Genomic DNA, 57,671 nt, shown 5'->3' with positions numbered 1-57,671 from the left:
TCTTGATAGGACTCAGTGGCGATGGAGTCAGCATGACCGCTACTGTATTGATTTATCCAGGCGATCGCTCCATCCAAACTATCTACCAGTTTAAATGCCACTGTCTTAGTTAAATAAGCGTTGCCCCATTCGTTATCTTTTGCTAGCTGCAACTGGGGAAAGGCTTCTACTAGTTCCCCGTCGCCTTTAATTTCAAACCCTTTCTCTTTGAGGCTATTCCACAAAACAGCTAAAGATGAAGGCATGGCTTGACGATGAATTAAGACTTTCTCAATAGCGTTGACGGGATCTGGTTCGCTTTCATGGCTATCGAGAATCATCCAACGTACCATGTCTAAGCTGCTATTTAACGACCAGTAGAGGTAACAGTTACCCATTGCTGACTTTAACACCGGGCAAGTCGCTTGGCGCATTACCTGCTGTACTAAACTGGAACGTCCGTAGGGAATTACCAAGTTGATATATTGGTCTTGGGTGATTAAATCCCGCAGGGAACCGCCATGTTCTGTAGTGACAAGTTCTATACAGCCTGATGGTAGTCCAACTTCGACGATCGCGTGTTGTAATGCTTCTACGATCGCCGCATTAGAATGACTAGCTTCTGTACTACCCTTCAGGATAATACTATTACCGGTTTTAATACACAAACCTGCGGCGATCGCTCCTAAATCGGGAAACGCTTCATAAATAAATCCAATTACTCCCAAAGGCATTAACTGAGAATAACTCTGAGAATCTTCTGGCTGATAGTCGGCGTTTCTTACCCGGCGTAATGGGTCTGATATTTCTCCCAACCTTTGCAGAATTTCTACTGTAATCTCTAACCTGGTGGGAGTTAATTTCAGCCAGTCCAAAATCAGTTCTGGCACTGCCATTTCTCGACTAGCTTCTAGATCCAAGGTATTGGCTTCTAAAATGTCGTCAAATGCGTTTTCTAGCGCCTGTGCCATTGCCAAAACAGCGCGACTACGATCTATTCCCTTGGTAGTACCTAACTTCAGGGAAGCTTGAAAAGCGCGTTTGGCGCTTTTCATGGGTTCGGGACAATCATCTAAAGCTGCAACGGTCATTGAGTTATCGTCTGTAAGTAAGCCAGACCATGAGTGCTGGCAAAATAGCCAACAATACTGCCACCATTGCCCAAGCGATGATACTAGAACCATTGGCCAGTCGCAGTGCTAATGGTAGCCATATAATCACTAGCACGAAAATAATGCCCAATGCTATAGGTAAATAGCTTTCTCGCAATTTTGGGTGGACAACTTGCCAACTATTCCCTGTCCAACGCCAAGCACGTTTGTAGGGATAGGTGGTTGAAAGCTGTTCTAATACATGGCCATTATCTTCTACAACAAAGATTTGCTGACAGCGATCGCAACCAAATGCCTCTGTCAGTGTAATCGGTACTAACCGCCCTCGGCGACGGCAAGGACACGGGTATTCCGTATTGAAATCGATTTTTTCGGGTTTTTTAGATTGCACAAGCGTTTTCAGCAATTTAAAATTCAAAATTTAAAATTAAGAACCCCATACATGACAAGTAATCAGGATTGTATGAGTGTGGGTATTAAAACCACGTTAACTTCTTGTTTAAAATTTCTGCATTTTCCTATCTAAAATTAGAACTTATGCACCCAGATTATCTGTTGAGACTGGGTGTGAGGGTGTAAAGGAAACAGTTTCCCTGACTCTCCCTCGAAGTTTTTGGGCTAATTATGCACCTGATAATAAGGCTATCTACCCAGCTAGTAACTAGTGTAGTATAACCCCTACAAAAAAGTGATTAGCTTACACACTAATGATTGTAGCGAAACCTGCACTACAGCTTTTCACTTTTAAGGCTACTTTTATTTATTCCTCTAAAAGCGGGTAACGCGATTCGAACGCGCGACATTCACCTTGGCAAGGTGACGCTCTACCACTGAGCTATACCCGCAAACTTCACTATATCTAAATATGCCAGATTAATTTTTATTTGTCAACTGTTTAAACTTGTAAATTTTGCTAACTGAGGGCTGGAGACTAATCAATAGGACTTACGCACCGAGGTTGTCTGTTGAGACAGGGTGTAAGGGTGTAAGGGTGTAGGGGTTTTAAACATATATACCCTATATCCTTGTCCAAACCCTTGATTTTTCGTTTTCATGCGTAAGTCCTGACTTTTTTACACTTCTTCAGACTCTGCGGTCAATTTACCAATGCTGGCATTGGGAAAGGCGGCTGGTAAGGATTGGGTTTGGGAGTAAGAATCTGTAACGTTAGAACGCAATTGGCGCATAAGGCTAGCCATTTCTAGAGCATTCATGGCATAGTCCCAACCATGATTAGCTTTGATACCTGCTCTTTCTAAAGCTTGCTGCATGGTATCTACTGTCAAAATCCCAAAAATTACAGGTACGCCTGTCTGGAAACTAGCAGCAGCAATGCCTTTGGATACTTCGGCGGAGACATAATCAAAATGGGGTGTTTGTCCACGAATCACAGCACCAAGACAGATGATTGCATCATAACGATGGGTAAGAGCTAGTTGACGAGCAACAAGAGGTACTTCAAAACTTCCAGGAACCCAAACATAGTCTACTTGATTCCCGTGGGGATCGGGATCTACACCGTGGCGTTTTAAGCAATCTTGACATCCTGCTAGTAGCTTTGTGGTTACAAGGTCATTGAACCGACCAATCACTACCGCTAAACGCAAAGGTTCTGTTTGAGTAAAAGTTCCCTCGAAAACTGCCATGACTCTACCTGGAATCTAATATACTTCTTGTCAATATACATTTCTTCTCTAAATATTGAAGAGCAGGAGAACACAATTAGGTAGGGAAAACAAGAAAAAATGGTAAATTTTTCTTGGATTTTGTACCTGTGTTGGCGGCTCTCCTGCCCCTGTAGTGTCGATATTATTTATCTTGGCTAAGACAAAGCGCCTGTCTAGACCACAAAAAAGTTTAACAATCCGACTAAAAGCACCAAAGCAATCCAAACACCGGAACCAAGCCAAAGGAGCTTTTTAGATTCCACCCAGTTTTGTGGAGTGGCATAAGCAACAGGCACGCCCACAACTAGGACAAAAGACACCAACACAAGCGCTACCAAAGCAAATTGGAATATTATGGTCATTTTGACTTCTCCCAAGACAGCGAAATACTAAAGAAAGTACTAAAAATAGAATATCGTAACTGGCGACACCGACAGTTTTTCCTTAATTGTAAGCTACCAGAAATTCGGTCACTATGGTCATTAGTCCACAGTCAATACTTTCGGGGTGTGATTACACCAAATCTGTATGTAGCCTAATGCCCAATCATCGCTGTCAAGCATTATCAATCAACTTCGTTCAACAGAAAGGAAAGAATAATGAGCGTAGATCAAATGGCGCACTATCAACGTAAACTTGCGTATGAGATGGACTCATGGGATCTTTACATTGCGCTAAACGAAGGGCAGGCAATAACCATCGTTGATGGTCGTTCAGAGGCTGCCTTCGCGGATGAACATATTCCGGGAGCGCTGAACCTTCCACACAAAGAAATCTGTTTCAATTCGACCCAGATGCTGGATAAATCAAAGCTTTACGTTTGCTATTGCGACGGCATTGGCTGCAACGCCTCGACTAAAACAGCACTCAATTTACTGACCTTGGGCTTTGACGTACGCGAACTGATTGGTGGCCTTGATTGGTGGAAACGTGATGGTTACGCCACTGATGGCAAGAAAGCGCAGCTCGGTACCAAAATAAATTGTGGCTGCTAAGTAAGTCGTGAAGTGATGGCCTTCTATCCACCCCCTGGTGCATAACAACCCTAGTGATTCAAGATTGTTTTACCGTGAAAGCTAGGATTTCACGGGTAAATGCTTCTGGCGGTAAAACTGGTATTTTTTCCGCACCTTGAGCTAATAATTTTATGTCGGCTGACCATTATTGTGAGTCAACAGTCCGCTATATCAAGACTTACGCAACTGGCATATTAGTAGGGTGCGTCAGATATCAAGAATCTTTTTATTGAAAGCATTTGAGCCGTCTGACACACCCTTGTATATTGAGAGTGATCTTACTTCTACTTATATTCAAAAAATCTGGAGGTGATAGGACACGATGCCTCTTGAGGAACCCCAAATTTATTGTTCTTCTTGTATTTGTAAGAAAAATTCTTTTACTTCTTTAATATTGATGTCTGCCCACAAACCTGAAAGAACTTTTTTACCATTAACATAAACGCTATTATTTGCAATTACAATTTGGTCGGGAGTGTAAGAATATGTTTTAACTGTAATTCCTAATAGATTCATCATCTGAATCTCATTTGGAGTAATCACAGCTACAGTGCGTGTCAACATTAAAAAACTGAGCAGTAAAAGTATTAAACCTGTAATTGTATTTAGCGAAAATCCGGCTACTAATGATACATAAAGTATAAAAATGCTACAAATTAGCATAAAAATAGGAAAGATTTTTTTATATTTGACCTGCAAATTTGATGGCTGATTCATATCTCTTAGTCAATGTATGCTAGCTAGACCCTATGAAAATGATATCAAGTCTTATAAATTGTCTTATGGTTTTATCTCTTTGGGGTGAACAGGAGTAATTTCTAAATAACGGGCAACATCACTAATATTAAACGTTAGGATATGGTTTAACCCATGCACTAACATTGCTGCAACCAGTCGTGTATCATGCACCTTGCCACGATCGCTAGTCCTGAACTAACAGCAGCGTTTAGTGGCGAAACTCATGAAGTACCATTAACTAAAGCATCTGCTCATAGTGCTGTGTGAGAGTATGTCAGATATTCTTCCAGAAAACCCCATAGCAGAGAATGTGGAGCCGCCAAAAGTTAAACATGGATTTAATTCTTTGCCACACAACAGCCGATTTTGATACATTGGGCGCAGCCGTAGGACTAACTTGCCTATTACCCGGAAGCAAGATTGTGTTGACTGGGGGCGCGCATCCACCTGTGCGAGATTTTTTGGCGCTACATCGGGATGAGTATCCTTTAATTGAAAGACGCTCGGTAAATGCGGACAAAATTCGATCGCTCACTATAGTAGATGCCCAACAACGCGATCGCCTGGGTAAGCCGGCTGAGTGGTTAGATTTACCTCAAGTTAAGAAAATTACGGTTTACGACCATCACACAGGACAAACATCAGATATCCCTGCAACTCAGTTTCATGTCGCCTCGGTGGGTGCAACTACAACCCTGATTGCGGAGGAATTACAACGGCAGCAAATCGCTCTCAATCCTGCCCAAGCAACGGTGATGGCTTTGGGTATTCATGTAGATACGGGTTCCCTTACCTACGACCAATCAACTCCCAGGGATGCCTTAGCTTTAGCTTGGTTGATGGCGCAGGGTGCTAGTTTATCTGTAATTACTAATTACCGTGACCCTGGTTTATCTCCCCAATTGCAGCGACTATTAACGGAAGCGTTGGAAAAATTAGAATATCTTTGCTTACGTGGTTATACTATCGCTTGGGTGACTTTAACAACAGATGGTTATGTCCCTGGGTTATCAAGTCTAGCGTCGCAGCTCATAGAGTTAACAGAAATTGATGCTTTGCTGTTGGCAAATGAACACCCATCAAATAAAGATGATTCCCGTTTCACAGTAATTGGGCGATCGCAAATTCCCGGTCTGCATCTAGACCAATTATTTCAACCCTTGGGCGGTGGTGGTCATTCCCAAGCAGCATCACTCAATTTACGTGGCGTTGATAGCCAAGATATCCTTCAACAACTCCTCCAAGGTATCAAGGCGGCTATTCCTCATCCCCCCACAGCTAGGGATTTGATGTCTTCCCCAGTCCGCACAATTCGCCCAGAAACTACAATTGCCGAAGCACAGCGCATTTTATTACGCTACGGACATTCTGGTTTATCTGTGGTTAATCCCCAAGGGCAATTGGTGGGGATTATTTCTCGCCGTGATTTGGATATCGCCCTACATCACGGATTTAGTCATGCGCCAGTCAAAGGTTACATGACCACTGATTTAAAAACCATCACCCCAGAGACGACGTTGCCACAAATTGAGTCGCTGATGGTGACCTATGATATCGGTCGCTTGCCAGTATTGGCAAATGAGCAGTTAGTGGGTATCGTCACTCGTACCGATGTTTTACGGGAACTGCATCAAAATATTGCTGTCGGTGGTAGCGGGGCTTTAAGCCAGTTCCGAGATATGGGTGCTGAGTTGAAAACTTCCCTCAGTCATGAATTGCGATCGCGTCTTACTCCCCAACTCTGGCAATTACTCACCACTGCTTCCCAAGCCGCCGAGGAAAGGGGTTGGCATTTGTATTTAGTTGGTGGTGCGGTGCGAGATTTGCTGTTGGCAGAAGCAGCCGCCGGCACGCTCATGATTACAGATATAGATTTGGTAGTTGATGGCTTCCACAAATCAGCCGATGTGGGTGCAGGTGTGGAACTAGCAAAGGCACTGCAAGAAATTTATCCAGCTGCCCGTTTAGAAATCCACGGTGCTTTTCAAACGGCTGCTTTGTTGTGGCACAAAGACCCAGACTTAGATTCTTTGTGGGTAGATATTGCCACCGCCAGGACGGAATTTTATCCTTACCCCGCCGCGAATCCTGAAGTTGAAGCCAGTTCCATTCGCCAAGACTTATATCGCCGTGACTTCACCATCAACGCCCTCGCCCTGCGCCTTACCTCTCCCCGTGCTGGCGATTTACTCGATTTCTTTGGCGGTTTATTAGATTTAAAAGCCAAGCAAATCCGCGTCCTGCACGCCAATAGCTTTATCGAAGATCCCACCCGGATTTATCGCGGTGTGCGCTTTGCTGTGCGTTTTGGATTTGCCATTGAACCACGCACCGAAGAATATATCCGCTATGCCATCAACAGTGGTGTTTACGATCGCACTGCCCAAAACAATACCAAAACCCCAGCCCTGCAAACTCGACTCAAAACTGAACTCAAGCACATATTAGAAGCACCTTACTGGCGATCTGCTTTGCAATTACTCGATGACTTAGGGGCATTACAGTGCATCCATCCTACCCTGAGTTTAGATAGTGAACTCACAAAACAACTACTTTTACTAGAACGTTGTTTGCGGCGATTTGACCCCCAACAAAACCTAATTCCTTGGCAAATGCGCTTAGAAGCCATTATTGCCCACCTCGCACCAAAGTATCGAGGTAAAGTTGCCAAAAATCTGCAATTACAAGAAGATAGCATTCAGCACTTGCAAAACCTCGCTGTTGCTCAGACTGAGATTATACAATCTTTATCTGAATATCAACGCCCCAGCCAAGTAGTTCAACTACTACGCAAGTACAATTTAGAAATACTAATTTTGATTGCTTTACAAAGCCAGCGCCCCATCAGGCGGCAAATCTGGCAATACTTAACAGTCTGGGCTAACGTTCAACCAATTTTAAATGGTAATGACCTCAAGAAGTTAGGATATAAACCAGGGCCGCAGTATCGACAAATGCTAGATGATTTACTAGCTAAAACTTTAGATGGAAACATTACAAATCAAGTCGAAGCCCAAGAGTTTTTAGCCCAGCAGTATTATAAATAACAATTAAGTTAACAACCGAATCCTTGACCCCTGTTGCGTTTTATCTACCTCAATTCTGGCTTGAAAGGCTTCCTTAAGGTGGGGCATATGGGTAACAGTGAGGATGCAGGCGAAATCGTTGGCGATCGCATTAATGGCGGCAATTAGGCGATCGCATCCTTCAGCATCTTGTGTACCGAAACCTTCGTCTACAATCAATAGTTGCAATGCGGCTCCGGCTCTTTGGGCTAATAGTTTCGCTAAGGCTAAACGAATCGCAAAGTTAATTCTAAAGGCTTCCCCACCGGAGTAGGTTTCATAAGCTCTTGTACCTCTGGCATCGGCAATGAGAATATCTAAGGTATCTATGAGCTTGGCATTTTTCTTGGTAGATTTACTGCCCTTACCTGCTCTTTGGGTAATAAATTGTACGTGCAGTTGATTTGCACTCAGCCTTGATAACAGTTGATTTGTCTCAGCTTCCAGTTGGGGTAACACGTTCTCAATCATCAAAGCTTGGATGCCATTTTTACCAAACGCTTGGGCTAATTCCTGATATACCCGATATTGCTGTTTGCAAGTTTGGTATTGTTGCTGCTGCTCCTCATATTGAGTTTGCAGTGTTTCTAATTGATGGGCTAACTGTTCTAAACGTCCTAACTGGGTGATGCTTTCGTCTAGTTGTCGCCGTCTCGTGGCTAACTGTTGTTCTAAAGCCTGGATTTGCTGCATTGGGTTAGCAGCTTGGGCTAACTGCTCCACAAGACTATCGATTTGGGTGGCGAGTTGTTGTCTTTCCTGCAATCTGGCAAGTTTAGAGGCTTCCAAATCTTGCAATCTGCCCTGGAGTTGGGGATACTGTTGCTGGGCTGATAAAAGCTGCTGGTAACGCAACTGCCAAGCTTGGGACTGACGCACTGCTAGACGCAGGTTGTTATGCTGCTCAGAACTATAACCAATGTCGGTAATTTGCTGCTCAAGGGCTGCGATTTGTTGAGCATCTTCCGAATCAGTCTGATCTTGCTGGATTCTGGTTTGTATTTGCGTAATTTGGGCTTCTAATTCTGGTTTGCGGGCTGCGAGTGTCGCTAGGCGCTTGGTAGCATCTTTGATCTGTCCTTGCTTAATTTCTGCCCATCGCCACCTTTCCACTTCGCTACGAGCCAGGGCATGGTCTTGCTCATTGTAATTTAATTGTTGCAGATGTTGTTCCAATTGCCGCAATTCGGCTTGTTGATCTAGGGCGAAATCACCAGCTTGAAGCGATCGCTCTAAGTGTTGTTTTTCGGCTGCCAATTGTTGTAATTGTTGTTCAGCATCGCTTGTAGATTGCAGTTGGGCGGCTAATTGTCCTCGCTGTTCCCGTAAAGTATCGTAAGCATTTAATTTCTGGGATATTTCCCGATATTCCTGCCTTAATACCTGAATTTCCCGATCAGATACCGCCATTTGCTCACGAAACACCCACAATTGCCCCTCAGTCTCCTTATACTCATCTTTGGTTTTATCTACTACCCGATTCCAATGATGCTCATCTAAAGGACGTTCGCACAAAGGACAGATAGCGTCGGGGTTGCGGAGCATTTGCAATTTCTGCTCCATTTCTCCCAATAATCTCTCATATTCCCGTTGTTGGGCTTGCAGTCGTTCAATAAAATTCCGTCTTTCATGGCCTTTTTCTTGTACCCGTTGCAAATAAACCCTGTCTTTCTCCATTTGATCAATTTGCATCGCCACTTCCATCACTGCTTGTTGCAGTTGGGGTTGGCGTTGGGAGGCTCGTTGTAGTTGATTTTCTGTGGCTTGTAATTGTTCGAGCCTGGCGACTAACCCCGCATGAACCCTGTCTAAATGACTTTGTAGACGTTGGCGCTGTTGCAGCAAGGGGGAAACCTGCATTTGCAGTTCATCCAGGTGCGCTAGATGGCGACGGGCGGCGGCGAGTTGGGCTAAAGCTGCTTCTATTTCCCCCGATTTACTCAAGGTGTGCTGAATTTCTTGTTCTTGCTGCTTTAAAGCTTCCAATTGTCCTTGGACTTGTTGGAGTTGTCTTTCCAGTTCGTGAATTTGTTTAGTTAACTGTTGTTGCTTTTGTTGACGTAAGGCTGTGGCGCGGGTGTGTTCGTCAAATTTGACAGCAAATGCTTCTTCTTGGGATTGCAGACTTTGGTAGTGGCTATAACCGTTGTGAATCTCCTCTTCCCGATGCAAGATAGCTTCTAACTCAGCTAACTGAGTTGTGATGGCGGACTGTTCTTGTTGGAGGCGCTCGCTATCTTGTGTCAAATTTTGGTATTGTTGCCTGATAAAATTTAACTGCTGTTCGCTATTTTGCCTCTGGTGTTGAATCACCTGCAAACTCTGCAACTGAATCGTCTCAAAAGCTTGTACCTGTTGCAGTTGGTTAACTTCTGCTTCTAACTCTGCCCTTTGGGCTTTGGTGTTTTCCCGTTGTTGTAACTGAGTTTTAATCGATTCCAAAGAACGCTCTAATTCTTCCGCCCTCACTTTAAATTGACGCGATGAATCTTTGGCTCGTTCTTCCAATTCATCATATTGATTGAGCTTCAACAACTCCGCCAAAATTTCCTTACGTTCGCTGGGACGTTTGAGCATAAACTCATCTGCTCGTCCTTGACGTAGATAAGCAGAGTTAATAAAAGTATCGTAATCAAGCTTTATGTGTTCTAAAATCAAATCCTGGGTGGCTCGGACACCTTTACCAGTAATAGCCCGGAAGCCAGAGGGTGTTTCGATTTGAAATTCCAAAACCCCAGATGCACCCCGGATTCTACTACGAATTATCCGATATTTTTGCTGATTATTTTGAAAAGTGAAATCAACCCTAACTTCTTTTTCACCAGAATTGATCACATCATCTTCAGCCGCCGCCCGACTTTCACCCCATAGCGCCCATGTGATGGCTTCGAGGAGAGATGATTTACCCGCTCCATTGGAACCACAAATACAAGCCGTATGCAAACCACGAAAATCTAAAGTTGCATCACGGTAACTCAGAAAATTTTTCAGGACAAGTTGTACTGGAATCATTGAGGCTATAGCGCCACATCTACATTTTATTAACTAGCAGTACAGATGCACTCTTGTTAGTTTAACTAGGTAAGTATCATGTTTCTAGTTTTAAAGTCCGTAATTTTACGAAAATTAACATTATTCCGAGTCAGTTTTTCTGATTTTGCTAAATATTTTCCTTATGCTCAGAGAAAAAGAGAAATCAGTTAGGACTTCCGCACCCAGTTTGTCTTTTGAGACTGGGTGTAAGGGGGTAAGGGTATAGGGGTGTAAATGTTGAAAACCCCTACACCCCTACACCCTTGATTTTTAGTTTTCAGATATGAGTCCTATCACTAAAAAGCTATTTTCTCTTTTCCCAATTAATGAAAGTACAGCAATAATAAAAGAATGTTTGTCATCAACATTCTCTCAACTCTGACACCATTTCATTTTTTGGATGATACAAATACATCGGTAGTAGCGTATAGCTCTACACCCCTGCAACACATCCAATATGTATCAGAATTTCTGTGAAAGGGGATAATACTAGCCATTAATCAGTCGCTAAAATAAGCTTTTTGAAATTGACTAGTCTAGCTTGTGAAGACACTGATACATTATGAAGTTGAGCATAGAACAAAGTTAGATTTCTCTTTATTACCCTGGCAAGTCTATGTTGCTCCACAAAAGACAAATTGTGTTAATTTTGGCTTGGCTAGTGCTGATTTTTACTCAGGCAATAGCTATATACCAGGGTGAGCCTTATATTTCTTCTTGCTTTCCCGTATCTAGATTAGCGATCGCGCTCACCTTTTGGCTAGAACTAATTGCCATCATTATCACAGGTATTGCTTTTATCCTCACAGCCACCAAGCAAGATGTCACTGAACATCCGCACCCAGAAGACAAACTGCATAGCCACCAGCAAGAATTATCTACATTACCAGAAGTTACCGACGATATTACAGCCTTTAAACAAACACAAGCAGCCTTACAAAGTAATCAAAATTTAATCCACACAGTTCTAGAAAATATTCCCAATGGTGGCGTTTTCCTGTTTGACCAAAATCTACGCTTCATCTTGGCAGCAGGTTTAGGGTTAGAGGTGGTGGGAATTACGAAAGCTGATATGGAAGGTAAAACAATTTGGGAAGCACTCCCCCCAGAAACTTCTTCTAAGGTTGAGTTACGAGCCGTGAAGCGTAAAGCCCCCGTATTTTTAATCGGGGGATATAAGCGAATGACCGAATTTATTCGGTCGTAACATGGTATAATTACGTCAGAGAGTTTGACGTAAAAATGCTAGTATTTGAGACAAAACTTGAAGGAACAAACGAGCAGTATCAATTGCTGGATGAGGCGATTAAAACTGCTCGTTTTGTCCGCAATGCTTGCCTCCGGTACTGGATGGACAACCAAAACATCGGCAGGTATGATTTGAGTGCTTATTGCGCTGTCCTTGCTGCCAATGAAAACTTTCCGTTCGTTGCCAAACTCAACTCTATGGCTCGACAAGCTTCTGCTGAAAGAGCGTGGAGTGCAATTGCTCGGTTTTTTGACAATTGCAAGCAAAACAAAACCGGGAAGAAAGGTTATCCACGCTTTAAAAAAGAACAGACGCATGGGAGTGTTGAGTATAAAACTAGCGGCTGGAAGCTTAGTAGTGACCGTCGTTATGTCACTTTTAGCGACGGATTTAAAGCAGGAACTTTCAAACTCTGGGGAACTCGTGACTTGCATTTCTACCAGTTGAAACAGTTCAAGAGGGTGCGGGTTGTGCGTCGTGCCGATGGGTACTACGCGCAGTTTTGCATTGACCAAGAGCGAGTAGAAAGGCGAGAACCAACGCTTAAAACTATTGGGCTGGATGTGGGATTGAACCATTTCTTGACCGATAGCGAAGGCAATACAGTTGAGAACCCTAGACACTTGCGTAAAAGCGAAAAGTCTCTCAAGAGATTGCAACGCAGATTGTCTAAAACCAAGAAGGGTTCTAACAACAGAGTCAAGGCAAGAAATCGCTTGAGTAGAAAACACCTTAAAGTAAGTAGGCAGCGTAAAGACTTCGCCGTAAAGTTGGCGAGGTGCGTAGTCCAGTCTAGCGACTTGGTAGCCTATGAGGATTTGCAGGTGCGGAACATGGTCAGGAATAGACATCTTGCCAAGTCGATTAGTGATGCAGCGTGGACGCAGTTTCGGCAATGGGTTGAGTATTTCGGCAAAGTGTTTGGTGTAGTGACTGTTGCAGTCCCACCCCATCACACTTCGCAGAATTGTTCCAACTGTGGCGAAGTAGTGAAAAAGTCGCTGAGTACAAGAACTCATGCTTGCCCTCACTGTGGACATATTCAAGACAGGGATTGGAACGCTGCACGGAACATACTTGAACTAGGACTACGTACTGTGGGACACACAGGATCTCAAGTCTCTGGAGATATCGACCTCTGTTTGGGTGAGGTAACTCCTCCAAATAAGTCGAGTCGTGGAAAGAGAAAGCCCAAGAAGTGATTCTTGGAATCCCCCGTTTTCTAAACGGGGGAGGATGTCAACCTATCGCCAAGCATTTGCAGGCATCAGCTCCCGTTTTGAAGCACCCTATGGACATCGCGTTTATGAAGTCCATGTTTTACCTGTGAGGAATGATGATGGTGAGATTTTTGCGGGAATGACCATTACCCAGGAAATCACAGAGCGTAAACAATCTGAATTGGCTTTGCAAAATGCCCTACAGCTTTTAAATCTACACATAGATACTACTCCTTTGGCAGTAGTGCAGTGGGATTGCCACTTGTGCGTTACCCGTTGGTCATCGGCTGCTGAAAAAATCTTTGGCTGGCTGGCAGAAGAAGTAATAGGAAAATACATTCAAGATTTGCATATAGTTTATGAGGAAGATATGACAGCAGTCGCAGAGGTGAGCGATCGCCTCCTCAGTGGCCAAGAAGCGCAAATTATCCAATACAATCGCAACTATACCAAAGATGGCAGAGTCATTTATTGCGAATGGTACAACTCCAGCATTACTAATGAAGAAGGTAGTGTTACCTCTGTGCTATCACTAGTGTTAGATGTAACAGAGCGCATACAAGCAGAAAAAGCACTACGCCAAAGCGAATTAATGGTAACTGAAGAGCGGGCGCAAGCTTTAGAACGAGAACGGGCAGCTCGTATAGAACTGGAAAGAGCCAGTCGTATGAAAGATGAATTTTTAGCGATAGTTTCCCATGAATTGCGATCGCCCCTCAATGGTATTTTAGGCTGGTCGCGCCTGCTCCGCACCCGCAAACTGTCACCAGAAAAGATTGAACAAGCTTTAGAATCCATTGAGCGCAATGCTCAAGCCCAAACTCAATTAATTGAAGACTTACTCGATATTTCCCGGATTATTCGCGGTAACATTCGCTTGCTTGTGCGCCCCACAAAATTGATTCCGGTAATTCAAGCCGCACTAGATACCGTCCGCCCAATTGCCAATACCAAATCAATCCAAATTATATCTCGCCTGAATTTTGATATTGGTTTAGTTTCTGCCGACCCAGAACGTTTACAGCAAGTGATTTGGAACCTACTTTCCAATGCAGTCAAGTTTACTCCTGAAGGTGGACGGGTAGAAATTTGCCTAGAACAAGTAGAGACTAATGTGCAGATTCAGGTAATTGACACAGGTACAGGCATCAGTCCTGAGTTTTTGCCTTATGTGTTTGACCGTTTCCGCCAAGCAGATGCTACCACAACCAGAAATCAAGGAGGACTGGGTTTAGGTCTGGCGATCGTGCGTAATCTCGTTGAGCTTCACAATGGTAAAGTATCAGTTGCTAGCCCAGGAGAAGGACAAGGAGCCACATTTACAGTCCAACTACCACTTTTAGCAACTTACTCCACACTCACCCCAGAAGAACCCTTGATTCAACGACAGACAGCCTGGGATACTAAAGTCCAAATCAAAGGACTAAAAATCTTAGCAGTTGATGATGAACCAGATACTAGAGAATTTCTCAAAACTGCCTTAGAGCAATACGGAGCAATTGTAACAACCGCAGCCTCCACCCGTGAAGCCTTAAAACTGTTGCAATTAGTGAAGCCTGATGTGCTATTAAGTGATATTGGGATGCCTAATGAAGATGGCTACGCTCTCATTCGGCAAATTCGAGCGCTATCATCAGAACAAGGGGGAAATGTCCCAGCCGCCGCCCTTACCGCTTACACCAGACAAAGCGATCGCCTCCAAGCCCTAACCGCCGGATTTCAAATTCATATATCCAAACCAATTGAGCCAATCCAGTTATTAAAAATTGTTGCTACCCTGGCTGGCAACAACTCGAATTAAAAGGAAGCAGGAGAGGAAATGAATTCAGCCCACAAAATTCAAACTTAATAACCCCCCACTCCTGGGGAATATGCCCAAAGAACGGTTTAAACAGAGTAAGAAACAATCTCAGTAAAACCTCGTCAAGAAATACATAATTGCAGAAACCCGAAACTATTATGACTCGCTTGAATCACTGGAAATCTGGAGCCGCCGCACTCATGGCATTAACAGTCACAACAGGAACTGTTGCCCCCATGATTGCCTTTGCTCCGGCTGCTAATGCCCAATTTATTGGTCAAACTCGGAGAGTTTCTATTCCTGCTGGAGTCACTTTTCCTGTTACCTACGATAAAGAGCAAGTAGTTGTTAGTCGTGGAGAAACTATATCTTTAACTCTAAAAATCGCTAACAATATTATTGACAATAACAGGAACGTTTTGATTCCTGCGGGAACTGAAGTTGTGGGACAACTAGAACCCGTATATTTCAATGGTAATTTCTCCCAAGACAGAAACGACCAAAGTAATGTCAGAGGTGTAAGGTTTGTCGCCAGAGAATTAATATTTCCTTCTGGTAATAGACAGTCAATCAGCGCCAATTCTCAAACTGTTACTAGACTAGAAAAAATCAGCAGAAATGACTCTGGCAAAATATTAACCGATGCTGCTATTGGTGCAGGTGCTGCCACAGCAATTTCTTTGATTACAGGTAATCGCCGAATTGAAATTTTAGAACCTGTAGGTGGTGCAGCAGCAGGCGCTTTAGCTAGTGTATTATTACGCAAGAAAGAAGCTGAAGTCTTTGTGGTTCGTCCCCAACAAGATTTGCGACTAGCCCTTAGTTCTAACCTGACAGTGGATGTTTTCCGCTAGTAAGTTTCCCGAAGATTCAGCAGTGAATTTTATCATTTCTCTTTCAGCGATCGCCCCTGGAAATATATGTAGGCGATCGCTGAATTTTTTTCTACCAAAATTCATTTTTCAGCTATATCAACCGCCAAATAAATGAAGATATAGGCTAGCTAATCATCAATCATCAGTAATAGCACTATTCCTGAATTTCTAATACTTATGATATATGTATTTTGATTATTTTCACTTGTGATAACCTCATCCATTTTTATACAGAAAAAAGGAACTTTTTAGTTATTAATACGGTCTAAATAATTAACAAGACGAATAAATAATTGAGTAGGTCAAGAAAGTCTATGTTTAATTTAACTCGTTGGCAATCTGGTACATCTGCGCTCATGGCTTTGAGCATCACAGCAGGAACTGTGGCACCTTTTTTAGTAGTATCTCCATCTTTTGCTCAAACTACTTTTTCTGATGTTTCCTCGAACTACTGGGCTGCACAGTTTATTCAACAATTGTCACAGCGAGGCATCATTGCTGGTTTCCCTGATGGTTCATTCCGTCCAGAAGAACCAGTAACTCGCGCTCAATTTGCGGCGATGGTCAATAAAGCTTTCCAAAAAGCACCAGAACGGCAAGCAATTAATTTTGTTGATGTCCCCAGTAACTATTGGGCATCTAGCGCCATTCGGCAAGCTTATACCATCGGTTTCCTCTCAGGATACCCTGGCAATCGTTTTGAGCCTAACCAAGCTATTCCCCGCCAGCAGGTTTTGGTTTCCCTGGCGAACGGTCTGGAATATATTCCCAGTGGTAACGTTGACAGTACTCTGCAATACTTTAACGACGCTGTTAACATTGCCGGCTATGCTCGTAGTCCCATAGCCGCCGCCACTGAGCAGAAAATTGTGGTGAATTATCCCAACGTCAACTTTTTAAATCCCACAGCAACAGCTACAAGGGCGCAGGTAGCAGCTTTTATCTACCAAGCATTAGTTAGTTCTAATCAAGCCTCAGCACTCACCTCACCCTATATTGTGGCTACTCAAGCTAATATTCCCAGAACACCTACTGCTGTCACCATTCCTCAAGGGACTGTGATTCCTGTGAAGTACGACAAGGCAGAGAAAATCCTCGTAACAAAGGATGAAACTGCTCCTTTGACCCTTACTGTAGACGAAAACGTAGTTACTCAAGCGGGTACTGTGGTAATTCCGGCTGGTAGCCAGGTAGTCGGGGAACTGAAGCCAGTTCAAGGCGGTTCCCAATTCGTGGCTCAAAAACTCGTTTTAACTACAGGTCAAGAGTATCAACTGAATGCAACTTCAGAAGTCATTAACAAAACCGAAACCGTCAGAAAGGGTGCTAGCACCGGCACAATTATTAAGAATACCGTCCTGGGTGCAAGTGCCGCCGCCGCCGTCTCTGCTGTCACAGGCGATCGCGCGATCGCTACTGAAGAAGTTTTAGGCGGTGCGGCCATTGGTGGATTAATCAGCTTGTTTTTCGGCAGAAATAGTGTTGACTTAATCGCTATCGACCCAGACACCGATTTACAAATGACCATTAACCAAAATCTACTGGTTTCATTAAGATAGTCAACCCCTGCTGGTAATTCCCAATTAATAACAACACTAATTTATTAATTACGAATTACTTTGACTCATCGGTAACCAAATAATAAACGTCGTTCCTGGTGTATTGGGTGAGGTTAATTTAGAGTTAATTGCCGGGCTGAAAATTTCAATTTCGCCCTGCATTTGCTCAATTAATTGTTTAGCGATCGCTAATCCTAAGCCTGTGCCAGGAATTTCTGTTTGGGCTTGTACGCCTCGGTAATGTCTTTCACCTAAATGGACTAAATCTTCTTGAGGAATACCAGGGCCATTATCACTAATCGCAATGCCTTGGAAGTTCAGTTTTTCTTGCCCGGCTTGAATATAAATCTTGCCACCTTGGGGTGTGTATTTTAAAGCATTATCAATGATATTACTCAACACTTCTTGCAAAGCTTTAATATTTACCCTGACTAATGGCAAATCTTGAGAAATATCTGCTTTTAACTTGATATGTCTGTCTTGGGCGATCGCTTTGGCTGACATGAGTAATGGTGTTAATAAATCAACTACAGCACAATCAGTTAATTGCTCTCCCGTCCCCGGTAATAATAGCGCTGGTTTGGCTTCTTTTTGGACAGTGGCTTCGACAAATCCCTCTTTTTCTGGTAACACTAGCCTAGATAAATCTGCCTCTGTCCAATCAATAACTTGCTCAAACTTTTGTAGCAATTCCTTGAGGCGATCGCTCTCCCTGACAATATTCTCGCCCACATCTCGATTTGGATCACCAGGGCGCAATCTTTTCAAGAGAAGTTTACCAAAAGTCCGTAAGGCAGTTAAGGGATTACGAAACTGATGCAATAAATTATCAAGTAAATCTTGCTGTTGTTCTTGCAGAATTTGTTGTTGATGCAGTTGGTGTTGCAACCATGCTCGACGCTGATCCAAAATACAAGCGATCGCCAATGTTTGTCCGACTTTCTCCACTTGACTTTGCTCTTGTTCGTTCCAGGGGCGATCGGCTCTGCTTGTTACCAATAATCCCATCATTACGCCCTCATGCACCAGAGGTAAGACTATTTGGCGTTCATCTAACAAGTAATCATCACCAAAAGGCGATGACGTTCCACCTACTGTAGGCGCTCTCCCCGACTCTGGTGTTTCTTCGGCTGGCGCTACAGTCAATAACTTTCCCTGTTTTTGAGGTAGCAACAGTACCTCACCCACTTGTAATTGTTTACGTGCATTCACCTCAGCAAGCTCTTCTCCTGGTAGTATAACTGCCGTCTCTGGGTAAACAACCACAGGAATCAGTTTCGCCTCCCCCGTTGGCGACTCTATCAATTCTTGGGTTAGATAAACTACACTTAAAGAAGCTCCTAGCCCTTGGGTAAGTAGTGCTATTTGCTCTCGACATAGAGCCACAAAATCTGAACTGGCAGACATTAACATTTTTCAGCTCTTGCTCAGGATCACGGTTTTTGAGGGAAGATAAGAGAAGATACTTTATTTTCCTCAGTTATTTAATAAAGCTTAACTAAATCTTTCGAGTAATGGTTTTTCTCAAGGAGTGATGTACTAATTAGCTTTTGATTTATCTACCGTCAATAGTAATATCTTTGTTGTATCTAAAGTTTAAAAACTATTGATCTTTTGAACTAGAACTTATATAATTACGACGGATTTTGTAGCTATCACTACAATCTATAGCTTGAAAGAGGAGGAAAATAGGTTGGCAAGGAGACGTAAAAGAAAAAGTCGTCGTCGCCAGGAAGGACGACGTATTTTAGAACACGTACCTCAATACAGCATCGAAAGCGGTGAAGAGAAACCCGTGACAGCAGCCAGAAAATTTATTCAAGCTGAAGGTATCTTGCCACCGGCGTTGCTACTCGTAAAGCGAAACGAACACACTACAGACCGTTATTTTTGGGCAGAGAAAGGGCTGTTTGGCGCTCAATACGTCGAGGAAAATCATTTCTTGTTTCCCAGCCTGCGGGTACTTGAATCTCCCGCAGGGGCAGAACCAGTGGCGGTAGGCAGTCGCTGATTCATCGATGATAATCTTACGTGTTGAATACAGCTTCTGACAATCATTTAACTGGCAAAAGTGTGCAGTTTATGCAAAATTTCCATTTTTTTTAAGTTTGTCACTAATTTGCCAGTAGAACTAGTCCAAGTAATTGGAAAATTGACTCTCAACAGACCAATTTGGTTTGCCTGGGTTGATTGCTGGTCTCATGATGCAGAAGAGTATCAGGATAGAGCAAAAAACACCCAGAAGCGAGAGTTGAACTTTACTTTCCTCCTGTGGATTGTTCAGAAAACTCTGTCAAGATACACGCTTTTCCCTGCGATTTGCATTCGTAGGGAAAAATAACACTAGTACAAAAGACAATAGGTAAAAAGCAAAGGGCAAAACATAGAGTGATATCAATTCAAAATTTTGCAGGATTGATGTTGCTTTGTGTCTAATTGTGCTACTTAGTACTAGTGATTATCCCGATTTAAAAAATCGACATACAGTTTGCATCTACACACTCAATTACCAACTATTCATTAGGCTTTAAAGGTAGTGCTTTTTGTAGCTCAAGTATTTCATCACGATGAGCAACAACAGTAATTTTACTAAACAATTGCGGCTGATTAGCCACAGATTCTAGTTTCAGCACAACTTTTTCTAGCCTACCTGCTTTTTTCCAATAAAAAATTCCACTCAAAGGCGCAAATAATACCAATCCCAGAAAAATATTACCGAATCTAGGGAACAACAAAGCGAAAACCAAAGACAAACACACTAGACCAGCAGATGCTAGCAGCGTGAGAAACACTGCTAAAAATATGCTGGGTTTCACGAACCCTTCAAAAGTCACTTGGTTTTTTTCATGGTCTACTTCTGCCACTCGGTAAGACCGAGAGCGAAAATACTCTTGTAGTTGCGGCATTAAAACGGTTTCTTCTTGCTCGGAAATCAATTGAGCCATTTCTGTACGGTCTTTAGTAGATGCCCGAATGAAGAAGAGCAAACCAACCGCCAGTAACAAGGTGAGTAAGAACGTTGATGGCAGAATAGCAGTATCCATAACTAATTATTAATTTTTCACAGGAGGAGATTTATTCATTATTAATTATTGGTTAATTTGTCCTCACATAAATGTAATTTTGCCAAAGCCGGGCTAAATCTTCCGCTTGATGTTGCCATTCTGGAGAAACTTGGTACATTCGCCTGGGGCGACCTCGCCCTTCCAACTTCTTCCAATACCCAGTAATTGCCCTATTGTCTTCCAGAAATTTGATGGCACTATAAAGTACAGTATCTGAGAGCCGATAGGTAGGGTGTTCAGTTTCTAGTTGCTGAATTAATTCAGTTCCGTAGGATTCACCTTGTAGTAAAACATACAGAATGTAACAAATTGCTACTTCCTGGCAGAGGTAAGTTGGCGGAGGATTTTCAAAGAATTGATATATATCCTCAATTTTCATAAGTTCGTGGATGGCTAAAAGTATCCCTTAAGGTGAAAGCTAAAGGTTTTTCATCAGTATAGGGCGCTACTTGCAAATGTGTAAGTATATAGCGCTACCTGGGGAAAATTTACCCAGTGTAAACAAGTAATGATGAACTACCCTGTGAACAGTACAGGTCACAAGCAAAAGTTTGAGTAACGCAAAGAATTGCGCCTCTATCTAGCTCTAATTAGTGTTGTGAGGAGGTGCCTAGACAGTGGTTTTGTCACTATCTAGGTGTCAAGTAATGCCGAGCTGGTTTAGAACTGCTGAAACGTAAGATGCTATCGAAGAAATTTTACAGGTAAAATGCCGTTTTGTCTGTAACTCCGTAAAAGTTAATAAATAGTTTATTTGGTAATGATTACATTGCTGAAGGCAAATCTGTGTTTATCAAACTCTTACGCGAGTACGAATAAAAAAGCTACTAGGGGCTAAATAGAGAGTTTTATGCTTATGCAGCTAGCTTTACAGCCCCTCAGTTCACAGCATTGTTTACTCTTTTGGGTTTGCTAATTACAGTAAAAACCCACAAGCAAATATTAAAAATAACAGGGTGAGGAAGTATGAGGAAAATAACTTTTAAATAGTTTTTTCTTCCTCCGTAGACAGCACTTTTTTACACCAACGATTTACTGATAAAACAAGTGTGATTTTAAAAACTAACAAATCTTTGGCACAGCATGGCAGAAATAAAGATAGTATTTTAGAGCAGCACACAGCCAAGATTGTGGATGTTTTACTTGCATTTTGTACTAGCCAGTTGGTGAGCAAGCCGTATGTCACGAAATCCCGATGCTCCATCATCTTCTTCTAATCTCCGGACAATTGCCCAGACGTTCCGGATGACAGGCTGGATTAGCTTCTGGATTCAGCTAGTACTCGGCGTTATTTCTGGCATTATTGTGCTACTGTTTGGCATTTTTAGCCAGAGAGCAGGTAGCCCTAATAATAATCCGGGGACTGGCTTTGGGGTGTTTTTAGCGATTTGTGGATTGGTAGTGCTGGGTGGGGGTATTTATTTAGCCTTCCGTTACACCAGAATTGGTAATCAACTGCTATCCTCCAACCCCAGCAACCGACCTCGGAAAGTGGAGACAGTGCAAGTATTACGTTTAGGACTGTGGATAAATTTAGGCGGGACTTTGGTGACATTGTTGGGAGCGCAGGCGATCGTGGGTACACTAGTAGCTAGGTCAATATCTCCCCAAGCTGTCACTACCCAATTATTCGACCCTACCCGCATCATTAGTGGTCTAGATATGTTGGTAGTTCAGGCGAACATCAATACAGTCTCAGCCCACTTTGCTGGGCTGGTTAGCTCCCTGTGGCTACTCAATCGCATCAACAAATCTTAAACAAGATTTTTGTATTTGCCTTTCCTGGCATGGCAAGTCAAAATCAGTATATGCTGATGTGTTGGCAAGAAGATACTAGGCGAAAGATTGAGAAAAATTTGTGCTGGATATTAAGCAAATAAGGGAAAATCCCCAACTCATTCAGGAACGGTTGAATAGCCGCAATGGTACTTATGACATTCAACCCATATTACAGTTAGATAAGCAACAACGGGAGTTGGAAGCGACCCGCAGTCAAATCCAAGCCCGGAGTAACGAAATTGGTAAAATTGTCGGACAGAAGATTAAATCGGGTATTAATCCTCAAGACCCAGAAATTCAAGCTTTGCGGGATGAGGGGAACGCGATTAAAGCCCAATTGAGTGAACTAGAACCAAGAGAAAAAGAACTCAAAGCGGAAATTGAGCAACTTATACTCGCACTCCCTAATTTACCCAGTGACTCTACACCTATAGGTAAAGGTGAGGAAGAAAATGTAGAGGTAAGACTTTGGGGTGATGAATATCTACCCCAGAATCCGAATATTATCCCCCATTGGGAAATCGGCGAAAAGCTGGGGATTCTCAATTTTGAACGTGCTGTCAAAGTTGCCCAAAGTCGCTTTGTGAACTTGATAGGCGCTGGTGCAGCGTTGGAGCGGGCGTTAATTAACTTTATGCTGAAGATGCAAACCGCAGCTGGCTATATAGAAGTTAGTCCACCCTTGTTAGTCAATACCGATTCTTTAACAGGAACAGGTCAATTACCGAAGTTTGCAGAAGAAAGCTTTAAGTGTGCTGATGATGAATTGTGGTTAATTCCCACAGCAGAAGTTCCTGTTACTAACCTTTATCGCGGAGAAATCCTGGCGGCGGAAAATTTACCCATTTATCACTGTGCTTATACTCCCTGTTTTCGTCGGGAAGCAGGAAGTTATGGACGAGATATGCGGGGTTTAATTCGCCTGCATCAATTCAATAAAGTAGAGTTGGTAAAAGTCGTTCATCCCAGCACTTCTTTTGATGAATTAGAAAAATTGGTGGGGAATGCCGAAGCAATTTTACAGGCTTTAAAATTACCTTACCGGGTGATTAATCTTTGTACTGGTGATTTAGGTTTTGGGGCAACGAAAACCTATGATTTAGAAGTATGGCTACCATCTTCTGGTAAATATCGGGAAATTTCCAGTTGTTCTAATTGTTTTGATTTCCAAGCGCGGCGAGCCGATATTCGCTTTAAGGAAGCAGGTAAGAAAGGTACACAGTTTGTCCATACCCTCAACGGTTCTGGCTTGGCTGTAGGGCGCACAATGGCAGCTATTTTGGAAAATTATCAGCAACCAGATGGGACAATTTTGATACCGGAAGTATTGCAACCTTTCTTAGGGCGTGAAGTGTTGTAAGACTGATACAAAGCACTCTCAAGTTTTCAGATTTGGCATAATTTCTTACGAAGAATCTCCATATAATCACTTCTCTAAGAGTGGTTATATGGAGATATTGATACATTACAACCGTATACAGTTATAATTCCCAGCCATCATTAAATGCGGATTATGCTTAAACAAGATTACTTTGCAAATAGACTAGGCGATATTTATCAATACTCAAGAATACCGTATAAATGTGGTGAAGGTAAATCTGATCAAAATACAAAGTATTTTTGGGAGCTATGTATAGATGCTTCTGGAAATATCATTTTCGTATTACATGGAAAAGAACCTCTTCAGAATTTAGAAAATGGATCTCAAATTCAGTCTTTTTCTGGGATATCTAATGATGAAATATGGGAGATTGAATGTACCAATCTTCATTTTCTAGCTCAGACAGGAGAACTACCTAACAGACTAACTTCGTTCTATCTTCCAGATTACATTTTTTTAAAGAAAAAAGAGCAAGAAACTAAGCATTTAACTCTAGCAAAAGCTTATTTCAGTAATTTCATCTTTTCTCCGCTTGATTGCGAGCGAGGATTCTTTGTTAAGATTAAGGGGAAAGAACTATGCTTTCAGATGCTGGAGAATAATAAGCAACTTGTTGACCTAATTGATATTCAGAGAATAAACAATGCAATTCTTTCTCAAGTTAGCATTCCTATTAATAAATATGAAAATATTGATGCTATTAAAGAAGAAATTATATCGATAAGTTGGTTTTTAAGTTTTCTTGATCTAAATTTAAACTTCACTCCGTTGATTGAATATTATGCGGATAATGAAGTTATGCAGTATTCCATAGAAAATACAGTTAAGAATCCTTTTAGCAGAAATTATATCATTGATAATTTTCGTATTAATGGAGGTATACCAAAAGCATTTAATGATTGTTATGAAATTTACAAAGTCTTGCAACCAAAGATAGACATCAATACTTGTATTGGATTTTTAGCAGAAATAAACCAACAGAAATATATTGATCTTAAACTGGCAACAATGATCATGGCTTATGAGTATATTACATTCAAGTACTTATTGAATAAAGAATTAACTCAAGATAATATCGGAGACAATATTCAAAAGAAATTATATCAATTAAATAAGTATCTCCGTTTTATTCCCAGCGAAATGATGAAAGATAATTTGCGAGATTCAGTCCGCAATCCACTATTTCATCAAGGTAGAATTACCCTATTAACGTTAAGTGAAAAGATAGATTTATTCAAGAAATATTATGACTTACTGATACAAATTATTTTAAGAATTCTTAGTTATAATGGAGAGTATATTTCTAGAGTAACTCACAACCCTTCTCAACTTTAAAAACGCTACCCAACAAGTCTCTGCATCTTCACATTTGACTGAAAAAAATTAAGCCAAAGATAAACAATTTATGAATTTATACAAAACATCCGCGAAGTAACTGAAATGTACTTTAATAATTAGATTATGAAATTTTAAAATAGATGGTAGAGATTAATAGTAATGTTGACGGATGATGATTCCAATTAACGAAGCTCAAAAACAGTTACAGGATTTAATTGATTCCGTGAATCAGTCACATAAACCCATTGTTATTGCAGGAAAAAGTGGCAATGCAATTTTGTTATCCGAAGCAGACTGGTCATCTGTACAGGAAACCCTATATAAGCGATCGCCTAAACTATAATTTAAGAAAGCGCAAAGGTTAATAAAACCCTGATTGCCATGTTAAAAAGTTACGAAGCGATTTATGAAAATGGTCAAATAAAGTGGATATCAGAACAGCCTCAAGTTAATACTGCCCGTGTCATTGTTACCTTTATAGAAGAAACTTTACCATCAAAGAAACGCCGCACTGCCCCTGAATCTATTGCAGGCAAAGGTAAAACATTAGGGGATATTGTCAGTCCTATAGTTGATGAAGAAGACTGGGAATGTCTGAAGTAATAGTCCTCGATACTCATATTTGGTTCTGGTTGATTAATCAAGAATTTCAAAGATTTCCTACTCAGTGGAGAGAAGCTATCGAAACGGCTGAACAAGTAGGCATTTCGGTTATTTCTTGTTATGAAATTGCACTGGCACAGCAGCGAGGAAGGCTACAGTTACCCTGTGCCGCTAATCAATGGTTTCAGGAAGCTTTGCAGCCAGCAGATATTACATTATTTCCCTTAACTCCCGAAATTGTCTGCCGTGCTGTAGATTTATCTCCTATTCACAAAGATCCGTTTGACCGCCTGATTGTTGCTACTACATTGGAATATCAAGCAAAGTTAGCCAGTGTTGATAGTTTGTTCTCTCAGTATCCTGAACTTGATACTCATTTGATGAAGTAGTGGGCGCTCAGTCTAACTTAGGCATAGTTTCCTACTGTAGTATGCTTTGAGTCTCAGCATCGGTTTTCTAAACTACTACAATAAAAATATATATCGGAATATATTTGATTAATTTGCTCTATGTCAGTTTTAGCAGCGATCGCAGTCTTGGCGGTATTAATCTTGGTACACGAGTTGGGGCATTTTGTCGCAGCGCGTTCTCAAGGTATTCATGTGAACCGCTTTTCGTTAGGATTTGGGCCTGTTCTGTGGAAGTACCAAGGTGCGGAAACTGAGTATGCTATCAGGGCTTTTCCTTTGGGTGGATTTGTCGGCTTTCCCGATGATGACCCCGATAGCGATATTCCCCCCAATGACCCAAATTTGCTGCGTAACCGTCCCATTTTAGATCGGGCGATCGTTATCAGTGCAGGTGTCATCGCTAATTTAATTTTCGCTTATATGCTCCTATTAGCCCAGGTGGGCTTTGTTGGTATTGGACAAGCCAGTCAGCCAGGGGTTTCAATCCAACAGTTAGCACCAGAAGTGAGTGCTGTTGCTACCAACGCTGGACTGAAACCAGGAGATGTAATTCTCTCTGCTAATCAAAAAGAATTTGGCACTTCCCTACAAGAAATAGAAGCTTTAAGAGACATCATTAAAAATAGCCCTGGTAAGTCTATTCAACTCACAGTTGCCCGTGGAGACGAAAGGCTATCGGTTAATGTTATTCCCGAAGCAAAACCTGCCGGGGGAAGTATCGGTATTGGTCTGGCACCTAACGGCAAAGTAGAACGCCGTCCAGTTAGTCTCAGCAAAGCTTTTAGCGTTGGCGCTAGCGAATTTCAACGCATTGTCGTGATGACATTTAAAGGCTTTGGGCAACTAGTTACTAACTTTGGGGAAACAGCCAGCCAAGTTGCAGGCCCCATCAAAATTGTCGAAATTGGCGCTAACATTGCCCAAAACGATACAGGTAGTTTGTTCTTCTTTGCCGCTTTAATTAGCATCAACTTAGCAGTCATCAATATTCTGCCGCTCCCAGCTTTGGACGGTGGACAATTAGCGTTTTTACTCATTGAAGGTTTACGCGGTAAGCCCTTACCTAACCGCATTCAAGAAGGTGTAATGCAGACTGGTCTGGTGTTACTCTTAGGGCTGGGAATTTTTCTGATTGTGAAAGAAACCACCCAATTAACTACCCAATTGGAGTGGGTACAAAAATTGTTCCAGTGAGTACTACCACCCGCAAATCCCTTTCTAAAAAGCAACGGGCGTTAGAAATTCTCTCTCGCCTGAAGCGTCTTTATCCCGATGCCACTTGCTCCTTAAACTACACCACAACCGTGCAATTGCTGGTGGCAACAATTCTCTCAGCCCAGTGTACAGATGAGCGAGTCAATCTAGTTACACCAGCTTTATTTAGCCGCTTTCCTGATGCGCCTAGTCTAGCGAATGCTGATTTAACAGAGTTAGAAAACCTAGTACGCTCTACAGGGTTTTATCGTAATAAAGCCAAAAATATTCAAGCCGCCTGTCGCATGATTGTCAGTGAGTTTAACTCTGCGGTTCCCAACACAATGGAACAGTTGTTAAAACTCCCTGGTGTGGCGCGGAAGACCGCAAATGTGGTTTTAGCCCATGCTTATGGCATCAATGCAGGGGTAACAGTAGATACTCATGTCAAGCGCCTCAGTCAACGCCTCGGTTTAACTAAATATCCAGACCCCGTTCACATTGAACAGGATTTAATGAAGTTATTACCGCAACCAGATTGGGAAAATTGGTCAATTCGGCTAATTTATCATGGTCGCGCTGTCTGTAAAGCCCGTTCTCCTGTATGCGAGGCGTGCGAATTGGCGGATTTATGCCCATCTGCCACGAAAACAATTATTGTTGGCTAGACGGACAAAAATAGAGGCGATTCGCCTTTCATAAATGTAGAATGGAAAATGCTGTCTTTAAATTGTTGAATTAATTTATGGCAAAGAAGAGTATGATTGAGCGCGAGAAAAAACGCGCTAAGTTGGTAGAAAAGTATTCTGAAAAGCGAGAAGCTCTTTTAGAAGAGTTCAGAACTACAGAATCTCCCCTAGAGAAGTTAGAAATTCACCGACAAATCCAACAGCTACCCCGTAACAGTGCGCCTAATCGTCGCCGTAACCGTTGCTGGGTAACTGGTCGTCCTAGAGGTGTTTATCGTGACTTTGGGCTATCTCGGAACGTCCTGCGGGAATGGGCGCACGAAGGTCTTTTACCCGGAGTTGTTAAGTCTAGCTGGTAGTCAACGGTCAACAGTGAGATAGTGCGTTCCTGTCGCTTTGCGTCGGAAAGCAACTATCGAACCTGTAAGGGTCAACGGTCAACAGTTTCATACTATTGACTATGGACTCTTGACTATGGACTGGCTTTATTGCCCACAACAATGGTCTATACCTAGACTCTCTAAGAGTAGATCGCTGACGGCGTTGGCGATCGCAAACTCTCCATAAAAGCTTTTGGAAAAATCAAAGGCCTGCATCTCTGTGACGATAGCAATCACCAGAGAACCAAGGTCATTCTCGCCTTCCATTCTTTGGCGAACAAAGATTTGTGCTGCACGTTGAGCAATCTTTTGATTAACTGCTTCGGGAATAAATTCTGTATCTAGCCAGCGCAGCAAACAATCTTGCAACCATTGACCTTCGAGGTTAGGATTTGCGGCTGGCGGTAGGGTAATAGGTGGTATTGGTTGTGTCATCTGTTTTTTACCGCAGAGGAATATTATAGAGAGTGCAGAGGAGCGCCAAGCATGAGTAACAACATCAGAGCGCGTTCCTCTGATATTTTTTATTTTTAATTTTATCTATGCAATATGATATCGCCTCTATTATTCAAGGCTACGCTCAAGGCTATTTTCTCATGGCTGATGACAATGATTGCCTGGGATGGTATGGAAGCCGCGATCGCACTTTGATTCCCTTAGATGAGCGATTTCGCTATCCTAAGTCTTTACAGCGTGTTTTAAACCAAGAAAGGTTTACAGTAGCGATTAACCGTGATTTTGCAGCTGTAGTGGCTGGTTGTGCTAACCGAGAAAGCACTTGGATTTCTCAGGAATTGCAAGAAATTTATCGGCTACTATACCAGACGGGTTACGCCTACAGTTTTGAAACATGGCAAGGTGAAGAACTAGCAGGCGGGATTTTAGGTATTGTCATTGGCGGTGCTTTTATCGGTGAATCGATGTTTTACCGCATTCCCGAAGGCTCTAAAGTAGCGATGGTGAAATTAGTAGAAAGACTACGCCAAAGGGAATTTGTCATGTTTGACGCGCAAATGATGAATCCCCACCTAGAAAGATTCGGCGCTTACCGTATTAAAGATAAAGAATATAAAACCCTACTAGAAAAAGCACTACTAAGTCCTAGCACTCTAATTTAGCCGAACTGGAGACTGAAGAAAGCAGAGGGAGCAAGGGAAGTAAAGAAGAATTACTATGGACTATTGACCAATGACCAATGTACTTTTTTCTACGCTTTTGGGTGGATGAATGACTCTGTACGGTTAAGTAGAAATTAATTATAAACTTATGGAGTGTGAATCAATGACTACAGGTAATGGACATTCTCAGGAACCTATTAGCAACTTAGAGTATGACTTTCTGACTGTGTTGCAAAACAAGGCTGAAGCAGTCAGAGCTTATGAAACTTATATAGAAGATGCTCAAGCTGCTAACTCTCAACCTTGTGTAGATTTATTCCAAAAACTTCGTCAGTCTGAGATTGAGCAAGCACAAGAAATTCGTCATCATCTGCAAGAAGTTATGCAGCATGGTAAGATGTAACATTTAACGATGATAGGTAATAGGTAATAGGTAATAAATGAATTGTCTATTACCTATTACTATTCATAAAATTATAAAAATTAGTAGGGTGGGCATTGCCCACCCTACAGACTATAAAAATTAGTTTAATTAATAGTTTCTATTTAGCTATTGGTTTTAATGATTGGTAATGATTGAACTTGAGACGCTTGAACTGAAAAATCACAAATTGATTGAAATGGACAAAAGCGACAGTGATAACCAGGATTAGGTGGAAATATCTCACTGAAATCTCTAGTTTCTTCCTGATACTGCTGTACGTCGTCTTGGTGTTTTTTGGCTATATTTATTAACTCAATTTTCAAATCTTCTAATTCATTTCTTTTAAGGCTAATCAACTCTGATTCTTGGCAGAGTTCTAGATTATAAAATGAGGCGACAGCTTCTTTACCTGGGTAAAGGTAGTTAGCAGCTAATAAATAAACTAAGGCTTGTCTTTTGTCAAAAGCAGCTTTACCAGTTTTAAAATCTAAAATATGCAAAGTATGGTGAGCATCAGACTCAATGAAAACGCAATCCATCGCTGCATATAAACGAAAACGATCATCCTTCTGTTCAATTAAAATTGGTTTGGGAAAACCTTCATCACCACGAGTTAATTGCAGAATCTTTTTACCTAATAATAACGGTGCATTATAGTATTTTTTCAGAATTTGCAGCACCCGTTGTTGAACTTGCATTGTGGAGTTACTTAGTTTCAACAACTGTGCTACTTGCTCGACTCCATCAGAACGGGTTAACAAATGTCGATTATGATGAAACTCATAAACACCTTTTTGGGCTAGTATCCCAATTCGCTGAGGTGGAGTAGCATTCCCTAGCAGTGCTTTGACTTGTGGTTCATTTTGACGCGCTTTGATAAACCCCCGTCTCATCTGGCAATGCCAACGTTCTTGCCCCACAGCTGGGGCAACTAAAGACCAGAGGTGATAACTAACAAAAAGTCGATCGGGGGTTGACATTGGTCAAGAGCAGTGAGAAAAAATACGGTGAAGGATGCTTGCGACTACGCACGCTTTGCGGGAAGCTTCCTATAGTGTTCAAATAGATGGGGGACAGTAGCAAACATGAGCGCTAGTAGCAATTCCAGCAAGATAAAATTTGGTACTGATGGATGGAGAGGCATTATTGCCGATGATTTCACTTTTCCCAATGTGCGAAAAGTGACAAGAGCGATCGCCAGCTATCTGGAAACAGCCTACACAAAAGATAGACCAGTTCTAATTGCCTACGATACTCGTTTTTTAGCTGATCAGTTTGCCCAGACAGCAGCTCAAGTCTTGGCTGACTTGGGCTGGAATGTCAAAGTCACTGATCGGGATTGCCCCACACCAGTAATTGCTTACAATGCCCGTCACCTGAATTCGGCAGGGGCATTGATGTTTACGGCTAGCCATAATCCAGCACCCTATTGTGGAATTAAATATATCCCTGATTATGCTGGGCCTGCCACTCCAGAAATTACTGATACTATTGTGGCAAATATTGAAAGTGCTTCAGATGAATTGCCAAGTGGCAAACCATCGGGAACAATTTCTACTTTTGATCCCAAACCGGACTATTTACAGTTTATTTACACATTGCTGGATATAGAACGAATTAAAAGCGCTCAACTTAAAGTCAAGTATGATGCGTTATATTCTACATCCCGTGGCTATTTAGATGAAGTATTGCTAGAGAGTGGGGTGCAATTAGAAAGTTTCCACACTTGGCGCGATGTCCTCTTTGGTGGGGGAATGCCTGAACCAAAGGGAGAACAGCTAGTGGAATTAGTCGAAGCTGTCCGCCGCGATCATGCAGATTTAGGACTAGCGACAGATGGCGACAGCGATCGCTTTGGGATTGTGGATGAGCTAGGCAACGTCCTCACTCCTAACACTGTGTTGTTAGTTCTAGCGCGGCATTTAATCAAGAATAAAGGCAAAACAGGCGCGATCGTCCGCACTGTGGCTACAACTCACCTACTCGATAATTTCGCCGCTAAATACGGCTTGACGATTTATGAGACAGCCGTAGGTTTTAAATACATTGGGGAAAAAATGCGGGAAACCGCCGTGCTGATTGGTGGTGAAGAATCAGGCGGTTTAAGCATTATTGGGCATATTCCCGAAAAAGACGGCGTTTTAGCTGATATGCTGATTGCCGAAGCGATCGCCTATGAAGGTAAGCCCCTGAGTCAATTGGTGAAGGAAGCGATCGCCGAAGCTGATGGCCCCTTATATAACAACCGTCTTGACTTACACTTAACAGAAGCTCATAAAGTCGCCGTCATCGACTCCTTTACAAAAAATCCTCCTTCCGAGGTAGCTGGAATTAAAGTGAAGGAAGTCGGACGTAAGGACGGAATTAAGCTGTATTTAGAAGAAGGTAGCTGGGTGTTGCTGCGTCCCTCTGGTACTGAGCCTTTGGTGCGTGTTTACCTAGAAACCAACTCTCCCGAAAAACTCAGCAAACTAGAGCAAGAGTTAGAGAGTGCGATCGCTAAGTTAGGATAAGAATCTCAACCGCAGATGAACACAGGCGTTCATCTGCGTGTATTTGTGGTTCGTGATTTTATGAAAACTTTGGCACCTTTTTTCACATCTTTAGTTGTAGCAGTTTGGGTAGTGGCGATCGCCATTCTTTCTGTCCAAAATTTCGAGCCAGTATCGTTAAAATTCTTAACATTCCAATCAATTAAAATCCCAGTTGGTATAGTGCTGGCGTTTAGTGCTGGTGTGGGATTTGTTGGTGTGGCTATTCTACAACCCCTCTGGAGTCTTTCTGGTTCGGGTAACTCCCGTTTAGAAGAAGACGCAGAATTTTTCGTCGATGACGAAGATTTTTAACTATGGAAACTGAATATGATACCCCAAATGACTAACGATGCTTTGTGCTTCGAGTGAGTATATTCAGAAAATTGTGAACCATTGGAATAAACTTACTTAATTACTCTGTCATACACAATTTTTCAAGATATGGAGAGTTTAAATAAAGAAGAATACGAAGCTAAAGATAGAGCATTCTACAGTGCCATGATTAGTGCTTGGCTGAATACTAAAATTGAGCGTGATAAACAATTATTAGGGTTATCAAGTACTGCTATAGGCTTACTTGTTACTTTACTAAGGACGACTGGAGTTTCCAACTACATACAAATCTCTCTTTTTTCTTTTGCTCTCTTCTTTTTCTTGATTACAGTAATAGCAGTTGTTTGTATTCTGGATCGAAATGCCAAATATATTCAAGAGATGCTTAAGCAAAACAAAGCTCAAGATAAGATTTTAATAATTCTAGACTACGTTGCTATAATAAGTTTTATCTTAGGTATAATTTTAGTCGTCATTATTGGCGTTTCCTCGGCAGATATGGAGTCGAAAGAGAAAAATTTAACTATGAGCAACACAAAAAGAATTAACATTGATTACCAAGTTAACAAGGAAGATAAAAAAAGCTGGACTGGCATTTCTGAATTACGTCCTCAACCACCAAAAGCACCGCAGGAATCTCCTAAAACTCCTAATAATCCGAATCCTCCAACTTACTCTGGAAGCAATGAATCTGGAAATTCAAATAACACAACTAACAACTGTTATTAATAGTAAGTTTTCATCAATGATAATTTGGTACATACCATCACAACTTTTAAACCTGATGTTAGTTCCGTATTAGATACGCTATCTAACATCATAATGTGATAGCACTCATCATGTGATAGCACTCATCCCATCTGCATTCAAATTATGAAACACTGCTAATTTCTACGATTTCTTCTCCTTGTCGTAGCTGTTCTAGTGCATCAGGAAAAGCGATCGCTAGTATTCGCTGCTAATTGCGATTCGTGACGTTACCACAAGTCAGCCAGAGAATTTGCGGTGGTGTTCCTAACCGACAAGCTAAATCAACAAAGTCACTATCTTTGGTCGAAATTACAGCATTAACGGCTCGTGCTTCATTAAAAATCTCAACATCTTTAGCATCTCTTAATCCAAGTTCTCGCAGTGCAGTAGTCTCTACATCGAACGTCTTACTCAGCCAACGTGCTAATGTAGGAGGTAATTGAGCATCAATCCAAATTTTCATGCTGTCAGTCGGGGAAAATCAGTGCGGCGTGCAGCAAACAACAAACAAGCTTGAATATCTTTTGCTTCGAGGTCGGGAAAATCTTCTAAAATTTCAGAAACGCTAATATTCTCCCCCAGCATTTCTAAAATATCGCTCACGCGGATTCTCATACCGCGAATACAAGGACGACCTCCACATTGACCAGGAATTTGGGTAATGCGAGTTAATAATTCAACTTTTGAGTTCATTTAGTAACCCAATATAAATTGCTTTGTCCTGATCATACAGAATAAGTCATATTGGTAGCGATCGCCTAAGTTGAGAGTAAAGCGATCGCACTCAGAAAACATACACGTTAATACAGTTTGATGATTCTATATAATTTTGTTAGCTGTGGGTTAATTGTAACTTGAGATAATCGATAAAATTTAGCAGTTCTGTTTCAGAAAGTTGATAGCGTGATCGCTTACCATACTTTTGCTGTAAAAATTCCCTTCCCTGCTCTGGACTCCAATTTAATTGAGCTAAATATGTATCAGTTTGAGCGATGAAACCTTCACGATGCTTAGATGAAGTAAAATCTTGATTAACATTTTGAATATTATTAATTTTTAGACTAACTTTCTGCCCTAAAGCTTGCCAATCTGTTTCTTTATGTCCATCCCAGCTAACACCTACAGCACGATAAGTTAGTGGATTATAGACTGTACAAAATACAATTGTTTTATCCCCAGGACTAACAGCGATGGTTAGAGGATGACGCAATTGCTCGCAGGTCAAAACATCAAGTGAAAGTAACAAACTTTTAGCAAAGTAAGATTCGCTTCCCGAACGTACAACATACGGCTTATCTGCCAAAATATGTAAGTCAGTTTTTTCCTTTTCTCCATGAGAAGTTTCGACTTTTTTATCAATTTCAATTCCTGTAATTAAGCCTGTCAAAGCTCGGTCATAAATGGGAATCGGCTTTGTATCATCCGAAAGCGTATACCAACAGTGATCATGTTCTTTACTAACAAAGATATATTGAGGCTTGGGGATACAGCCGAACCCTAATTTTATATCCATACCTAGTTTAAGTAATTGTGTTGTTAAGTAGTGAGTTTGTTATTTATATGTTTCCCCAATTATCAAAACAATTAACATGAAATATATTGCATTAGTCAACTTCATCGAAGTAGATTAACGTGCGCCTCCCTTGGAGACTCAAGTTAGATTATAGTCAAATTAAAACTCACGCATAGATAAAAACTGATGCGTGAGTATAGACTTACTAGAAGTATCTGATGATGAAATTATTAAATGCGATGTTCTACGAAGGACGAGAATTCATGGACGAAAACAATCCATTTACACTTTTTTTAATTTCCAGCCATTGTTTCTGGCTCAAAACCCAAGCTTTTTAATCTTTCTGTCAAAATATGGACTTGTTCTTCTGCTTCTAAACGTCGCTGTGCTTCAAAATTTGCCCTTTGTTCTGCATCCAAAATACGTTCCTCTGGGGTAAGCAACCTCTCCCCTTTTTCGTTATACCAATACAACCACTCCCGCGCTATACCTTGATAAATTCCCCGTTCTCTTCCAATTCCTAAACCAATTTCTGGCAGCCAAATTGGATCTCCTGACATGAGGACATATTCCCCATCTTCTAACTGATACACTTCTAGGGGAGATTTCTTACGTCGAAAAGGATTGTACACAACGTAGTACAAAATGCCTAATTCTTGGGCATAGAGTTCTTTTTTACTGCTATATTCTCCCAAATGTTTGGGGGAAGCAACCTCCACCACTAAAACAGGTGGTTTTTGCTCTTCCCACAATACATAACTTAGGCGTAAGTCCCCATCAATAAACCGCTTAACCTCTATGCTGAGAAAACCATCTGGTACAATGGCAGGCTTGTTAGGGTCATAATATATACCCATATTTACACCAAAGTACCAATCCCAACGATCTGACCACACTAAGGCTAGTGTTGACTTCAACAAGCTAGGAATTAAATCTTGTAGTTCATTATCCACAGGCGTATCATCAGAATTGGGTAACTCTTCAGACGATGGTAAACAGTGTAACGGGTTGTAGTTTAACATAAGTCGCATTACCTATTCCTAATTTTCTATAGGATTGATTGTCAAAAACAAATTGATTTATTTCTCTACTAGTCTTTGTGAGGGATATTTTAGAGTTAGCTTCAGCACTCAAGTATATTAATAAATTTGAATTATTTATCAACAGCAATATCTACGATGATACTTTCCTTACGTAGTAAAAAAAGAGCAGGTATAATACCCGCTCTTACAACAATATAGGTAGAAAGGATTAAGCACCAGTTAATTACCAATTACTGGCGCACTTAAAGAAACTCGTGCTACCTCTTGTTTTTCCTGTGCCAAAGTTGGGACGGAATCACGTAATCTTGCTGTCAGTTGTACAGTTGTAGCGTCGTACATCTGAGTTAGTAGCTTGGGATAGAAACCAATACCAATAATTGGCACCAGTAGACAAGCAATAACAAAGACTTCGCGGGGTTCGGCATCTATTAGTTGCTGATGAGAAACTAATTCTTCGTTTTCTTTGCCGTAGAAAATTTCCCGCAACATGGACAGGAGATAAATCGGAGTTAAAATTACCCCAACTGCCATGAGGAATACCACGATGACCTTAAATGTGGAGCTATAAGCATCGCTGGTAGCAAAGCCGACGAATACCATTAATTCTGCTACGAAGCCACTCATTCCCGGCAATGCTAAAGAAGCCATTGAACAAGCTGTGAACATAGCGAAAATTTTGGGCATCCGCTTACCGACACCGCCCATTTCATCTAACATCAGGGTATGTGTCCGGTCATAAGTCGCACCGACGAGGAAGAATAAACTTGCCCCGATTAAGCCGTGGGACACCATTTGTAACACCGCTCCACTCAAACCCAAATCGGTAAAGGAAGCAAACCCGATAATCACAAAGCCCATGTGGGAAATCGAGGAGTAGGCAATCTTCCGCTTGAGGTTACGCTGGGCAAAGGATGTCAAAGCAGCGTAGATGATGTTAACTACCCCCAAGACAACCAGCACAGGGGCGAAATAAGCATGGGCATCAGGTAGAATGCCAGCATTCATGCGAATCAGGGCATAACCACCCATTTTCAGCAAAATACCTGCCAGCAACATATGCGCGGGGGCTGTAGCTTCGCCGTGGGCATCTGGCAACCAAGTATGCAGGGGAATGATGGGTAATTTGATGGCGTAGGCAATAAGGAAGCCAGCGTATAGCAACAATTGGAAATTTAGGGCGTAATCTTTGAGAGCGAGCGATCGCATATCAAAGGTGACTGTATCCCCATAAAAGGCCATTGTCAAAGATGCCAGTAAAATAAATAGCGAACCGCCAGCCGTGTACAAAATAAATTTGGTGGCTGCGTATTGCCGTTTTTTACCTCCCCAAATTGCTAGCAGTAAGTAAACGGGGATTAATTCCAATTCCCACACCAAAAAGAATAGCAGCATATCCTGAACGGCAAATACAGCGATTTGACCGCCATACATAGCCAGGAGTAGAAAGTAAAATAGCCTGGGCTTTAAGGTGACAGGCCAGGCTGCTAAGGTGGCTAGGGTGGTAATGAATCCAGTCAAAATAATCAGGGGCATAGACAAGCCATCTGCCCCCACTGACCAATTCAAATCTAGCTGCGGAACCCAGGGGTAACTCTCCACCAGTTGCAAATCGGGGTTGGCGAAGTCGTAACTGGTATAAAAAGCGTAAACAATGAGAGCGAAATCAATCAAACCTACAGTCAGAGCGTACCAACGGATGGTTTTGCCATCTTTATCGGGAATGATGGGAATCAGTAGCGACGCGGCTATCGGTAATAAAATAATTGTCGTCAGCCACGGAAAATTAGCTGTATTCATCACAATTCGTCTGCTATTAAATTCATGTTTGCCAATGAGCCACTAGCTTATTAACTAACAGCTTTTTGAGGATTTGGCATTGAATGTTAGGTTGATTTAATCAAATTGGCAATGCCCCATTTTTCCATTGGGAGTGTCTTGTGACTTGATGGAGTAATGAATATCGATTGGGGATACTTCCAGCTAAGTCAAAAATCTTCCCTCAAAAAGCCGCTAAACTAAAATTCTAGAGATTGCGATCGCGTAGGTTTTGAGATGATGTTTGAACCACCGCATGAGGTAAAAGAAGACTTGAATAAAGAAGACTTGAATATTGAATTACTCAACTATTGGCCAAAAAAAAGGAGTCTAAATTTAGACTCTTAAAAAACTTAGGGGCAGACACCCGCCCACCCCCTGATTCAAATTAGGTAACACCGAAGACAATCACTAAGCCCAAAACAGCCCCGAATACGATGAGAGCATAGAACTGCACCCGACCGTTTTCTAGGTATTTCAAACCTTCACCACTAACTAAGGTGAAAAATCCTGTCAAGTTCACAGCACCATCAACAACTCGGAAGTCTACTTCCATGACTTGTCTAGCAAGGCGACGTAAACCAAGCACAAAGACACGATGGTAAATGTCATCGAAATACCATTTATTAAGTGATAGTTCGTAGAGTGGCTTAATTTTAGCAGCGATCGCCGCCGGGTCGATTTTACGCTGCAAATACATCAGCGAAGCCAAGGTAATCCCAATCAAGGAAACACCGACTGAACCACCAGCCATGATGTAAAACTCATTAGGATCAAATTCAGCCGCTTTTTCCAGTACTTCAGCCAAGCTTTCTGTGGGCGAAAAAATAAACCTTTCAAAGTAATTGTTGTAGGGTGTACCTACCAAACCAATCAACATTGAAGGTATAGCCAAAATCAGCAATGGCAGAGTCATTGTCCAAGGCGACTCATGGGGAGAACTACTGTGATGACCGTGACCATCATGATGACCACCAGTAGCAGCCAATTCTCCTTTTTTCATTGCCCCAGGGCCAAAAACAGGTGTGGGTTCTGCTGACTCTAGTTCCAGAAGGATTGTTTTAGCTTTGAGAAGCTTGTCTTTGATTTTCTCGTCATTCCCCCGGAATTTGCCTTCAAATGTCGAGAAATACATTCTAAACATATAAAAAGCGGTAATCCCAGCAGTCATCCAGCCAATAAACCACAGTAAGGGGTTAGAGGCATAAGCAGCACCGAGAATTTCATCTTTTGACCAGAAACCAGCAAAGGGAGGAATCCCCGAAATCGCCAAGCAACCAATTAAAAATGTTAATCCAGTGGCAGGCATATACTTCCGCAGTCCACCCATTAAGCGCATATCTTGCGCTAAAGCTGGGTCATGACCAACAACGGCTTCCATGCCATGAATGACGGAACCAGAACCCAAGAACAACATCGCTTTGAAATAAGCATGGGTCATCAGGTGGAATAATCCCGCACTGTAAGCCCCTACGCCCATCGCCATGACCATGTAACCCAACTGGGAGATGGTGGAGTAAGCCAAGCCCTTTTTGATGTCGTTTTGGGTAATGGCAATGGTCGCACCCAAAAATGCTGTAAATGCCCCAGTAAAGGCAATCACGTTCATTGCAGCTGGAACGTGTTCAAAAACGGGGTACATCCGCGCCACGAGGAATACACCAGCCGCCACCATCGTTGCCGCGTGGATTAAGGCAGAAATGGGGGTGGGGACTTCCATCGCGTCTGGTAACCAGACATGGAGGGGGAATTGGGCAGATTTAGCAACTGGGCCGAGGAAGACTAAAATTGCAAACAGTACAGCTAGGAAATTGCTGATAGAACCTGTTTGCACGAGTTCAGCTAGGCGATCGCCCATAATCTGAAAATCAAAGCTGCCTGTTGCCCAAAATAGCCCCAGAATGCCCAGCAGTAGACCGAAGTCACCCACACGGTTGGTGACAAATGCTTTTTGGGCTGCATCTGCGGCTGATTTGCGATCGTACCAGAAACCAACCAGCAAGTAAGAACACATCCCCACCAGTTCCCAGAAAATATAAATCTGGACTAGATTAGGGCTGACTACTAGACCCAACATTGAGGAGCCAAATAGGCTGAGATAGGCATAAAACCTAACGTAGCCTGGGTCATGAGCCATGTAGCCATCCGTGTAAACCATGACTAGAACAGCTACCGATGTTGCAATCACCAGCATCAGGGATGTGAGATTGTCGATAGTGTAACCCATAGTCAGGTGAAAATTGCCTGCTGCCGCCCATTCTAGGGTGCGGAGATAAGTTGGGTGTCCTTGGAGTTGACTCCACAGCAAAGCTGACGACAAACCCAAGGCTGCGCCCATTAGGGAAATGATCAACACAGCGTTTAGCTGCCGCAGGCGGTTTGTCGTTTGATTGAACGAAATTAAGCCAAGACCGACCAGCATTGCTCCCAACAGAGGCAATACTGGGATTAGCCAGGCATATTGATAGATTACTTCCATCACTGACGTGTACTTTTAGGATTCTTGACTAAATTGTCGGAACTGTTAACAATTGTGACACACACCCTTGAGGATAAAATACCCCACCCAATAACAATTGAGTGGGGTATTAAGCATGGTTTTAGATTTGGGGACTGGAGACTGGGAATTGGGAAGGATTTGACCCAACACCCGAAACTTAATACCCAATTCCCAATCACGCTGTCCGACATTCTAAGTCTGCCGTTTTAGAGCTAGTGTATGCTTTAGGACGGTTGGTATAATTGAGTTTGATTTCTTCTAAAGCTAACCGTAGGTCATCTCTGCCGCGAAACCCTTCTAGACGATGGCGAACGATTCCATTTTCAATCAAAAGTAACGTGGGCAAAGACTTTAAACGATAAGTGTTAGAAAGTTTGAAATTCTCGTCAGCGTTCACCCCAACTAGTTTAATTTGTTCGCCGCATTGAGATTGAAATTGTAATAACAAAGGGTGGATAATGCGACACAATCCACACCAGGGTGCTTCAAAATTTACTAAAACCGGAACCGGAGATTCTAAAACTTCTTGAGTAAATGTCCGCTCACTAACCGACAACACCATGACGCCTCTAGAATTATAGGGTTTTACTATCAAACTAGCTATCAGCAGAAGAAGTTAGCAAGCTAGTTAATGTTTTATAGCAGCTATATTTCAGTACCGCTTTTGACTGCGGCAAAAAAGCCAGCAGATTCTAAAAACCAATTTTAAGCTTTGGTCATCCCGATCGCTTCTACTAGAAAGAGTATTTTGGCTACTTTGCCGGATACTCTCCAAGAGATTTGATTGCTCGGCAATGTGCCACTATAAAAATTGCAAAATGGATCAACAGACCCCCACTAACAGCTGTTTCAATTTATCCTACATTGATTTGGTAGCAATTGATAAGTGGAAATTTTCCCTGAGTTTGTATTTTCTTCTGATAGTGGGGATCATGTGAAACTACCAGTCTAACCTACTAGTTGCTACAAACAACAGGGGGTGCGCCCACCAAAGTAAAGCGACAAAAATAGCAACTCCTAAATATGCAGGGCGGATAAATTCTTCCCACTTGATAGATTGACGACCATCAATAATTGCTGCAAAGGGAATGATTGAGGTGCGCTGTTTCACAATTTCAAAAGCCTCGCCGTAACGCTTGCTCATACGGCGATCGCCATGCCAAACTCCAAATAAATGGTGCAAAATCAGCCCAAAAGAAGTTACAAGGGTAAAGCTCGTACCTAACCATAGAGTATGAGCAATACACCAAATTACCTGTCCTACCATTTGGGGGTGACGGGTAATCCGAATAATTCCTGTTTCATACAAGTGTACTTGGGGCTTTTGAATAGCCGCAATTTCTAGTAGATTGAAGGTGGCAGGATACAAAAACAAAAATGAAATAGCTGATGATACCCAAACTACAGCCTGTACTCCTGGTACGTTCTGTACCTGCCAAAGTTGCAACCCGTCGTAACGGTGATTAAAGAAGTAAATAATCAATATGACAGCCAACGGTAGACTGACTAATGCAAAAAAAATGCGATAAAGCCTTGGCCCAGTGTACTTTTCTGCCCAAGGTCGTAACGCAGCGCCGCCACTGTGGGCGATCGCAAAAGTTAATTGTAACCCCAGCATGACAAAATGACTCGGAGTCAACCAAGGATTCAGCATCATAGATACAGGTGAAGTAATTTAAAGAAAAGTTAATTCCATACAACCAATACCACAAAGTATTCAACAGGAGACTTTCAACAAGATTGTTGTGGTACTGTCTTTTTCTATTCCAGCCTCCAAGTTATAAGATGCAATAAATCATGCTCAGTAACGCTACGCAGAATTTAAAATTCAAAATTCCTCTGGGAGCGTTGGGCGGTGTCGGTTTCCGTCTCGCCCAATTTTTACAAAACTCACAAAGCTTAAAATATAAGCTTTCCCTGATTTAGAATTGGGTATTTTATTCGCGCCATCGTGTACTAATAGTTGCAAAGCTATAAAACGTGATTTATTGCTAACGTTGCTCCTTTCAAAGTTTGTGGGTTGAGCCTTATGTCTGACCTTCCTTTCACTTTAGATCAGTTACGCATTCTCAAAGCGATCGCCGTAGAAGGGAGCTTCAAACGCGCCGCTGATAGTCTTTATGTCTCCCAACCTGCCGTGAGTTTGCAAGTGCAGAATTTAGAACGGCAGTTGGATGTCCCTTTATTTGACCGTGGCGGCCGTCGCGCACAATTAACCGAAGCGGGACATCTACTATTGAGTTACGGTGAAAAAATCCTCAGTTTGTGCCAAGAAACTTGCCGTGCTATTGAGGATTTACAAAATCTCCAAGGAGGTACTTTAATTGTTGGTGCTTCTCAAACCACTGGAACATACCTTCTGCCCAAAATGATTGGGATGTTCCGGCAGAAGTACCCTGATGTGGCAGTACAACTGCACGTCCATTCGACTCGGCGCACTGCTTGGAGTGTGGCTAACGGACAAGTGGATTTGGCAATTATCGGAGGAGAAATTCCTGGGGAACTAACAGAATCTTTGGAAATCATTCCCTATGCCGAAGATGAACTAGCCCTCATTCTTCCAGTGTTTCACCCCTTCACCAAATTGGACACCATTCAAAAAGAAGATTTATACAAATTACAATTCATTACTTTAGATTCTCAGTCAACAATACGCAAAGTTATCGATCAAGTCCTATCTCGCAGTGAGATTGATACTAGGCGGTTTAAGATTGAAATGGAGTTAAATTCCATTGAAGCAATTAAAAATGCTGTGCAGTCGGGTTTAGGTGCAGCTTTTGTTTCCACTAGTGCGATCGCTAAAGAATTACAGATGGGTGTACTCCACTGCACCCCCATTGACGGTGTAGTCATTAAACGGACACTGTGGCTAATTTTCAATCCTAATCGTTACAGATCCAAAGCAGCAGAAGCTTTTAGCCAAGAGATATTACCACAGTTCGCTACTCCTGACTGGAATCAAGATGTGTTAAAACTGGCGCAAAAAAAACTAGTGGTAAATGTACTAGATGCAGCCATTCCCAACACTTCCGATGATGGCTAACATTTGGTTCTTAGTGAGCCAAAGTAATCTTCTCCTCAACAGAAATGCTAGCGCTAAGGGATTTTTCCTTGTTGGCGCTAGCTTATTCTACGAGAACACCTAATGGTGAGGACATTAATATACTATGTGGCGCTAATCACTCCCGTAGGAACGCAATATAAACTTGTTAGAGTCCAACCAGCCCTCTCTTTAGCTCTCTAGTGTAATTAGTTTAAACGGGATCAAGCGATCGCAATGTCCTAGTTCAGCTTGTTAAAATAGTGACTTGTTCCTACTCTCGCACTGGATTTGAATTCGAGCCAGTCAGATAATAAATACTTAAAGCGATGAAAAATCATATATCCCATAGATGGGTTCTTCGATGTTGACATTGCCCTTGGCTTTTGGTGCAAACCGAAGGGAAATAAATCACTCAATACTGAGAACTCATCTTCTTCTCTAAATGTCTCTGTAGATGGCTAAAAAATGAACACTGAAGCTTTTAAACAAAAACTTGCCCGATTACACAATCTGTTTGTGGTGGTCAAACAGATTGATGAGACTGAGCAGTAAGTGAGTGTTGCTGGCGACGACTTACTGCTGACTGATCGGGGGGTAGGAACTGATAAGCGGAGCTTGACCGTTAAAATGTACCAAAATCTGCTATTGCTGGTTGGCAGAGTGGTAGTTCCCAACCGTAGATGCCCTATAAACAGTCAATGAAGCTTTAGCTAGCTCTGTTGATTGACTCTGCTGGCAAACAAATCAAGTTATCCCCTTGAGTAAGGATTAAGCCACGCTGACGCAACTTACCCATTAAACGAGTAACGGTTACACGAGTTGAACCGATCGCGCTACCAATTTGAGCATGGGTTAAGGGGAAAGGCAAACAATAACCACGAATGACATCGGGATCAGTGTCGCTCATGGCTGGTTCTCCATATTCCTCAATCAATAGGGTGAGGAATCCTAAGAGTCTGTCAATTGTACGCCGTTGTCCCAAGGCACTAAGCCACAGCAACTTACGCTGGTGTTGGTATCTGAAAGCATCCATCACTTCACGCCGGAAGTGAGGCCAGTTATCTAGATCGTGCCAATACATCCACAGTACGGCGGTTTGGTCAACGTGAGCGTAGGACTGGAGCGTGAAAGGAGACTGAGCCACAATTTCAAACGGTTGTCCCGCGCCCACAAATCCCAAGAAAGCTTCTTCTGGGGTTCTGTTGATCCGTCGAGAAGTCAATTGACTTGCAGTAGCACTAACCTGGGCGGTTCCTACCATGCGGATCGCACCTCTCTGCACTAAATAAAGCAAACCAGGTCTTGCTGGAATGCGCTCATCTTTGCTAAAGGTACGGCAGCGATAGTGTTCTTGAGCCCAGTCAAGAATGCGTTGCCAAGTCAAAAAAGGGCGTGATGCCTCAGAAAAGGAGGATGGAGATTGCATAGGTAACAAAGAGCGTTCGGCTGAAGACAAAGACGTAATAAAAAGGTGCAAGGAGTGTCTTTGTGTTTTTTGAGGTAGGCTTAACGCCTAACAGCGTCAGCCATCCAAAAAGCAGAGGGCTATTTGCGCTCTACTATTTTGTTATACTTCCTACTGTACAATGATGGTAGTAAAGTTTACATATTATTCATCGAATATTTATCAAATTTTATGCTATTCTCATTTTTCTTCGATAAAAACAATATTCTACCCTATGGCAGATGACAACTTATCAGGTATTTTATGAAACTTAGCCCCTCATAAAAACCAAGTGTATCATCCTCTACTAGTAAGTAAAAATACGGCAATTAGACAGTTACTATACAGCTACTTACTAGTGGTTGTGGATAGCTTTAACTATCATCAGCAACAGCAAAGCACAATAAAAGCAAAAATTCCTCTATATAAAGGTAGAGATAGTCAACAAATTTTATATATTTGCGGGGTAGCTCTGCGACTGGCAAAATCTCATAATCGAGATCCAATGGAGATAGCCAGTGTTATTACCTCCCGGTTATTAACTATATGTAAAGAAAACTTACTGGTGCGGATTGTTTCTCCGGGTTGGATTCATCTAGAATTGGCTGACTCTTTGTTAGCAGCTTGGTTGCAAAATCTGGCACTGGGGGGTTTAGGAGATGATAGGGACACAAAGAAAGATGAGAGGATTGCAACGATTAACCCTGCTCGTTTGTTTGCAATGCAGTACACTCATGCACGTTGTTGTTCGTTAATATTGCTAGCTCAACGTGGAGGATTAATTCCATTTAGGGAACCATTACCAGATAACTGGCAAGGGCTGTCGCTGGGTAGTTTGGTATCAACGATGCAAATACCTTGGTTGAATAGTGAGACAAAAATTCGCCTCAATCACCCAGCAGAAAGCTGTTTAATTTCTGAGTTAATAGAAGTAGTAGATAGTTTGATATTTCCTCATGATAATAAGGCCATGAATTGGGAAAAATTAGGGTCAGATTTAAGCCAAGCTTTTACCACTTTTTGGAGCCAGTGTCGTATTTGGGGGGAAGTCAAAACTACGTTGCCAGAAGTCACTCAAGCCAGACTGGGATTAATTTTGGCTACTCAAACGGTATTGAGAGTTTTACTGGTAAAAAAGTTCGGGAGTGTTGCCCCCCTTGAACTTTAAATTTGGGAGGGTTTGGGCGTAATTTTTGTCTAAATCTTGTTATTCAAAGAGACAATAAAAACTTTTATAACTAGGTATTGACGCATTACCTAATGTCGGATATATTAGCTGGTGTGTGAGGAGCGAACCAGCAAGAACACCGAGACGAAACACGGCCAGTCGTCGGTGTTCTTTCTGATTTATAGGGTTTTTTCGGTGGGTTTGTCTATAACTCCTGCGCTACTTCAAAATTTAACTTTTTTAGAATCTAAACAACAAAAGAACTTTTCGGTATCTAGGTTCTGCGGAAATATTAATTCTGCACTTTACAAAAATTAATCAAGTAGGCTTACGAAAGTAGAAATTTTTCAATTGCAACAGCAGCCCCATCCTCTTCGACAGTAGGGGCTACCCATTGAGCGATCGCCTGCACTCCTGCGGGAGCGTTTCCCATAGCGATACCAATACCAGCGTATTCCAGCATTTCCAAATCATTGAAGTTATCGCCAATGCACATAACATTAGCGCTTTGTAAGCCTAGTAAGTCTTCAGCTAGGTAACGTACAGCATTACCCTTGTTGACACTGGCGTTAGTGGCTTCAAAGAAAGTAGCAACGGATGTGGTGAGATAAAGTTCAGCAGGTGTGTATTGTAGGCGCAAACTGCCCAAGAGGTTGCTGATTACCTCTGTGTCATCACACAAGGCTAAAATTTTTGTGGGTGCATTAGTTAAAGTTTGGCGCAAATCACCTACAGCAATGGGAGTAATGCCAGAACGTTGTGCGTAAGTTGCAGTCTCTTGGGTGACTTCCCGCACGTAGAGTTGATCATTAATGTAGAAATGAATCGATAAAAGCGATCGCCATTGTGGCTGTTCAAAATAATCTAATAATTGCTCGGCAGTTTCTCTACTTACGGGTAGATGTTGATGGATTTTTTGGTCAGATGGGTCTTGAATCCAGGCTCCTTGATAAGCGGCTAGGGGCAAAGTAGAGTTAATATCTTGATGAAAGCGGAGTGCCGAACGATACATCCTTCCAGTAGCGATCGCCACTTGAATACCTCGTGCTTGCACTGCGGCGATCGCTTGCTTGACAGAGGTGCTGATGGTGTTCGACTCTCCCGAAATTGTGCCATCTATATCTAATACGAGTAGTTTAATCATTTAGTCAGTTGTCAGTTGTCAGTTGTCATTAGTTCTTTCCCCTGCTTCTTATCTACTTGCCTCATGCCTGATTTACCAATCTATTGGCAAACCTAACTGCTCTAGAATTTCTCCATTTTGCAATAGTGGCTGAATTTCGTTGTCTAGTTGAATGCGTCCATTGGATAGTACTAGGGCGCGTTGGGTGACTTTTCCTAACCAATGTAGTTCATGGGAGGCTATTAACATTACTTGCACGGGCAAATTGAATAGAACTCTGGCTAAGTGTCTTCGCCATGCTGGATCAAGCCCAGTAGTGGGTTCATCTAAAATTAAAATAGCAGGCTCTAGTGCCAAAATAGCGGCTAGGGCGGCAAGTCGTCTTTGTCCACCAGAAAGTTCGTGCGCTGAACGGTTAGCATAAGCTTCTAGACCGAAATCCGCTAATAACTGCCGTGCTTGATCCCTTGCTATTGCGGCTGGTACGCCATAGTTAAGCGGGCCAAAGGTAATATCTTCTAAGATGGTGGGCATGAATAATTGGTCATTGGCATCTTGAAAGCCAAAGCCGATGTATCGCCTTACTTGAGGTAGCGTCTGGGGTTCTAAGGAAATATCATTAATCCAGATTTTGCCTGATTGCGGTTGTTTGATGCCGATGAGGTTTTCTAATAAGGTACTTTTACCAGAACCGGTTGCACCCATCAACGCCACGCGATCGCCGGTATTTAAAGTAAAAGAAATATTTTGCAGAACTGGTTCTTGGTGAGGATAAGCGTAAACCAAGTTCTCTACCTGGACAACGGCTTGATGGGAATTACGGCTGGAGGAGTGGGGGTGAGGAGTCAGAGATTTCAAAATTTATTACTCTCTATTTTGGGGAATTGGGGATAAATGATAGTTATAGGACTGAGACCGGGTGTAAGGGGGTAAGGGTATAGGGGAGCCAGTTGCGTGGGCGGGTCTCCCGACTTGTTTGCTTTTAAGCGTTCCCCCAGGGTACAAACTGGCGTGTGTACAGGTTTCAAACATTTATACCCCTACACCCTTGTCCAAACCCTTGATCTTTCGTTTTCGTGGGTAAGTCCTAAGTTATTCACTCAGCACTTGAAAGATAGGAGGTGAGGGTGAAAAAAGCAGCGATCGCCCAAGCGAATGTTAGGGCAAAGCGTTCTTTTGCTTTAAAAGTAAAATCTATGGGTAACTGGCCGTTATAACCACGAATTACCATTGCAGCGTATACTCGTTCTGCTCTTTCCAGGCTACGGATATACAAAGTGCCAATCATAGCTGCACTAGCGTAGCGTAACCAGCCACCTGCACCTTTTAATCCTCTTAATTGGGCGCTACGCTGCATACGTGTGACTTCCGACAGCAAAATTTCTAAGTATTGCCCAGTCAAAAGTAAATTTTCTTTTAATGCGCTGGGTACGGGTAAGCTTTTCAAGGCGATGCCAAAACTGTGGGGTGGTAGGGTTAACAGAAAGCTATTCATGGCGATTAAACATACTAGAGAGCGAATCAGCAAAAAACTCGCTCTTTCCCATCCCAAAGGCAATGCTACTACTGATAAGAAGATTAATTCTGTACCTACCAATCCTCCTAATTTGGGTAAGGATACACGCAATACTGCTACCCAAATTAAGGCGATCGCAGCATACGCGCCCAACCAATACCAAGTATGATGCTTGAGTAAGGCTGTCCCTACAACAATCACCAGGGATAGATGTAAACGTAACGGCAAAGCCATTTTAAGCATTCTTTGGTCTCACTACTTTGGCAATTCCAAAAGCAACAGCAAAGCAAACCGCAGCCCCCAGAAGTCCAGCAATACTCGTCCCAATTGCTCCTAAACCCTCAATACCATAGTCTGCTAACGGTGTCGGTACAGATATTCTGACTTCTTCACTTAGTTTGATAAATCCCAAGTCTTCTGCCACTCTTTCTAAGCCATCAGGCCAAGCTGAGGCTAGCAATGACAATGCACCAGCTACTAAGACTATGCTAACAACAGGCACTAACCAACCGCGAAATTCTTCTTGTTCTCCTGGTAACAAATCTGGCCTGGCTTTGGCTAGATAAGTTAATACACCGCCAGTAATTAGGCCTTCACCAATACCAATCAAAATATGAACACCAGTCATAGCAGGTAACACAGCTATGGATGCAGTCCCAGAAATGACTAACTCAATAGCACAGGCGATCGCTGCTACTACGACACTCACGGCCGCCGCTATACCAGCCGCTAAGGGTAAACGTGCTTTAGAGCCGCCAAATAGCCTTTGCAAGGTTTGGGTTAACATCCAGCCTACCCAAACGCCAATGAATCCCATGTTTAATATATTTGCTCCCAAGGCAGTGATCCCACCGTCAGCGAACAGCACCGCCTGGATAATTAAGACTGTGGCGATGCACAAAGAGCCAGCCCAGGGGCTACCTAAAACGATCGCAGCTAAAGTACCTCCGAGCAAGTGACCACTGGTTCCCCCTGCTACCGGGAAATTAATCATTTGCGCCGCAAAAATAAAGGCGGTGGTTAAGCCCAGGATGGGGGCGCGACGAATACCAAAAGCTGTTTGCGATCGCCCACTAGCAACCAATAGTCCTGCCAAACTTACCAAACTCGTTGCGCCTGCCACCGGCACAGACACAAATCCATCAGGAATATGCATGATTCGCCCCGTAACTAACGTGTTATTTCACACAATAAAAATAATGTCATTCAGGCATCAAACTAATAAAAAACACTATTTTTCTTTTGTTTTCAATGCCCTATTGGGGGATTTTATAATGATACTTGGGGAATATTGACAATAAAAAATTCGTCAAATATTGTACTTATTTAGCAAGTTATTAAATTTTATTTAATTAGTGTTAATTGGATATTTATTAAAAAAATATGTTAATAATTCGGCTTCCTGAATTTTCCAGAAGCTGGGAATTGGGCTATTAACAAAAAAACTGCAATATCCTCCGCCGGAAATTTTCTGAATTATGCTCTTTAGTCGCTAGTTCTTCTGTGATGAAAATTTCATATATTGGTGGTAGACCTAACTCTATGCTGTCGAGAATTTCCCTTTGAGAAAAAATATCTTCTGGTTTTCCTTCTAAAATAAGTCTTCCTGCATCCATCACAAAAACCCAGTCTGACCAGCAATAAACTAAATCCAAGTCATGACTAGCCATGAGTATTGTTGTTCCAGATTTATAAATTTTATTGAGCATTGCCATTAAGTTACGGCTTTGGGGTCTGTCGAGATAGGCGGTTGGCTCATCTAATAAGAGTAATTCTGGTCTTAAAACCATGACATCCGCTAAAGAGACACGTTTTTTTTGTCCTAAACTCAAGTGATGTACTGGTCTTTCGGCTAATTCTGTTAGTTCAAATTCTACTAAAGCTTGGGTAACTCGCTGTTGAATATCTGCTATTGGTAATCCTAAATTACATAAGCCATAGGAGATATCTTCTTCAACAGTAGAGGCTACTAATTGTTGCTCTGGATTTTGAAAAACAAGTCCAACTTTTTGGCGTAGTTGCATCAGGTTTTTACGGTCATATTGTAGTGCCTTCTCCTGCCAATACACACGACCTTGCTGTGGTTTATACAAACCGTTGGCTAAAGAGAATAGAGTGGTTTTACCGCAACCATTTCTCCCAATTAAGGCACATCTTTTTCCTTGGGGAATTTGTAGTGTTATGCCATTAAGTACTGATTGTTGTGTACCTGGATATGTATAATATACTTGTTCAAACGTGAGTAATGACTGCTGCATTATCTACAACTTGAGAGAATTTAAATTTAGAATTAGTAAACATTGGTTTAAATGCTTATATGTGGGTTATTCTATATTAATTAATACAAGTTCTAAGTTAGTAAATTTTGGAGATTTTATTTACTTGATAAGATGAAGATTCCATTCTAAAATTATCAATAAAAAGCATCCAAGAATTGCTTCTGTAGCATAGCGTTTGGATAAGTGATAACGACAAGGATGCCAAACTTGAAATTCCCCATTAAAGCCTCTTGATACCAAGCTTAAGGATATTTGTTGATACTTTTCTAGGGTGCGTTGGAACAATTGACTAATCAACAATGATAAGCTTTTCATGCTCAGACTAAATGTGGCGTAACCATTACGAGCTTGTTGAGCAGTCCATAAGTCTGAAGCTGTCTTTAATAAAACAAAAATAAACCGATACATTAATAATAATAAATCTGTGAGGAGTATGGGGAAGCCGTAACGCCGTAAAGTTTGTAGTAAGTCTGTAAAGGGGATAGTTAACATGACAAAATATAAGCAAGAAATAGAGGCGATCGCTCGTGTGAAAATCTGCCATACTTGTTCAAGTCCATGCTGACTAATATATAAATAATAAAAGCCAATATTTACCCCATATACAGCATCATTCTGCACTAAATTTAACTGAGAAATCCCTACTCCATTAATTGCCAAAGCTGGTAAACTAGTCAACCAGAAAAAGCCTGCAATATAAATTAACTTCAAATAAATTTTTGCTGGAATACCTGCGTAAAATATAGTCCAAATACTCATCCACAGAGCAATTAATATTTGTACCAGGGGATGAGCAAAGGCTGTGATCATAAGTAAGGCGATCGCCAACAACAATTTCTGTCCTGGTGCTAATCGCCGCAATTTATTAGTATACGCAAGGGTATCTATTTGTAAGGTCATTCCTTATGCCTTTGCTGTTGGGAACGTCCCTTATATAAACCAACTGCATAACCAATAATCCCCGCGCCTAAAGCTGCTTGTGAACTGAATAATAAACTTTCCACTTCACCGCTTGGTGGTTCAAATAACGGTTTAAACCAAGGTTCATATCCAGGCTTCACCTCACTAATTGCTTTTTCGGCTTGGCTATCTGCACCTGTAAATTCTGCATCCCGCACAAATATTAAAGGTAAAACGGCTAAAGCGATGACTCCGCCTATCAATAGCCAATTACTGAGGCTTTGTTTAGATTGATTCATGGCTTTGAGATTCCCCTTGGATTAATTTCAATAATTGGAGTTCTTGCGGTGAGTAGGATTGTAGCCAGTTCCATACCAAGACAGTTAATAATCCTTCACTAATGGCTAAAGGGATTTGGGTAATGGCGAAAATACCAGCAAATTTGGCGAATGAGGCGATAAATCCGCCGACTGGTGCGGGAAAAGCTAAGGCTAGTTGGACGGAAGTAATAATGTAGGTTAGCAAATCTGCTAAGGTGGCTGCTAAAAAGATGGCAATTCTTTGCTTGCCAGTTAACTTGATTGTCAGATGATATATCCAATAGGCTGCAAATGGCCCCGCGATCGCCATTGAAAAAGCATTTGCACCCAAAGTTGTTAAACCACCATGCGCCAGTAGCAATGCTTGAAACAACAATACTAAACTACCCAACACAGACATCGCCAAAGGCCCGAATAGCACGGACCCTAAGCCTGTACCTGTCGGGTGAGAACAACTACCCGTTACTGAGGGCAATTTCAAGGCCGATAATACGAAAGTAAAAGCCCCTGCCAATGCTAACAATAATTTTAGTTCTGGGTTGGCTTTGGTGATGCGGGTGAGCGATCGCACTCCTAGAAGCATAAACGGCAAAGCTACTAACCACCAAAAAGCTGCCCACCCTGCTGGTAGATAGCCCTCCATAATGTGCATGGCATAAGCTGGCGCAGATGCACTAACAATTATATAAAAGCTCAGCATCCCCATGAGAATTAGGGAGGCACGTTTCGATGCGAGAACCCTTCTCAGCACACTTTATACCTAAAAAATATATTTCAACGATATAGTCTAAACCAGCTTATACCCTAACTAACAATTCAAAGGTAAAAATTAAAAATTCAAGACAATTACTAACATCATTATTTGCAACTCTGGCTGTATCGTAAATTCATAGGGTTTAAGACCCTTACGTCTACACGTAGTATCAGTTGAGTTGGGGTTTGTCTTGAGAAACCCCGACTCCAACTGTCTTTAATTTTGAATTTTGTTGGCGCAGCCTTTCCTGCGGAACGCTACTGCGTTCGCCAAAGGCGTTCTCGCAGAGTACCCGTAGGGTATTTTGAATTTTGAATTGTTAATTCTGTGGTTTAATTTCATGCCCAATAATTTTAATCTGGGTAGACGAGAATTTTGGACTCGTCGCCAATTACTGAAGCTGGGGTTAGGTGGTATTGGTGTGGCAGGTGCGGCAGCGCTTTGGCAGACATTGAACTCACAAGGTAAGTCTATTGTCAAAGTACCGCAAATGAAAATGGATGCAGCTGATAAAGTGGCTCAACCCATGCGGATGCTGAGAGAATTCGATTATGGAACGCTGAAGCAAGAAAATGGTCGGACTATTCGAGAATTTCAGTTAACTGCGGGTACTTCAGTCATTCAACTCAATAGTGCTGTTTCTTACAACATCTGGGATCTTAATGGTCGCATACCAGGGCCGACACTCAGAGCCAAACAAGGCGATCGCATCCGGGTATTATTTCACAACCAAGCTGGACATTCCCACTCTCTACATTTTCATGGGGTTCATCCAGCCGAAATGGATGGTGTCCGTCCTGTGAGTAATAATAGTGCCACCATCTACGAATTTGATGCTGAACCTTACGGGGTTCATTTATACCACTGCCATATTGAACCTGTTACCCGTCACATCGCCAAAGGTTTATATGGAATGTTTATCATCGACCCACCGACACCCCGTCCCCCAGCCGATGAGATAGTGCTGGTGATGGCTGGCTATGACGTAGATGATAATAGCCATAATGATTTTTACGCCTTCAACGGCTTACCTCATCACTATATGGATAATCCGATTCAGATTTACCAAAATCAATTGATTCGGCTGTACGTCCTCAACATTATTGAATATGATCCGGCTGTGACGTTTCACCTCCACGCTAACTTCTTTGATGTCTATCGTTATGGCATGAGTATGAAAGCTAGCGAGAAAACCGATGTGATCACAATGGGGGTTGCAGAACGGCATATTTTAGAATTTGCGTTTCGCTATCCAGGTAAATATATGTTCCATCCTCATCAAGATGCGATCGCTGAAAATGGTTGTATGGGTCAATTTGAAGTTGTTGCTAATAATAATCAAAATCATTCTAATTGATGCAGTTGTTAGCTGCACTAGAGAATGAGATAATTTTTTAAATTTAACTTAAATATTTTTATAATTAGTTGATAATTACTTTTATTTGTGATAAATCATCATAATACCTATTGCAAAAATATATCAGATTTTATCTTAAGTATATAGCTGAAAAATCTCGCAATTTATGGGTTTTTATCACCTTTAGGAATCAAAATGGTTAAATCCCGTTATATCTGTTTGGCTGTTGCAGCTTGCGTCATAGTCTCCCTGAGTTCTTGTAGTGGGGGTACACCAACAGCCGAAAATTCACAGCCAGCTAACAGCAATTCTGCTACCCAAACTACGGAAGCTGTCAACCATAGCAGTCATGGTAGTAAAGCCAAAATTAATATCAATACTGCTATCTTGTCGGAATTGGATAAGTTTGAAGCTAAGTTAGGTGTACCAGCATTATCAAACAAAATTCAAGGTAGTCGTCCCTACGGTAGTCCAGAGGATTTAGTTAGCAAGAAAGTGATTACTCAAGAACAGTTCGACCAAATTAAAGACATAGTGACTGTTCAAGAAGTGGTGTTAACAGGTGAAGCTAAAGATGTGGACTACATGACCAAATTGGGGTTAATGAAGGGACATCTTTTGGTAGCGCAAGAATTACTAGACCAAAATCAGCCAAAACAGGCAGAACCCCATATAGGACACCCTGTGGAAGAGATTTATGTTGATGTAGAAGAACAGCTTAATGAGCGTAAAGTTAAAGAATTTAAGACAACGTTGGTTAGTTTGCAAGATTTAGTCAAATCGAAACCAAAGGATGCCAAGGTAAAAACTGATTTTACAACTTCCGTGCAGTCAGTTGATGGGGCGATCGCCACTTTACCAGCAGCCCAACGCAGCAAACCCGGATTTGTCCTACAAGTGATTAACGGCTTGTTGGATGCAGCTAACTCCGAATATGGGGCGGCGATCGCAGATGGTAAAATTGCGGCAGCGATTGAATATCAAGATTCTCGCGGTTTTATTGTCTACGCCAACGAATTGTATAAAGGAATTTCCTCTCAAGTAGCACAGGCCAACCCGGAAGCAGACAAAGCCATTAACACTAGTCTTGCAGAACTAACAAAAGTCTGGCCAGCAGCTATTCCACCAGCGACACCAATAAAAACCCCCGAAGAAGTTACTAAACTGGTAAAAACTATTGAGCTAAACTCGCAAAAAGTTATCGACTAATCAAGTACGCAAGCACAAAAATAGCCCAAGGACTCACTTGGAGGCGGAAACTGAGAAGTTTAAAATGGATAAGAAGTGAGATAACTGTTAAAAGTTAAAAGTGAACATTATTGAGACTTTTAACACCTGTACCCTTTTACTCATGACGCTCCATTCGTAATTTTAATCAACCACTCATGCAAGAGCTTAACCAAAATAAGGCCATTGACCTACTTAACGCCATCATGGAATTTGAACTCGCTGGCGTAGTGCGCTATACACATTATTCCTTGATGGTAACCGGCCCTAATCGCATTCCCATTGTTGCTTTCTTCAAAGCACAAGCCAGTGAATCTCTACTCCATGCTCAACAAGTAGGAGAAATTCTCACAGGTTTAGATGGACATCCCACCCTGAGAATTGCCCCAATGGAGGAAACCTACAAGCATACTGTTAAGGATATCCTACAAGAAAGCTTGAACCATGAGAGAAAGGCATTGGAAATGTATAAATCTTTGTTAGATACTGTAGCCAATGCCAGTATTTATCTAGAAGAATTCGCTCGCAGCATGATTGGACAAGAAGAGCTACACAATCTCGAATTGAAAAAAATGCTACGAGATTTTATCTAGTCAATAGTCAATAGTCATTTGTCAGTTGCTATGAAAATAAATCATTTACAACTGACAACTGACCACTGACAACTGACCACTGACCATAAACAACTGATTATGAACTTTAGTACTGCTCTACCTACTTTTGTCATTACACTCCGAGAAGGAGTAGAAGCCGCCTTAGTTGTTGGTATTGTCTTAGCTTTGCTCAAAAAGGCTAAACAATCCCGCCTCAACCCTTGGGTGTACGCTGGTGTCGCCGTTGGTATCGTAATCAGTGCGCTAATTGGTGTGCTATTCACTTGGATAATTCAAGCAGTTGGAGCCGCTAATCCTCAATACACAGTGGTAGTGGAACCGATGCTAGAAGGCGTTTTTAGTGTGTTGGCGATCGCTATGCTCAGTTGGATGCTAATCTGGATGACAAAACAAGCCAGATTCATGAAAGCGCAAGTCGAAGGAGCAGTTACAGACGCACTCACACAAAACTCAAATGCTGGCTGGGGTGTTTTTAGCTTAATTCTCGTTGCTGTTGTTCGTGAAGGTTTTGAAACAGTATTATTCATCGCCGCCAATTTTCAACAGGGACTTATACCGACAATAGGCGCTCTGGCGGGTTTGGCAACAGCAGCAGCTATTGGTGTACTTTTATTTAAATTAGGCGTTAAAATTGATATCCGCCAATTCTTCCAAGTAATGGGCGTTTTATTAGTATTAATTGTTGCAGGATTAGTTGTTTCCGCCTTAAAGCATTTCGATGATGCTGTAGCAAACTTAGCTCTTAGCAGCCGCGCCTCAGAAAATCTTTGTTTTTATTACCAACATTTTACTAAAATCCACTCTTGTATTTTAGGGCCGCTGGTTTGGAATACTGAGCAAATCTTACCCGATGAACAGTTTCCTGGTGTAATTCTCAAATCCTTATTTGGCTACAGACAACATCTTTATATTGTAGAAGCAGTGGGATATCTTTTATTCTTATTAACTGTTGGTGGTTTATATTTCCGCAGTTTAACTGGTGGTGCGCCCCAATCTAATAAGAAGATATCAATTGCAGAAAGATAAGATAAATCAATTCAAAATAAAAAACTCAATCCCCTTGTGTGTGGAGTTTTTGTTAGTGGTTAGTGGCAAAAACGACTAAAAACTACCCACAAGGGGATGGGGTATTAAACCAGTTCCTTTCAACCACTGACAAATAACAACTGACAACTGACAACTGACACGCGTAAAGCCTTCGGCATAGCTCCGCTTAACGCGGAGCGTCCCGCAGGGAAGCGCAATAAATCTTATCTCCGTTATATCTGGCTTTCTTCTCTACGTCCTCTGCGAAACGCTACGCTTAGACTTGGGTGCGAGTTTAGTCGAACGCTTGCTTCCCAGGAGGTTTACGCGCAACGTGTTGAAGAAACTGTGAATTTTGAATTGGTATCATCTGAAATCTTAAGCTAGCAAATCTTTCTTAATCTGCTCACAAGCCTTCTCTATAGCATCTATACTACCTGGATTTACTAACCCATAATAGTCAAAAACATAGACTCGATTATTCTTAGTCGCGGGTAATTTTTGCCAAAAACTCTCTTTCTTGAAAGAATCTAAAACTTCTGTTTTTGAACCACCTTGAGGAGGAGTAATTAGAACAACCGCTTCTGGATTAGCTTCTAAAACTTTCTCAGCCGAAAGAGTTACATAACCAGCGATTGGGCTTTTTCCTTGTAGTTCTGCTGCTAAATTTTTTACTTGGAATTTTTCGAGTAAATCCCCAGCCCAACTATTCTTATT

At 41.9% G+C, this 57,671-nt stretch carries 57 protein-coding genes and 1 tRNA gene (2 of these 58 running past the window's edge); 28 read left to right on the top strand and 30 right to left on the bottom strand.

What is annotated here, in order from left to right; genetic code table 11:
* The 5 genes from ACN222_RS19980 to psbZ form a co-directional block, all read right to left on the bottom strand.
* On the bottom strand, positions 1-1,070 hold the 5' portion of the coding sequence (locus ACN222_RS19980; RefSeq protein WP_010998135.1) for a glutamate-5-semialdehyde dehydrogenase. Its footprint begins 196 nt before the window's first position; only the first 1,070 of its 1,266 coding nucleotides appear in the window; it begins with the start codon at positions 1,068-1,070; its stop codon lies off the left edge, out of view.
* 4 nt (positions 1,071-1,074) lie between these two features.
* Positions 1,075-1,482 (bottom strand): hypothetical protein, encoded by a 408-nt coding sequence (locus tag ACN222_RS19975; RefSeq protein ID WP_010998134.1) that lies wholly within the window; start codon positions 1,480-1,482, stop codon positions 1,075-1,077.
* A 382-nt stretch (positions 1,483-1,864) separates the two neighbouring features.
* A tRNA-Gly gene (locus ACN222_RS19970) sits at positions 1,865-1,936 on the bottom strand.
* 228 nt (positions 1,937-2,164) lie between these two features.
* Positions 2,165-2,737 (bottom strand): 6,7-dimethyl-8-ribityllumazine synthase, encoded by a 573-nt coding sequence (gene ribH, locus ACN222_RS19965; protein WP_010998133.1) that lies wholly within the window; start codon positions 2,735-2,737, stop codon positions 2,165-2,167.
* Positions 2,738-2,931: 194 nt separating this feature from the next.
* Positions 2,932-3,120, bottom strand: coding sequence for a photosystem II reaction center protein PsbZ (gene psbZ, locus ACN222_RS19960; RefSeq protein ID WP_010998132.1), 189 nt, complete (start codon positions 3,118-3,120; stop codon positions 2,932-2,934).
* A 237-nt stretch (positions 3,121-3,357) separates the two neighbouring features.
* Here psbZ and ACN222_RS19955 point away from each other — a divergent pair, with 237 nt between their 5' ends.
* A complete protein-coding gene (locus ACN222_RS19955; protein ID WP_010998131.1) occupies positions 3,358-3,753 on the top strand; it encodes a rhodanese-like domain-containing protein in 396 nt (131 codons plus the stop codon).
* A 366-nt stretch (positions 3,754-4,119) separates the two neighbouring features.
* Here ACN222_RS19955 and ACN222_RS19950 read toward each other — a convergent pair whose 3' ends face one another.
* On the bottom strand, positions 4,120-4,491 hold the full coding sequence (locus tag ACN222_RS19950; RefSeq protein WP_010998130.1) for a hypothetical protein: 372 nt from the start codon (positions 4,489-4,491) through the stop codon (positions 4,120-4,122).
* Between the two features lie 353 nt (positions 4,492-4,844).
* On the opposite strand from ACN222_RS19950, the gene ACN222_RS19945 reads away from it, so the two are divergent.
* Positions 4,845-7,559, top strand: coding sequence for a CBS domain-containing protein (locus ACN222_RS19945; protein WP_010998129.1), 2,715 nt, complete (start codon positions 4,845-4,847; stop codon positions 7,557-7,559).
* Positions 7,560-7,562: 3 nt separating this feature from the next.
* Here the strand turns inward: ACN222_RS19945 and sbcC are convergent, their stop codons facing one another.
* On the bottom strand, positions 7,563-10,589 hold the full coding sequence (gene sbcC / locus ACN222_RS19940) for an exonuclease subunit SbcC (RefSeq protein ID WP_010998128.1): 3,027 nt from the start codon (positions 10,587-10,589) through the stop codon (positions 7,563-7,565).
* Between the two features lie 637 nt (positions 10,590-11,226).
* Between sbcC and ACN222_RS19935 the strand changes: the two genes are divergently transcribed.
* From ACN222_RS19935 to ACN222_RS19915, 5 genes are all read left to right on the top strand, one after another.
* On the top strand, positions 11,227-11,817 hold the full coding sequence (locus ACN222_RS19935; RefSeq protein ID WP_010998127.1) for a hypothetical protein: 591 nt from the start codon (positions 11,227-11,229) through the stop codon (positions 11,815-11,817).
* 35 nt (positions 11,818-11,852) lie between these two features.
* On the top strand, positions 11,853-13,061 hold the full coding sequence (locus ACN222_RS19930; protein WP_010994068.1) for an RNA-guided endonuclease InsQ/TnpB family protein: 1,209 nt from the start codon (positions 11,853-11,855) through the stop codon (positions 13,059-13,061).
* 34 nt (positions 13,062-13,095) lie between these two features.
* A complete protein-coding gene (locus ACN222_RS19925) occupies positions 13,096-14,880 on the top strand; it encodes an ATP-binding protein (protein ID WP_199315741.1) in 1,785 nt (594 codons plus the stop codon).
* A 158-nt stretch (positions 14,881-15,038) separates the two neighbouring features.
* Positions 15,039-15,734 carry a hypothetical protein gene (locus ACN222_RS19920; protein WP_010998125.1) on the top strand — a complete coding sequence of 232 codons (696 nt, stop codon included), beginning with the start codon at positions 15,039-15,041 and terminating at the stop codon, positions 15,732-15,734.
* A gap of 335 nt (positions 15,735-16,069) precedes the next feature.
* Positions 16,070-17,314 carry an S-layer homology domain-containing protein gene (locus ACN222_RS19915; protein ID WP_044522039.1) on the top strand — a complete coding sequence of 415 codons (1,245 nt, stop codon included), beginning with the start codon at positions 16,070-16,072 and terminating at the stop codon, positions 17,312-17,314.
* A gap of 48 nt (positions 17,315-17,362) precedes the next feature.
* Here ACN222_RS19915 and ACN222_RS19910 read toward each other — a convergent pair whose 3' ends face one another.
* The gene (locus ACN222_RS19910; protein WP_010998123.1) at positions 17,363-18,727 is read right to left on the bottom strand and encodes a GAF domain-containing sensor histidine kinase; all 1,365 of its coding nucleotides are present in this window, start codon (positions 18,725-18,727) and stop codon (positions 17,363-17,365) included.
* A 280-nt stretch (positions 18,728-19,007) separates the two neighbouring features.
* Between ACN222_RS19910 and ACN222_RS19905 the strand changes: the two genes are divergently transcribed.
* On the top strand, positions 19,008-19,325 hold the full coding sequence (locus ACN222_RS19905) for a DUF3155 domain-containing protein (RefSeq protein ID WP_011318525.1): 318 nt from the start codon (positions 19,008-19,010) through the stop codon (positions 19,323-19,325).
* A 502-nt stretch (positions 19,326-19,827) separates the two neighbouring features.
* On the opposite strand, the gene ACN222_RS19900 is transcribed toward ACN222_RS19905, so the two are convergent.
* Together ACN222_RS19900 and ACN222_RS19895 are read right to left on the bottom strand one after the other, a co-directional pair.
* Positions 19,828-20,358: a cofactor assembly of complex C subunit B gene (locus ACN222_RS19900; RefSeq protein ID WP_010998121.1), complete on the bottom strand. Its 531-nt coding sequence runs from the start codon at positions 20,356-20,358 to the stop codon at positions 19,828-19,830.
* Between the two features lie 52 nt (positions 20,359-20,410).
* Positions 20,411-20,758, bottom strand: a complete 348-nt coding sequence (locus ACN222_RS19895; RefSeq protein ID WP_010998120.1) for a PadR family transcriptional regulator — start codon at positions 20,756-20,758, stop codon at positions 20,411-20,413.
* 800 nt (positions 20,759-21,558) lie between these two features.
* Here ACN222_RS19895 and ACN222_RS19890 point away from each other — a divergent pair.
* The 9 genes from ACN222_RS19890 to rpsN all read left to right on the top strand — a co-directional run bounded on the left by ACN222_RS19890 (position 21,559) and on the right by rpsN (position 28,132).
* Entirely contained in the window at positions 21,559-22,137 is a 579-nt protein-coding gene (locus ACN222_RS19890; protein ID WP_011318527.1) for a DUF3611 family protein, read from the top strand.
* Between the two features lie 100 nt (positions 22,138-22,237).
* Positions 22,238-23,518, top strand: coding sequence for a serine--tRNA ligase (gene serS / locus ACN222_RS19885; RefSeq protein ID WP_010998117.1), 1,281 nt, complete (start codon positions 22,238-22,240; stop codon positions 23,516-23,518).
* Between the two features lie 153 nt (positions 23,519-23,671).
* Positions 23,672-24,874 (top strand): hypothetical protein, encoded by a 1,203-nt coding sequence (locus tag ACN222_RS19880; RefSeq protein ID WP_044522029.1) that lies wholly within the window; start codon positions 23,672-23,674, stop codon positions 24,872-24,874.
* A gap of 172 nt (positions 24,875-25,046) precedes the next feature.
* Positions 25,047-25,220, top strand: coding sequence for a type II toxin-antitoxin system Phd/YefM family antitoxin (locus tag ACN222_RS19875; RefSeq protein WP_010998115.1), 174 nt, complete (start codon positions 25,047-25,049; stop codon positions 25,218-25,220).
* A gap of 38 nt (positions 25,221-25,258) precedes the next feature.
* Entirely contained in the window at positions 25,259-25,480 is a 222-nt protein-coding gene (locus ACN222_RS19870; protein ID WP_010998114.1) for a hypothetical protein, read from the top strand.
* Positions 25,468-25,869 (top strand): type II toxin-antitoxin system VapC family toxin, encoded by a 402-nt coding sequence (locus ACN222_RS19865; RefSeq protein WP_010998113.1) that lies wholly within the window; start codon positions 25,468-25,470, stop codon positions 25,867-25,869. The genes ACN222_RS19870 and ACN222_RS19865 overlap by 13 nt, the downstream gene beginning before the upstream one ends.
* Before the next feature lie 120 nt (positions 25,870-25,989).
* A complete protein-coding gene (rseP, locus tag ACN222_RS19860; RefSeq protein ID WP_010998112.1) occupies positions 25,990-27,084 on the top strand; it encodes an RIP metalloprotease RseP in 1,095 nt (364 codons plus the stop codon).
* Positions 27,081-27,752 (top strand): endonuclease III, encoded by a 672-nt coding sequence (gene nth / locus ACN222_RS19855; protein ID WP_010998111.1) that lies wholly within the window; start codon positions 27,081-27,083, stop codon positions 27,750-27,752. The genes rseP and nth overlap by 4 nt, the downstream gene beginning before the upstream one ends.
* Positions 27,753-27,829: 77 nt before the next feature.
* A complete protein-coding gene (gene rpsN / locus ACN222_RS19850) occupies positions 27,830-28,132 on the top strand; it encodes a 30S ribosomal protein S14 (protein ID WP_010998110.1) in 303 nt (100 codons plus the stop codon).
* Between the two features lie 126 nt (positions 28,133-28,258).
* Here rpsN and ACN222_RS19845 read toward each other — a convergent pair whose 3' ends face one another.
* A complete protein-coding gene (locus tag ACN222_RS19845) occupies positions 28,259-28,588 on the bottom strand; it encodes a hypothetical protein (RefSeq protein WP_010998109.1) in 330 nt (109 codons plus the stop codon).
* A 107-nt stretch (positions 28,589-28,695) separates the two neighbouring features.
* On the opposite strand from ACN222_RS19845, the gene aat reads away from it, so the two are divergent.
* Together aat and ACN222_RS19835 are read left to right on the top strand one after the other, a co-directional pair.
* Positions 28,696-29,271 carry a leucyl/phenylalanyl-tRNA--protein transferase gene (gene aat / locus ACN222_RS19840; protein ID WP_010998108.1) on the top strand — a complete coding sequence of 192 codons (576 nt, stop codon included), beginning with the start codon at positions 28,696-28,698 and terminating at the stop codon, positions 29,269-29,271.
* 163 nt (positions 29,272-29,434) lie between these two features.
* Complete coding sequence (locus tag ACN222_RS19835) at positions 29,435-29,674, top strand: hypothetical protein (RefSeq protein ID WP_044522014.1); 240 nt, start codon at positions 29,435-29,437, stop codon at positions 29,672-29,674.
* 143 nt (positions 29,675-29,817) lie between these two features.
* Here the strand turns inward: ACN222_RS19835 and ACN222_RS19830 are convergent, their stop codons facing one another.
* On the bottom strand, positions 29,818-30,675 hold the full coding sequence (locus ACN222_RS19830; protein ID WP_010998106.1) for a PD-(D/E)XK nuclease family protein: 858 nt from the start codon (positions 30,673-30,675) through the stop codon (positions 29,818-29,820).
* 105 nt (positions 30,676-30,780) lie between these two features.
* Between ACN222_RS19830 and ACN222_RS19825 the strand changes: the two genes are divergently transcribed.
* From ACN222_RS19825 to ACN222_RS19815, 3 genes are all read left to right on the top strand, one after another.
* Complete coding sequence (locus ACN222_RS19825) at positions 30,781-32,208, top strand: phosphoglucomutase/phosphomannomutase family protein (RefSeq protein WP_010998105.1); 1,428 nt, start codon at positions 30,781-30,783, stop codon at positions 32,206-32,208.
* Positions 32,209-32,268: 60 nt separating this feature from the next.
* The gene (locus ACN222_RS19820) at positions 32,269-32,541 is read left to right on the top strand and encodes a LapA family protein (protein ID WP_044523218.1); all 273 of its coding nucleotides are present in this window, start codon (positions 32,269-32,271) and stop codon (positions 32,539-32,541) included.
* A gap of 129 nt (positions 32,542-32,670) precedes the next feature.
* Positions 32,671-33,291 carry a hypothetical protein gene (locus tag ACN222_RS19815; RefSeq protein ID WP_010998103.1) on the top strand — a complete coding sequence of 207 codons (621 nt, stop codon included), beginning with the start codon at positions 32,671-32,673 and terminating at the stop codon, positions 33,289-33,291.
* Between the two features lie 229 nt (positions 33,292-33,520).
* Here ACN222_RS19815 and ACN222_RS19810 read toward each other — a convergent pair whose 3' ends face one another.
* The 8 genes from ACN222_RS19810 to ACN222_RS19775 all read right to left on the bottom strand — a co-directional run bounded on the left by ACN222_RS19810 (position 33,521) and on the right by ACN222_RS19775 (position 41,840).
* Positions 33,521-33,775: a DUF5615 family PIN-like protein gene (locus ACN222_RS19810; RefSeq protein WP_010998102.1), complete on the bottom strand. Its 255-nt coding sequence runs from the start codon at positions 33,773-33,775 to the stop codon at positions 33,521-33,523.
* Positions 33,772-34,005: a DUF433 domain-containing protein gene (locus tag ACN222_RS19805; protein WP_010998101.1), complete on the bottom strand. Its 234-nt coding sequence runs from the start codon at positions 34,003-34,005 to the stop codon at positions 33,772-33,774. Before ACN222_RS19805 ends, ACN222_RS19810 begins: the two co-directional genes overlap by 4 nt.
* Positions 34,006-34,144: 139 nt before the next feature.
* A complete protein-coding gene (locus ACN222_RS19800) occupies positions 34,145-34,825 on the bottom strand; it encodes a hypothetical protein (RefSeq protein WP_010998100.1) in 681 nt (226 codons plus the stop codon).
* 293 nt (positions 34,826-35,118) lie between these two features.
* Positions 35,119-35,847, bottom strand: coding sequence for a Uma2 family endonuclease (locus ACN222_RS19795; RefSeq protein WP_190449649.1), 729 nt, complete (start codon positions 35,845-35,847; stop codon positions 35,119-35,121).
* Positions 35,848-36,087: 240 nt separating this feature from the next.
* Positions 36,088-37,665, bottom strand: coding sequence for a photosynthetic/respiratory NAD(P)H-quinone oxidoreductase subunit D1 (gene ndhD1, locus ACN222_RS19790; protein WP_010998098.1), 1,578 nt, complete (start codon positions 37,663-37,665; stop codon positions 36,088-36,090).
* Between the two features lie 406 nt (positions 37,666-38,071).
* Complete coding sequence (locus ACN222_RS19785) at positions 38,072-40,162, bottom strand: NAD(P)H-quinone oxidoreductase subunit 5 (protein ID WP_010998097.1); 2,091 nt, start codon at positions 40,160-40,162, stop codon at positions 38,072-38,074.
* Positions 40,163-40,358: 196 nt separating this feature from the next.
* Positions 40,359-40,745 (bottom strand): thioredoxin family protein, encoded by a 387-nt coding sequence (locus ACN222_RS19780; protein WP_010998096.1) that lies wholly within the window; start codon positions 40,743-40,745, stop codon positions 40,359-40,361.
* 378 nt (positions 40,746-41,123) lie between these two features.
* Positions 41,124-41,840, bottom strand: a complete 717-nt coding sequence (locus tag ACN222_RS19775) for an NnrU family protein (RefSeq protein ID WP_010998095.1) — start codon at positions 41,838-41,840, stop codon at positions 41,124-41,126.
* Positions 41,841-42,212: 372 nt separating this feature from the next.
* Between ACN222_RS19775 and ACN222_RS19770 the strand changes: the two genes are divergently transcribed.
* Complete coding sequence (locus ACN222_RS19770) at positions 42,213-43,226, top strand: LysR family transcriptional regulator (RefSeq protein WP_010998094.1); 1,014 nt, start codon at positions 42,213-42,215, stop codon at positions 43,224-43,226.
* Positions 43,227-43,932: 706 nt separating this feature from the next.
* On the opposite strand, the gene ACN222_RS19765 is transcribed toward ACN222_RS19770, so the two are convergent.
* A complete protein-coding gene (locus ACN222_RS19765) occupies positions 43,933-44,652 on the bottom strand; it encodes a Crp/Fnr family transcriptional regulator (protein ID WP_010998093.1) in 720 nt (239 codons plus the stop codon).
* Between the two features lie 310 nt (positions 44,653-44,962).
* Between ACN222_RS19765 and ACN222_RS19760 the strand changes: the two genes are divergently transcribed.
* On the top strand, positions 44,963-45,838 hold the full coding sequence (locus ACN222_RS19760) for a DALR anticodon-binding domain-containing protein (protein WP_044522011.1): 876 nt from the start codon (positions 44,963-44,965) through the stop codon (positions 45,836-45,838).
* A gap of 328 nt (positions 45,839-46,166) precedes the next feature.
* Here ACN222_RS19760 and ACN222_RS19755 read toward each other — a convergent pair whose 3' ends face one another.
* The 8 genes from ACN222_RS19755 to ACN222_RS19720 all read right to left on the bottom strand — a co-directional run bounded on the left by ACN222_RS19755 (position 46,167) and on the right by ACN222_RS19720 (position 52,682).
* Positions 46,167-46,982 carry a Cof-type HAD-IIB family hydrolase gene (locus tag ACN222_RS19755; RefSeq protein ID WP_010998091.1) on the bottom strand — a complete coding sequence of 272 codons (816 nt, stop codon included), beginning with the start codon at positions 46,980-46,982 and terminating at the stop codon, positions 46,167-46,169.
* 72 nt (positions 46,983-47,054) lie between these two features.
* Positions 47,055-47,819, bottom strand: a complete 765-nt coding sequence (locus tag ACN222_RS19750; RefSeq protein ID WP_044522008.1) for an energy-coupling factor ABC transporter ATP-binding protein — start codon at positions 47,817-47,819, stop codon at positions 47,055-47,057.
* Positions 47,820-48,057: 238 nt separating this feature from the next.
* Complete coding sequence (locus ACN222_RS19745) at positions 48,058-48,720, bottom strand: energy-coupling factor transporter transmembrane component T family protein (RefSeq protein WP_010998089.1); 663 nt, start codon at positions 48,718-48,720, stop codon at positions 48,058-48,060.
* Positions 48,713-49,633, bottom strand: coding sequence for an energy-coupling factor ABC transporter permease (locus ACN222_RS19740; RefSeq protein ID WP_010998088.1), 921 nt, complete (start codon positions 49,631-49,633; stop codon positions 48,713-48,715). The genes ACN222_RS19745 and ACN222_RS19740 overlap by 8 nt, the downstream gene beginning before the upstream one ends.
* A gap of 277 nt (positions 49,634-49,910) precedes the next feature.
* Positions 49,911-50,735, bottom strand: coding sequence for an energy-coupling factor ABC transporter ATP-binding protein (locus ACN222_RS19735; RefSeq protein WP_010998087.1), 825 nt, complete (start codon positions 50,733-50,735; stop codon positions 49,911-49,913).
* Positions 50,736-50,855: 120 nt separating this feature from the next.
* A complete protein-coding gene (gene cbiQ / locus ACN222_RS19730; protein WP_010998086.1) occupies positions 50,856-51,656 on the bottom strand; it encodes a cobalt ECF transporter T component CbiQ in 801 nt (266 codons plus the stop codon).
* Entirely contained in the window at positions 51,653-51,955 is a 303-nt protein-coding gene (locus ACN222_RS19725; RefSeq protein WP_010998085.1) for an energy-coupling factor ABC transporter substrate-binding protein, read from the bottom strand. Before ACN222_RS19725 ends, cbiQ begins: the two co-directional genes overlap by 4 nt.
* A complete protein-coding gene (locus ACN222_RS19720; RefSeq protein WP_190449656.1) occupies positions 51,942-52,682 on the bottom strand; it encodes an energy-coupling factor ABC transporter permease in 741 nt (246 codons plus the stop codon). Before ACN222_RS19720 ends, ACN222_RS19725 begins: the two co-directional genes overlap by 14 nt.
* 388 nt (positions 52,683-53,070) lie before the next feature.
* Between ACN222_RS19720 and ACN222_RS19715 the strand changes: the two genes are divergently transcribed.
* The 4 genes from ACN222_RS19715 (at position 53,071) to ACN222_RS19700 (ending at position 56,954) form a co-directional block, all read left to right on the top strand.
* Entirely contained in the window at positions 53,071-54,087 is a 1,017-nt protein-coding gene (locus ACN222_RS19715) for a multicopper oxidase domain-containing protein (protein WP_010998083.1), read from the top strand.
* Positions 54,088-54,282: 195 nt separating this feature from the next.
* Complete coding sequence (locus tag ACN222_RS19710; RefSeq protein WP_010998082.1) at positions 54,283-55,296, top strand: helix-hairpin-helix domain-containing protein; 1,014 nt, start codon at positions 54,283-54,285, stop codon at positions 55,294-55,296.
* Positions 55,297-55,472: 176 nt separating this feature from the next.
* Positions 55,473-55,907 carry a ferritin-like domain-containing protein gene (locus ACN222_RS19705; protein WP_010998081.1) on the top strand — a complete coding sequence of 145 codons (435 nt, stop codon included), beginning with the start codon at positions 55,473-55,475 and terminating at the stop codon, positions 55,905-55,907.
* 99 nt (positions 55,908-56,006) lie between these two features.
* Positions 56,007-56,954, top strand: a complete 948-nt coding sequence (locus ACN222_RS19700) for an FTR1 family iron permease (protein ID WP_010998080.1) — start codon at positions 56,007-56,009, stop codon at positions 56,952-56,954.
* A gap of 378 nt (positions 56,955-57,332) precedes the next feature.
* Here ACN222_RS19700 and ACN222_RS19695 read toward each other — a convergent pair whose 3' ends face one another.
* A protein-coding gene (locus tag ACN222_RS19695; protein WP_010998079.1) for an ABC transporter substrate-binding protein crosses the window boundary here: on the bottom strand, positions 57,333-57,671 show its 3' portion. It continues 585 nt past the right edge of the window; the window shows 339 of its 924 coding nt (coding positions 586-924); the start codon falls outside the window, past its right edge; its stop codon occupies positions 57,333-57,335.

The sequence above is a fragment of the Anabaena sp. FACHB-595 genome (assembly GCF_048568275.1).
Taxonomy (GTDB): domain Bacteria; phylum Cyanobacteriota; class Cyanobacteriia; order Cyanobacteriales; family Nostocaceae; genus Trichormus.
The sequence above is the reverse complement of the archived record's forward strand: the minus strand, read 5'-3'. Positions and strand labels throughout refer to the sequence as shown.

What these genes read in the sequence shown, in the direction of transcription:
- ACN222_RS19935 (WP_010998127.1), top strand. Translation starts at nt 11,227, where the DNA reads ATGTTGCTCCACAAAAGACAAATTGTGTTAATTTTGGCTTGGCTAGTG.
- ACN222_RS19890 (WP_011318527.1), top strand. Translation starts at nt 21,559, where the DNA reads ATGTCACGAAATCCCGATGCTCCATCATCTTCTTCTAATCTCCGGACA.
- ACN222_RS19845 (WP_010998109.1), bottom strand. Translation starts at nt 28,588, where the DNA reads ATGACACAACCAATACCACCTATTACCCTACCGCCAGCCGCAAATCCT.
- ACN222_RS19820 (WP_044523218.1), top strand. Translation starts at nt 32,269, where the DNA reads ATGAAAACTTTGGCACCTTTTTTCACATCTTTAGTTGTAGCAGTTTGG.
- ACN222_RS19700 (WP_010998080.1), top strand. Translation starts at nt 56,007, where the DNA reads ATGAACTTTAGTACTGCTCTACCTACTTTTGTCATTACACTCCGAGAA.
- ACN222_RS19775 (WP_010998095.1), bottom strand. Translation starts at nt 41,840, where the DNA reads ATGATGCTGAATCCTTGGTTGACTCCGAGTCATTTTGTCATGCTGGGG.
- ACN222_RS19725 (WP_010998085.1), bottom strand. Translation starts at nt 51,955, where the DNA reads ATGAATCAATCTAAACAAAGCCTCAGTAATTGGCTATTGATAGGCGGA.
- cbiQ (WP_010998086.1), bottom strand. Translation starts at nt 51,656, where the DNA reads ATGACCTTACAAATAGATACCCTTGCGTATACTAATAAATTGCGGCGA.
- ACN222_RS19910 (WP_010998123.1), bottom strand. Translation starts at nt 18,727, where the DNA reads ATGTTAATGTCTGCCAGTTCAGATTTTGTGGCTCTATGTCGAGAGCAA.
- ACN222_RS19780 (WP_010998096.1), bottom strand. Translation starts at nt 40,745, where the DNA reads ATGGTGTTGTCGGTTAGTGAGCGGACATTTACTCAAGAAGTTTTAGAA.
- ACN222_RS19835 (WP_044522014.1), top strand. Translation starts at nt 29,435, where the DNA reads ATGACTACAGGTAATGGACATTCTCAGGAACCTATTAGCAACTTAGAG.
- ACN222_RS19755 (WP_010998091.1), bottom strand. Translation starts at nt 46,982, where the DNA reads ATGATTAAACTACTCGTATTAGATATAGATGGCACAATTTCGGGAGAG.
- ACN222_RS19815 (WP_010998103.1), top strand. Translation starts at nt 32,671, where the DNA reads ATGGAGAGTTTAAATAAAGAAGAATACGAAGCTAAAGATAGAGCATTC.
- ACN222_RS19930 (WP_010994068.1), top strand. Translation starts at nt 11,853, where the DNA reads ATGCTAGTATTTGAGACAAAACTTGAAGGAACAAACGAGCAGTATCAA.
- ACN222_RS19955 (WP_010998131.1), top strand. Translation starts at nt 3,358, where the DNA reads ATGAGCGTAGATCAAATGGCGCACTATCAACGTAAACTTGCGTATGAG.
- ACN222_RS19710 (WP_010998082.1), top strand. Translation starts at nt 54,283, where the DNA reads ATGGTTAAATCCCGTTATATCTGTTTGGCTGTTGCAGCTTGCGTCATA.
- ACN222_RS19915 (WP_044522039.1), top strand. Translation starts at nt 16,070, where the DNA reads ATGTTTAATTTAACTCGTTGGCAATCTGGTACATCTGCGCTCATGGCT.
- ACN222_RS19740 (WP_010998088.1), bottom strand. Translation starts at nt 49,633, where the DNA reads ATGCATATTCCTGATGGATTTGTGTCTGTGCCGGTGGCAGGCGCAACG.
- psbZ (WP_010998132.1), bottom strand. Translation starts at nt 3,120, where the DNA reads ATGACCATAATATTCCAATTTGCTTTGGTAGCGCTTGTGTTGGTGTCT.
- ACN222_RS19865 (WP_010998113.1), top strand. Translation starts at nt 25,468, where the DNA reads ATGTCTGAAGTAATAGTCCTCGATACTCATATTTGGTTCTGGTTGATT.
- ACN222_RS19895 (WP_010998120.1), bottom strand. Translation starts at nt 20,758, where the DNA reads ATGAAAATTGAGGATATATATCAATTCTTTGAAAATCCTCCGCCAACT.
- ACN222_RS19925 (WP_199315741.1), top strand. Translation starts at nt 13,096, where the DNA reads ATGTCAACCTATCGCCAAGCATTTGCAGGCATCAGCTCCCGTTTTGAA.
- rpsN (WP_010998110.1), top strand. Translation starts at nt 27,830, where the DNA reads ATGGCAAAGAAGAGTATGATTGAGCGCGAGAAAAAACGCGCTAAGTTG.
- ACN222_RS19770 (WP_010998094.1), top strand. Translation starts at nt 42,213, where the DNA reads ATGTCTGACCTTCCTTTCACTTTAGATCAGTTACGCATTCTCAAAGCG.
- ACN222_RS19715 (WP_010998083.1), top strand. Translation starts at nt 53,071, where the DNA reads ATGCCCAATAATTTTAATCTGGGTAGACGAGAATTTTGGACTCGTCGC.
- ACN222_RS19745 (WP_010998089.1), bottom strand. Translation starts at nt 48,720, where the DNA reads ATGCTTAAAATGGCTTTGCCGTTACGTTTACATCTATCCCTGGTGATT.
- ACN222_RS19875 (WP_010998115.1), top strand. Translation starts at nt 25,047, where the DNA reads ATGATGATTCCAATTAACGAAGCTCAAAAACAGTTACAGGATTTAATT.
- ACN222_RS19795 (WP_190449649.1), bottom strand. Translation starts at nt 35,847, where the DNA reads ATGTTAAACTACAACCCGTTACACTGTTTACCATCGTCTGAAGAGTTA.
- ACN222_RS19920 (WP_010998125.1), top strand. Translation starts at nt 15,039, where the DNA reads ATGACTCGCTTGAATCACTGGAAATCTGGAGCCGCCGCACTCATGGCA.
- ACN222_RS19805 (WP_010998101.1), bottom strand. Translation starts at nt 34,005, where the DNA reads ATGAACTCAAAAGTTGAATTATTAACTCGCATTACCCAAATTCCTGGT.
- ACN222_RS19900 (WP_010998121.1), bottom strand. Translation starts at nt 20,358, where the DNA reads ATGGATACTGCTATTCTGCCATCAACGTTCTTACTCACCTTGTTACTG.
- ndhD1 (WP_010998098.1), bottom strand. Translation starts at nt 37,665, where the DNA reads ATGAATACAGCTAATTTTCCGTGGCTGACGACAATTATTTTATTACCG.
- ACN222_RS19880 (WP_044522029.1), top strand. Translation starts at nt 23,672, where the DNA reads ATGCTTAAACAAGATTACTTTGCAAATAGACTAGGCGATATTTATCAA.
- ACN222_RS19800 (WP_010998100.1), bottom strand. Translation starts at nt 34,825, where the DNA reads ATGGATATAAAATTAGGGTTCGGCTGTATCCCCAAGCCTCAATATATC.
- ACN222_RS19945 (WP_010998129.1), top strand. Translation starts at nt 4,845, where the DNA reads ATGGATTTAATTCTTTGCCACACAACAGCCGATTTTGATACATTGGGC.
- ribH (WP_010998133.1), bottom strand. Translation starts at nt 2,737, where the DNA reads ATGGCAGTTTTCGAGGGAACTTTTACTCAAACAGAACCTTTGCGTTTA.
- ACN222_RS19705 (WP_010998081.1), top strand. Translation starts at nt 55,473, where the DNA reads ATGCAAGAGCTTAACCAAAATAAGGCCATTGACCTACTTAACGCCATC.
- ACN222_RS19735 (WP_010998087.1), bottom strand. Translation starts at nt 50,735, where the DNA reads ATGCAGCAGTCATTACTCACGTTTGAACAAGTATATTATACATATCCA.
- ACN222_RS19765 (WP_010998093.1), bottom strand. Translation starts at nt 44,652, where the DNA reads ATGCAATCTCCATCCTCCTTTTCTGAGGCATCACGCCCTTTTTTGACT.
- ACN222_RS19720 (WP_190449656.1), bottom strand. Translation starts at nt 52,682, where the DNA reads ATGGGGATGCTGAGCTTTTATATAATTGTTAGTGCATCTGCGCCAGCT.
- rseP (WP_010998112.1), top strand. Translation starts at nt 25,990, where the DNA reads ATGTCAGTTTTAGCAGCGATCGCAGTCTTGGCGGTATTAATCTTGGTA.
- ACN222_RS19950 (WP_010998130.1), bottom strand. Translation starts at nt 4,491, where the DNA reads ATGAATCAGCCATCAAATTTGCAGGTCAAATATAAAAAAATCTTTCCT.
- ACN222_RS19830 (WP_010998106.1), bottom strand. Translation starts at nt 30,675, where the DNA reads ATGTCAACCCCCGATCGACTTTTTGTTAGTTATCACCTCTGGTCTTTA.
- ACN222_RS19870 (WP_010998114.1), top strand. Translation starts at nt 25,259, where the DNA reads ATGTTAAAAAGTTACGAAGCGATTTATGAAAATGGTCAAATAAAGTGG.
- sbcC (WP_010998128.1), bottom strand. Translation starts at nt 10,589, where the DNA reads ATGATTCCAGTACAACTTGTCCTGAAAAATTTTCTGAGTTACCGTGAT.
- ACN222_RS19810 (WP_010998102.1), bottom strand. Translation starts at nt 33,775, where the DNA reads ATGAAAATTTGGATTGATGCTCAATTACCTCCTACATTAGCACGTTGG.
- ACN222_RS19785 (WP_010998097.1), bottom strand. Translation starts at nt 40,162, where the DNA reads ATGGAAGTAATCTATCAATATGCCTGGCTAATCCCAGTATTGCCTCTG.
- aat (WP_010998108.1), top strand. Translation starts at nt 28,696, where the DNA reads ATGCAATATGATATCGCCTCTATTATTCAAGGCTACGCTCAAGGCTAT.
- ACN222_RS19825 (WP_010998105.1), top strand. Translation starts at nt 30,781, where the DNA reads ATGAGCGCTAGTAGCAATTCCAGCAAGATAAAATTTGGTACTGATGGA.